Source organism: Azoarcus sp. Soil_N_20, from assembly GCF_057656155.1.
In genome coordinates this window covers 228174-284109 of the sequence record NZ_JBDGKX010000002.1, presented here as the reverse complement: position 1 = coordinate 284109, position 55936 = coordinate 228174, and the positions used below count along the sequence as shown (strand labels likewise).

The window sequence follows — 55936 nt, the reverse complement described above, 5'->3', positions numbered from 1 at the left end:
CTCCACCTCCGGCAGCACTCCCTTGCGCTGCGCAAGCGCGATCAGGAGCATGGGCATCACCGCCAGCCAGCCCCAGTAGGCCCAGTGGGGCATGACGAAGCCGAAACCCTGCAGGTCATCCATCGCGTACTCCGGAAAAAAACGCTCGATCGACATTGCCACAGGGCAGGCCGGATGTGGCCGCTGATCGACTCGATACAAGCAGCGGAACATCGGGTGGCGAGCGCCCGCAGCACGGGGAGGCAACGGCGCCCCGGACGCACTCCGGCGGGCGTCCGGACCGCAGCCGCGGCTGCGGTCTCATCGGCCGAGGATCAGAGGGTCTGCCCCTTGAGGTCATCCGCGGTGACGTATCCGAGGATCTCGTTCTTCATGTAGTCGAGATGCAGCTTGAACACGCGTGTCGCGTCCGGGTCCTTCTTCGCCCATTTGTACCAGATCGGTATCGCCGCCTTACGGAAGCGTTCGATATCGGTCGGCCCCATGCGTGACACCTCGGAGCCGGCGGCGATGAACTTGTCCATCGCCACCATGTTCGCCTTCTGAATCTGCACGTAGTGATGCAGCGAGTAGCTCTTCACCTGATCCTCGACCAGATCCTGCATCTTCTTGCTCAGGCGTTTCCAGGCCCCCATGTTCACGGTGAGATCCATCGTGTCCACCGGCTGGTATACGCTCATCGTGCCCGGTGGCCCAAACAGGATGTACTTGGTGACCTGATGGAATCCGAGGTCATAGTTGACCGCGGGGCCGACGTAGTCGGCCGCGTCGATCGTGCCCTTTTCCAGCGCCGGGAAGATATCCGAACCGGGCAGCGCCACGGTCGAGCAGCCGAACGCCTGAAACACCTCCGCCACCATGCCGCCGGGCAGGCGGATTTTCTTGCCCTTGAGGTCGTCCACCGAGCGGATGGGCACCTTGGAGTGGATGATGTTGGCGTCGTGGTGGATCGGCCCGACAAAGAAGAGCCCCTGCTTGGCGTAGATCTCGCGCGCCATCTCGAGCATGCCGAGACCGTAATACAGGGTGTCCCACTGGGCCGGCTGATCGGGCCCCATCGGGTACGAGGACAGGAACACCGAAGCCGGAATCTTGCCGGCCCAGTAGAGCGTGAACGGATTCATGCCTTGCAGCACACCGCTGCGCACCGCATCGAACAGGGAATTGTTGTCGGCCGCGACCGCCTTTGCCGGAAACGGCTGGATGCTCAGCTCCCCACCGGTCCTTTCCTTGAAGCCGTTGCACCAGGTCTCGAACAGCCGGTATCCGGTGGTTCCCGCATCCCAGGTGGACTGGACCTTCCACGTGGTCCCGGCCTGGGCGTGCGCATTGCCAATGAACGGTGCGCTCACCAGCGCAGTCGAAGCAACCGCCTTCAAAGCCTCGCGGCGAGTGAATGTCGTGCTCATCTTGTCTCCTTTGTCGTTATCGGGCCGGGCGGGCACCGTCGACTTATTCGTTCCCCCAATACGGCGACCTCGCCGCACCGGCATTCTCCACAGCTCCTCACCTCGTACATCGAACGCATTTCACGGCATCCCAGCGCGCCGCCCCGAATCCGCCCCAAACCGTGTATCCAAGGGAAAACCCGTACCCCCTGCGGCATTGCCATGGATTGGCGTCGTTGAATATTGCGCTGATTCCAAAGGTGAAAAAACACGGTATAAGGAATATCGCTTATTCTTCCAGGGCATCAATGACGCGGTCTTTCATGGAGATGCGCCGATGGACAGGTTCACCAGCATGCAGTTGTTCATCCGTCTCGTTGATAGCGGAAGCTTCTCGCGTACCGCGCGGGACATGAACCTGTCACAGCCCACGGTGACAAAGCACATCGCCGCAATCGAAGCCCGACTGGGCGTCCGCCTGCTCAATCGCAATACGCGCGGCATGCGCCTGACCGAAGCCGGCACGCTGTTCTACGAACGCTGCAAGATCATTCAGCGCGAGGTCGAAACCGCAGACGACATGGTCACCCGCCTGGGGGAGCGGATAAACGGTCGGCTGCGGGTGGCGAGTTCCTCGGGTTTCGGGCGGCGGGTGGTGATGCCGCTCGCGCAGGAGTTCATGGCCAGCAATCCGGGCGTGCAGTTCGACCTGCAGTTCGACGATCACATGATCGACCTGGTCGAGCACGGCATCGATGTCTCCGTTCGCATGGGCAAGCTTGCCGACTCCACGCTCGGCAGCCGCTGTCTCGGCGTCAACCCCTGGGTCACGGTGGCGAGCCCGGCGTATCTCGCCCGCTGGGGCGAACCTGCTCATCCGTCGTTGCTCGCCGGTCACGCCTGCATCGTCTACAGCAGCGTACAAGGCGATCACCTCTGGCACTATGCCGACGGAAAAGGAAGCCCGATCGCGGTAGCGGTCAATGGCCCGCTGCGGGCAAACAATATTTCCTGCGTCGCCTCGGCCGCACTCGACGGCATCGGCGTCGCCCTGCTGCCGCAATACATCGCGCGCCGGTGGATCATCGGCGGCACGCTGATCGCCATCCTGCGGGACTTTCCGCTGCCCTCGCAGGAGATTCATGCCGTCTATCCGTCACCCCGAATGATCCCGGCCAAGGTCAGCGCGTGGATTGGATTCCTGCAAGCGCAGTTTGCCGAAGATGCGTGGATCGAGCGCGACTGGAACAGCGACGACTCCCTGCCGTAAATTTCGCCCGCTCGTTCGGCTCCACGCGAACGCCACTTCCGGGCTTCAGGGGCGCATCCGCTATAATCGCGCCTTTGCCTTCAAGCGCGCTCAAACAATATGGAACTGGCCAAAAGCTTCGAACCGGCGGCTATCGAAGCCCGTCGCTACCCCGAATGGGAATCCCGCGGCTACTTCGACGCCGGTCTCGACAAGTCGAACCCGAACGCCTTCTGCATCCTGCTGCCGCCGCCCAATGTCACCGGCACGCTGCACATGGGCCACGGCTTCAACCAGACCATCATGGACGCGCTCACCCGCTACCACCGCATGCGTGGCCACAACACCCTGTGGCAGCCGGGCACCGACCATGCCGGGATCGCCACTCAGATCGTGGTCGAACGCCAGCTCGACGCGCAGGGCGTCAGCCGCCACGATCTCGGGCGCGAGAAATTCCTCGAGAAGGTATGGGAGTGGAAGGAATACTCCGGCGGCACCATCACCCGCCAGATGCGCCGCATGGGCACCAGTCCGGACTGGAAGCGCGAACGCTTCACCATGGACGAGGGCCTGTCGAAGACCGTCACCGAAACCTTCGTCCGGCTCTACAACGAAGGCCTGATCTACCGCGGCAAGCGCCTGGTGAACTGGGACCCGAAACTCGGCACCGCGGTGTCCGACCTCGAAGTGGTGTCAGAGGAGGAAGATGGCAAGCTCTACCACATTCTCTACCCCTTCACCGACGGCCCGATCGGTGAACTGGCCGGCCTGACGGTAGCCACCACCCGCCCCGAGACCCTGCTCGGCGACGTCGCGGTGATGGTGCACCCGGAAGACGAGCGCTACGCTCACCTGATCGGCAGGACCGTGCGCCTGCCGCTGACCGGGCGCGACCTTCCGATCATCGCTGACGACTACGTTGACCGCGAGTTCGGCACCGGCTGCGTCAAGGTCACCCCGGCGCACGACTTCAACGACTACGCGGTCGGCCAGCGCCACCGGCTCGACATGATCGTGGTGCTCACCCTCGGCGGCAGCATCCCGGCGGTCGCCGAGCGCTACACCACCGACGGTGAGGCCCTGGAAGGCGTCGCCATGCCCGCCAGCATCGTCGGCATGGACCGGGTGCCGGCGCGTGCACAGGTGGTCACCGAGCTCGAAGCGCTCGGTCTGATGATCGAGATCAAGGCGCACAAGTTGCAGGTCCCGCGCGGCGACCGCACCAATGTCGTGATCGAGCCGATGCTCACCGACCAGTGGTTCGTCGCCATGAGCAAACCGGGCACGGACGGCAAGTCGATCACCGAGAAGGCGCTGGAATGCGTATCCTCGGGCGAGATCAGGTTCTACCCCGAGAACTGGATCAACACCTACAACCAGTGGCTCAACAACATCCAGGACTGGTGCATCTCGCGCCAGCTGTGGTGGGGTCACCGCATCCCGGCGTGGTACGACGACGAAGGCAAGATTTATGTCGCGGCCAACGAAGAGGAAGCCATCCACAACTGGAAGGCCGACCTCGAGGCCGAGATCGCCAAGCTGCAGGCCGAAGTGCAGGCACACCAGTCCAACGGCGACACCGCCGAGCGCTACCCGGAGCTGGCCCAGCGTCTGGCCACCCTGCATGCGCGCTACGAGGAAGGCCGGCTGCGCCAGGAAGACGACGTGCTCGACACCTGGTACTCGTCCGCGCTGTGGCCGTTCTCCACGCTGGACTGGACCGCGGAGTGGCCGGCAAAAAGCAACGACGCGCTCGACCTCTACCTGCCCTCCACCGTGCTGGTGACCGGCTTCGACATCATCTTCTTCTGGGTTGCGCGGATGGTGATGATGACCAGACACATCACCGGCAAGATCCCGTTCAGGCACGTCTATGTACATGGCCTGATCCGCGACGCGGAAGGCCAGAAGATGAGCAAGTCGAAGGGCAACGTGCTCGACCCAATCGACCTGATCGACGGCATCGCCATCGACGAACTGGTCCAGAAGCGGACCTTCGGGCTGATGAACCCCAAGCAGGCGCAGAGCATCGAGAAGAAGACGCGCAAGGAATTCCCCGCGGGCATTCCGGCGTTCGGCACCGACGCATTGCGCTTCACCTTCGCCTCGCTCGCCAGCCCCGGTCGCGACATCAAGTTCGACCTCGCGCGCTGCGAGGGCTACCGCAACTTCTGCAACAAGCTGTGGAACGCCACCCGCTTCGTGCTGATGAATTGCGAAGGCGAGGACTGCGGCCTGAACGAGCACACCCCCGACCAATGCAGCCCCAGCGGCTACCTCGACTTCTCGTTTGCCGACCGCTGGATCGTGTCCCGCCTGCAGCGCACCGAAGCCGAAGTCGCCGCCCAGTTCGAGGCCTACCGGTTCGACCTCGTATCGCGCGCGGCCTACGAGTTCGTATGGGACGAATACTGCGACTGGTATCTCGAACTGGCCAAGGTCCAGATCCAGACCGGCACCCCGGCGCAGCAGCGCGCCACCCGCCGTACCCTGCTGCGCGTGCTCGAGACCGTGCTGCGCCTGGCCCACCCGCTGATCCCCTTCATCACCGAGGAGCTGTGGGAGACCGTGGCCCCACTCGCCGGACGCAAGGAGGCCGAGAGCCTGATGCTCGCGCGCTACCCGCAGGCCGATCTCGGCCGCATCGACGAAGCCGCCGAAGCGAAGGTCACCGAGCTCAAGGCGATGATCTACGCCTGCCGCAACCTGCGCGGCGAGATGGGCATCTCCCCGGCACAGCGCATGCCGCTGGTCGCGGCCGGCGACATCGAGGTGCTGAAGACCTATGCGCCCTACCTCGCCGGCCTCGCCAAGCTGTCGGCGGTGGAGATCGTCGCCGAGATCGGTGCCGATGAACTCGCCCCGATCGCGGTGGCGGGCGAAACCCGATTGATGCTGAAGGTGGAGATCGACATCGCCGCCGAACGCGAACGCGTCGGCAAGGAAATCGCCCGCCTCGAAGGCGAGATCGGCAAGGCCGAAGCCAAGCTCGGCAACGCCAGCTTCGTCGACCGTGCACCGGCCGCCGTGGTGCAACAGGAACGCGATCGGCTGGCCGGCTTCAAGGCCACGCTGGAGCAACTGCGCCCGCAGCTGGCGAAACTCGCCGGGCATTGATGCGACCGGCGCCCGCTGGCGCTGTCGCAATGACAAGGGCCGCTTCGTGCGGCCCTTTGTCTTGCCAAAACCGGTGCAGCCTACTTCCGCTTCATGAAGAACTCGAACGCCTTGTCGGCAGTTTCGCCCTGATGCATCAGTTCGTTACCGGTCTGCTTGGCAAAAGCCTGAAAATCCTTCACTGACCCCGGATCGGTCGCCACCACGCGCACCACTTGCCCGGGTTGCAGTTCGGCCAGCGCCTTCTTCGCACGCAGGATCGGCAACGGGCAATTCAGACCACGGGCGTCCACTTCCTTGTCGAAATCCATTGTTTCGTCCTTTGTCGTCTTTATCAGCAAACCCGCGGATTTTAATGTAAAGCGGGGCCTCCCGGTAGGCGAAAACCCGCGCCAGGCAGATCAGCGCTCGCGATCGAGGCGCTCCTCACGTACCCGAACCTTCATTTCACGCAGCCGGGCGTCGACCGCCGAGAGCTCGTAGAAGTCGCCGTCGCCCGCCTTGCGGGCGATCTCGAGCTGCTCGAGGGCGGCCGGATAGCTCCCCTGCAAGGCATAGACTTCGGCCTGGGCGCGATGCTGGGCGGTACGCTTGCCGAGCGCGGCATTCGCCCGCGACAGCAATCTCCACATCCGGATGTCGTCGCCGCGCGCCTGCAGCGCCTGCCGCACGCCCGCCACCGCGTCCGCCGGCCGTCCGGCGATGATCTGCGCATCGGCGAGCGCATAGCGCACGCTCTGGTTGCCCGGAAAGCGCTTTGCCGCGGCCTCCAGCGTCCTGACCGCCGCCGTGGGGTCGCGCCGCGCCATCTCGAGTTCGGCGCCGAGCGACTCGATGAACGGCGACGGTTCGGCCGTACGCCGCAGCGCTGCCAACCGGGTCTCCGCCTCGTCGAGACGACCCGCGCGCATCAGCGCCCGAACCAGCCCATAGTGCGTCGCCTCGTCCTTGGGGGTCCGTGCGCTCCGATCCTCGTACTCCCTGACCGCATCGGCCGGCTGCGCGGCCTGCACCCGCAGCTTGGCGCGCACGAATCGAAAATCGGCCGAATCCGGCACCTGCCGATAGCGCATCGAGGCGGCGCGGTTCTCCATGTCCGCAATCCGCTCGGTGGTGAGCGGATGGGTGCGCAGGTAGGCCGGCGCGTTGTTCTCGTACAGGCGGCTCGCGCGCTGCAGACGCTCGAAGAAACCGGGCATGCCGCGCACATCGAAACCGGCAGCCTCGAGTGTCTGCAAGCCGACCCGGTCGGCCTCGCGTTCGAAGTCGCGGGTATAGCCCAGCTGCGACTGGATCGCCCCGGCCTGCCCGGCGGCCACCGCCGCCTCGCTCACCTGCGAATTGCTGCGCGCGGCCAGGATCGCCACCAGCAGCGAAGCCAGCATCAGCATCCCGGCCTGGCCCTGCTTGCCGACGATCTGCGCGATGTGGCGCTGGGTGACGTGAGCGATTTCGTGGCCGAGCACCGAAGCCAGCTCCGATTCGCTCTCCGCGGCGAGAATCAACCCGGTATGCACGCCGATGTATCCGCCCGGCAGCGCAAACGCATTGAGCGTGCCGTCCTTGACCCCGAAGAAGTCGAAATTCTGCTGCGGATTGTTGCTGACCGCGACCAGGCGCTTGCCGAGACGGTTGATGTACTCCTCGACCTCCGGATCGTCGAGATAGGCGGCATCCTTCCAGCGGATCTCGCGGATGATCTCCTCGCCGATCCGGCGCTCCTCGGCCGGCGAAAACTCGGACGCACCCACATCTCCCAGATCGGGCAGATCGAGGGCGTGAGCAGGAAAGGCCAGCGCAAGGCTGAGCAGCAGGGCAAGGGATCGGCGCATCATCGAATGCTATGATAACCGTCCTCGCGGACTCGTTCATGAGAGCGTGTATCGGCATGTAGCATGCGGCGGGACGACCGGTCGCAAACCCACTCAAACCCTGAATCCACCTCTGTACAACACCATGAGCGAATCCAGCCACTCCGCCCTGACCCACTTCGATGCCGAGGGCCAGGCCCACATGGTCGACGTCGGCGCCAAGTCCGAAACGCGCCGGGTGGCGGTTGCCACCGGCCGCATCCTGATGGAAGCGGCCACCTTCGCCATGATCCAGTCGGGCAGTGCGAAAAAAGGGGATGTGCTCGGCATTGCGCGGATCGCGGCGATCCAGGGCGCCAAGCGTACCAGCGAGCTGATCCCGTTGTGCCACCCGATTCCACTCACCCGCGTCGCGGTGGAGTTCGATAGCGACGCCGCGGCGTGGGCGATCCGCTGCACGGTCACCGCCGAAACGGTCGGCCGCACCGGGGTCGAAATGGAGGCCCTGACCGCGGTCGGCGTCGGTCTCCTCACCATCTACGACATGTGCAAGGCCGTCGACCGCGGCATGCGCATCGAGGGCGTGCAGTTGATGGAGAAGCGCGGCGGAAAGTCGGGGCACTGGGTGGCGGGGGCGTAGGCGCCACGCCGAAGCTCCGGTGCAAAGCCTTCAAGAACGGCCGGAAGGGAGGAAACCCGACAAAACCAGCCGCGGTCATTGCTCGCAAATTGCCATCAAGTAACTGATTTAAAATGAATTGATTCCCGGATCCACGCACAGGCATCGGTCTTGCGTTCACCCTGTATTGCAGGAGTCCTGCACTGCGGGGAGGCATGGCGCAAGCGCCACACCTCGATCTCAATACGGAATCGAAGAGCAAGGAATCATGGCAATCAAGGACATCAAGGCGTTTTCGGACAAGGCCCGTGCGGATGCGGCCCTCGGCGAACAGCTGAAGGCCTGTCAGAAAATCAAGGAGCTGCGCGCGCTCGCCAGCGAGCACGGGTTCACGATCGACGAAGTCGAACTCTACCCGCCCAACGAACCGCAATTCACCGAGGACCAGTTCTCCGAGCGCCTGTGCAAGGCACTGCTGCGCGTCTGAGGAGGCACGCCGGCCGTCCCCCGACAGCAAACGGGGCCGGCCGCACCGGGCCCGGGCTCACATCTTGAAGCGACCCAGCATCTCGTCGATGCGGGTCGCGATCGAGTTCAGGCCGCGGGCAGCAACCGAGGTCTCTTCCACCACCCCCGAATTCTGTTCCGCCATGTCGGCAATGCGCTCGACATTGCGGGCAATATCGTTGGCGGCGGCCCCCTGCTCGCGCAAGGCACTGGAAATATCTCCGACCACGCCATCGACTGCACGCGCACTGGCAGTGATCAACCCGACCGCTTCACCGGCACGGTTTGCGACCTCGACCCCACCGGTCGCGCCGGCGGCGCTTTCCTCCATCACGGCGAACACGTCGCCGACACTGTGCTGTATGGCACCGATCAGCTGACTGATCTCGGTCGTCGACACGGCGGTGCGCTCCGCGAGCTTCCGCACTTCGTCGGCGACCACGGCAAAACCACGCCCCTGCTCGCCCGCCCGCGCAGCTTCGATGGCCGCATTCAGGGCCAGCAGGTTGGTCTGGTCGGCCACATCCCGGATCACGCCGACCACCCTGGAGATCTCTCCGGTCCGGTCGCGCAGATCGCCCATCCGCTCGGTCGCCTTCTGAATGCTGCTGGCAATGTGCCGCATCCGGTCCACGGCCTCGTTGATCACCACTCCGCCGCTCTCGCTCTGGGTGCCAGCCTCCCGGGCCAGCCGCGCGGCCTCACGCGCCGAATCGGCGACGTGATTGATGCTGACGGTGACCTCTTCGACCGAGGCCGCCATCGACGACGCCGCCTCGCTCTGCTTGCCGGAGGCGCTGGCCACGCTGTCGGCCGACGTGGTGAGCTTCAGCGCCGACGTCGACAACTGACCGGATGCCCCCTGCAGTTCGCCGATCACCTGACGCAGGTTCTTGCGCATCACGTCGAGAGCCACTTCGAGGCGCCCCAGCTCATTGTCGCCGCCGGTCAGCGCGATCTGCCGGTCGAGGCTCCCCGCCGCAACACTCTCGGCCGCGCTCACCGCCTCGTCCAGCGGTCTCCTGATCGAACGCGAGACCCCGATCCCCAGCAACAGTCCCGTCACCGCGGCAAACACCACCACCCCGCCGAGCAGCCACTGCTCCGTGCGATAGTCGGCCTCGGCCTCGGCAAAGAGGCGCTCACCGCTCTTGAGTTGGGCGACGGCCAGCTGGTCGAGCAGCGGCATCTTCGCCATCATCGATGCCTGGCCATCGATCACAAAGCGGCGTTGGACCTCCATCGAGAAGTCGCCGCCGCGCAGGGCCGCACTGGTTTCCCTGATCAGGGGCAACATCTCGTTCACGGACGCATCGAACTGCGCCACCAGGGCCTGCTCTTCGCCCTCGGCCGCCCGTCCGCTCTTGAATGCCTGCCAGCCCTGGTTCAGGTGCGCGATCTGTTCCTCGACGTGGTCGAGGTGCACGGTCGTGGGGTGGCTATGCAGCGCGGCCAGCTCGTGATCGGGCTGATGCTGAAGCGCACGCAGGATCTCGAGGTTGATGCCCTGAACGGCTGAACGGACCTCGCCCAGGCGCTCCACCGGATCGAGCAGACCGGTCTGCATGCGCTCTATGCTGGATACCGTGCTGGCCATGCCGACCAGGCCGAGTACGCCGGTTGCAATGATGAAGCCCAGCATCAGCAACTGCAGCACGGCGAGCCGGGTGCCCACCCTCATGCGGGAGAAAAGGTGGATCATCGCGTACTCCGAATCTTGTTCCGTGGACGAGCACCCGGAGGACTCCGGGAACTAACAGCGATAACGGCTGCGAGCGGTATTACTTTAGAAATACCGAAGCACGGATCCAGAGCGCTCCCTGCGAATCTCGCTGCAAGTGGGCGAGTCCGTCCAGCCCGATCAGAACGTCATCCGCCAGGGCAGCTCGCCCTGGATGAAAAGCTTTGCCTCGGCGGACGCCGGACGGGAGAAAAAGCGCTGGGTCGGCGTGTGCTCGCACACCTTGCCATTTGCCAGGAACACGATATCGTCGCCCAGCCGGGTCGCCTGGCCGAGGTTGTGGGTGACCATCAGGATGCGCGTGCCGTCGGTGCGGATCTCGCGGATGATGCGCTCGACCTCGGCGGTAGCCGAGGGATCGAGGCTCGCCGTCGGCTCGTCCAGAAGCAGAAGCCGGGGTCGGATCAACCAGGCGCGCGCCAGCGCCAAGCGCTGGCGTTCGCCGCCCGACAGACGGGACGCACTTTCGGTCGCACGATGGGCAAGACCGATCCGCTCCAGCACGGCCCGTGCGCGACGCAGGCGTTCGCCTGCCGCAACCCCCAGCGGCTTCAGGCCGAGCGCGACATTCTCCTGTACCGACGCGCGCAGCAGCATCGGATGCTGAAACACCATCATCACGCCATGTTCGGGCCGCCCCTCCGTTCCCCACGCGATCGTCCCGCCGGTGGGCGCCACCAGTCCGCACAGCACACGCAGCAGCATGCTCTTGCCTGCCCCGTTCGGCCCCAGCACGAGGGTGATGCCCTCGCTGCCGAGTTCGAGATCGATCCCGTCAAGCACCGCACGCCCGTTGGGGGAATAGCGAAGCGCGTCGATCCGGATCGGAAACATCGTCCTCGCCCTAGCCATAGTGCCGCATCGTCCACTGCCGCAGGACGAAGGCGAGCGCATTGAGCGCGAGAATGATCAGGATCAGCACCAGCCCGAGCGCGATCGCCAGCGGCAGATCGCCCTTGCTGGTTTCGAGCGCGATCGCGGTGGTCATCACCCGGGTCGAGCGGTCGATGTTGCCGCCGACGATCATCACCGCCCCGACCTCGCTCATCGCCCGCCCGAGCCCGGCCAGCACCGCCACCACCAGCGAATGGCGGCAGTCGTAGAGCAGCGTGGTCACGCTCTGCCACCAGGTAAAGCGCATCACCTGCAGCTCCTCGGCGTAGCGTTGCCACACGTCCTCCACCACCTGGCGCGCAATCGCCGCCATCAGCGGAATCACCAGCAGGGTCTGGGCGATGACCATCGCGGTCGGCGTGTACAGCAGACCGGCACTGCCGAACGGCCCGGAACGCGACAGAAAGAGATAGACGACGACCCCGACCACGACCGAGGGCAGGCCCATCAGGCCATTGACCAGCACCGACGCCATGTTCTTGCCCGGGAACCGCCCCACCGCGAGACAGGCCCCCAGCGGCAAGCCGATCAGGGTGCCCAGCGCCACCGCTCCGCCGCTGACCTCCAGTGACAGCCACACGATCTCGGCCACGCGCGCATCGAAGGTGGTGAGCAAGGCGAGCGCATCGGTGAAAGTGGAGGTGAACATCGACATCGACGGGAGAATAACCGAAACCGCCGGAATCGGCGCCGGACGCAAGAAACGGGTTCTCCGCGGCGCAGAGCCCGTTACCGCCGTGGCAACGACCGGGGGGTCTTTCCGAGTGTTGTTATCAACTGCGGGGGAAGACAACAGCAAGCATTACGCCAGCAAACCCTTATCCACCGCCCTTCTGCATGCCGCGGTCGAGGATTGCCAGCCACCGGCGATGGTCCTCCGCCGATCCGCCACCGAAGCGATACCGCACCATCAGGCGGGGGAGTTCGAGCAGGCCGATCCTGCGCATGCCGCCAGGCCGCAGCTCGAGTTGCAGGCTGAGCGGGCCATCGGTCAGCACCAGGCGTCCCGCGTCGGCCGAACCGGTCACCGCCGGCCAGGTCGCACGCAGATCGCGTTCGAACTGGGCCGGCGTCGCGGTCACTTCGCGGTCGACGATGCCTTCCGGATCGGACACGCTTCAGCCGCCGGCGATCGGCGGCCAGATCGCGAGTTCGTCGCGCTCGTTGAGCCGGTGGCGAATGCGCTCGGACGGTGGCACGAACACGCCGTTGACCAGCACCAGATGGGCGCTGCGCTCCGGCACCTGGTAGCGCCGGATGAGCTCGGCCACCGTGGTCCCTTCGTCCACCTCGAGTTCGAGGCGGTTGCTCTTGCTGTCCGGCGGCAGGTAGTCCGACAGCGAGGCGAACAGCTTGAACGCGATCTTCATCGTGGGTGCGGTCCTCAGCGCGCCAGCGCCATCGGCTGCGAGGTCGCCACGTAGGCATCGACGAACTGCAGCGGCGCGGCGAGCAGGCGATCCTTCCACGCGCCGAGCTTGACTTGGCCGTGGATCAGCCCGCGCAGGGCGCCGACATGCTCGGTGAGCCCGATCGAGGTGGCACCGATCAGCACGTCATTCTTGAACTGCAGGCTCAGGTAGCGGCTGCGGGCCTCGTCCACATGCTCGATGCCCTGCCCGCCCTTGTCCGCCTCTTCCCCCCACCACTGCCCGAACGAGGTCGAGATCAGCCCCAGGGTGTCGAGCACGTTGATCGCCAGGACGCCGTTCAGCCGCGTGTCGCGCCCGGCCATGTTGAGCGCCGCCACCCGCGCCTGGTCGGCCGCGTTGGGCTGGATCGCCGCGACCAGGTGCGCGCCCGTGAACACGTCCGGCGCTTCGGCCACGTCGCCCGCGGCGTAGATGCCCTTCACGCTGGTTTCGAGCCGGTCATCGACCAGCACGCCCTTGGCCACGTGCACCCCGGTGCCTTCGAGGAAGGCGACGTTCGGTGCAACGCCGGCGGCGACGATGACCAGGTCGCAGTCGAGCTTGTCGCCGGTGGTCAGGGTGACCGTGAGCGGGGCGTCGGCCCCGTGGTCGCTGCCGCGATCGATGCGGCTCACCCCGGCCGAGGTCACCACCCGGACGCCCTTGTCCTCGACCCAGCGCTTGATCATGCCGCCGGCCTTGGGGGTCATCATGCGCGGCACCATGCGGTCGCCCATCTCGACCACGGTGAGCTCGACCCCGCGGCTGGCCAGCGCCTCCATGATGATGCAGCCGATGAAGCCGGCACCGAGCTGCAGCACCCGCGCACCGGGCTTCGCATGGTGCGCGATCGCGCGCGCGTCCTCGAGGGTCCAGCAGGTCTGCACTTCGGGATAGTCGACGCCCGGGATCGGCGGACGCACCGGGTGCGAGCCGGTCGCGATCAGCACGCGGTCGTAATCCTCGAAATGGCCGTCGAAGAACAGCACGCGCCGCCGGTCGGTGTCGAGCGCGACCGCGCGGCCACGCAGTTCGCGAATGCGCAGGCTGTCGAAATAGCCCGGCGTCTTGCGCAGATAGGTGCCGCGCTCGTCGATGTTCTCTTCGAGCAGGTAGGGAATGGCCATGCGCGAATAGGGCGGTTCGTCCTCGTTGCCGATCAGCACGATTTCGTCCTGCGGCGCGGCGCGGCGCAGGGTTTCGGCCGCCACCACGCCGGCGGGGCCGTTACCGAGTATCAGGTGTTTCATGGAGTGTCCTTGCTCAAGGGCCGGCCCCGCCCACCATGGGGCGGCGCCGGCGATGGTCACGCCACGCGCTCAGAGGCTGAGGCGTGCCAGGGTCTCAGCGGTGGGCACCCCGTCGGGGGTCCAGCCACGAACCTGGTAGTACTCCGGCAACATCTTCGCCAGCCCGTTCACCAGCCCCTTGGCCGGCCCGGTCTTGGCCGGTTCGGTGGTCAGGCGCGGCGGCAGGTTGTCGTCCTTGGCAGTGAAGCCGGCCGCGTTGTTGAACTGGCGCTCCATGTTCCAGATGCGCTCGCCCACTTCGTTCAACTTCTCCATGCTCCAGTCGCCTTCGCAGGCGGCGGCCAGTTGCGGCTGCACGTCGGCCAGGGTCCACGCGAAGCTGGTGAACACGCAGATGCCGGCCGAGTCGAACACCGCGGTCGCGTCCTGGAAGGCCTTGACCAGCTCGGGCTTGCCCTCGGTGACCAGCGGATCGGTCTTGACCGGGATGCCGAGCACCTCGGAGGCCACGGTGTAGCCGCGCAGGTGGCAGGCGCCACGGTTCGAGGTCGCATAGGCCAGGCCCATGCCCTGGATGCCGCGCGAGTCGTAGGCAGGGAACTCCTGGCCCTTGACGCTCATCGACAGCTCGGGGTGGCCGTACTTCTCGCACAGGCGCTTCGAGCCCAGCCCGATCTCCTTGCCGAAGCCTTCGCCCTGGGCGGTCATCTCGACCATCTTCGCCAGCGCTTCGGCCGAACCGAAGGGCGACTCGATGCCCAGTTGCTCCTTGGTGAGCACGCCCATGTCGTACATCTCCATGACCGCACCGATGGTGGCGCCGAACGAGATCGGATCCATGCCCTGCTCGTTGCAGATCATGTTGGCGTACTGCAGGGCTTCGAGATCGCCCACGCCGTTGGCCGCACCCAGTGCCCACGCGGCTTCGTATTCCAGCCCGCCGGAGGCGCCCCAGTACTTCGGGCTGTTCTTGACCGTGAAGTGGCCCTTGTCGATCTCGGAGATCCGGCCGCAGGCGATGGTGCATCCGAAGCAGGCGGCGTTGGTCACCAGGTGGGACTTGCCGTCGCTCGGGCGCTTCTCGTGCATGGCTTCGGCGGAGATCTTGCCCGCGTCCTCGAACTGCACGTCGCGGTGGTTGCGGGTGGGCAGTGCCCCCATTTCGTTGATCACGTTCATCAGCACCTGGGTGCCGTAGGTGGGCAGGCCCTGGCCGGTGACCGCGTTGTCGGCAAGCACCTTCTTGGCCTCGGTGGTGGCCTTCATGAACGCGGGGAAATCCTTGATGCCCGAGGTTCCCTTGGTGCCGCGCAGCGCGACCGCCTTGAGATTCTTCGAGCCCATCACCGCGCCGACGCCGGAACGCCCGGCGGCACGGTGCAGGTCATTGACCACACAGGAGAACATCACCTGGTTCTCGCCCGCGAGGCCGATCGACGACACCCGCACCAGCGGGTCCTGCAGTTCGTGCTTGATCGTCTCTTCGGTTTCCCAGCAGCTCTTGCCCCACAGGTGGCCGGCGTCGCGCAGTTCGGCCTTGTCGTTCTCGAGGAAGAGATAGACCGGCTTGGGCGAGCGGCCTTCGAAGATGATCATGTCCCAGCCGGCGAACTTCATCTCCGCGCCGAAGAAGCCGCCCGAGTTCGAACAGGCGATCGCCCCGGTCAGCGGCCCCTTGGTGACGATCGTGTACCGTCCGCCGGTGGAGGCCATGGTGCCGGTCAGCGGTCCGGTGGACATGATCATCTTGTTGTCCGGCGACAGCGGATCGACCTTGGGGTCGATCTCGGACACCAGGTACTTGGTTGCCAGCCCGCGCGAGCCCAGGTAGTCCTGCGCCCACTGCATGTTCAACGGCTCTTCGCTACAGGTGCCCGCGGTGAGATTCACCCGCAGGACTTTTCGGTTCCAGCCCATGATTTCTCCTCCTCAGGCAGCGGTGGCGGGGGTGTTGGCTTTGGCAGCCCAGGCGCGCATCCGGTCCAGCCCGGTCCAGTCGGCGTCGATATAGGTGATCGCGCCGGTCGGGCAGGCCTTGGCACAGGCCGGGTCGCCCTCGCACAGGTCGCACTTCTGCACCTTGCCGGTGTCCTGGTTGTAATTGATCGTGCCGAACGGACAGGCGATCGTGCACACCTTGCAGCCCACGCAGGTGTCCTCGTAGACCATCTTCGCACCGGTGGAGAGGTCGATGCGGATCGCATCGACGGGACAGGAGTTCAGGCACCACGCCTCGGTGCACTGGGTACAGGTGTAAGGAACCTTGCGCCCTTCCGCTTCAAAATTGAATACCTTGATCCGCGATGTGCTGGGATTGAAAACCCCGGTGTTCTCGTAAGAACAGGCCATCTCGCACTGCAGACAGCCAGTGCACTTTGCGGGATCAATATGTAGTGATTTCCACATCGATCTTCTCCTCCGGTTCGTTGCTTATGACAGTGATGAAGCGCCTGCTATGAAGCATGCTTCATACCTGTTCTCGAGAATACGCCGGACCCAGTACGGGACAAGCGCGGGAAAACCCCTAGTAGACGTTGCGCGTCCGTCCGCCGCGCAAACCGTTAATTCATCCGCCCGATCTTGCGATAGAGCGTGTTGCGACTGATGCCGAGACGACGCGCCGCGGCCGACACGTTGCCGCCCACTTCGCGCATCACGACCGCGATCGCCTCGAGCTCGATCTCGTCCAGGCTGCGACCGCTGGCCGCCACGGCAGGCCCTTGCGAGGGCGACAGGCTACGCCCCGCCCCGTCCCTGTCGCTCTCGGCATCGTCCATGGGGTCGGAACCGAAAAGTTCCTCGGGAAGGTGAAGCGGCAGGATTTCGTTCTCGTCGTCGTCGAGCAAGGCCGCAGCGACCCGAATCACATTCTGCAGCTGGCGCACGTTGCCCGGCCACGGATAGCGCTCGAAGAACTCCAGCACCTGGTCACTGATCGTGACCGGAGCACTGCGCGAATCGCCGACTTCCATGTCGAGGATGTTGCTCACGATCGAGCGGATGTCGGTACGATCGCGCAGTGGCGGCAGCGTCACTGTGAGACCGTTCACGCGGTAATAAAGGTCCTCGCGAAAACTGCCCGCACGCACGGAATCGCGCAACACCCGATGGGTGGCGCAAACCAGCGAGATATCGACCGGCACCTGGCGCTGGGCGCCCACCGGGGTCACGCAGCGCTCCTGCAGCACTCGCAGCAGGCGGGCCTGCATGGAGAGCGGCATGTCGCCGATCTCGTCGAGGAACAGCGTACCGCCATGCGCCTGCTGGACCTTGCCGACCGAACCTTCGCGTCGGGCGCCGGTAAAGGCGCCGCCGACGTAGCCGAACAACTCGGATTCGATCAGATTCTCGGGAATCGCCGCACAGTTCAGTGCCACGAACGGGCCTTCCTGACGCGGACTGGAGAAATGGAAGGCGCGCGCGAACAACTCCTTGCCGACTCCCGACTCGCCCTGAATGAGCAGCGGAATGTCCTTGGCCATGATGCGCGCGGCACGGTCGAGGGCGAGTTGCAGTCGCTGGTCGCCGGTGGCCAGACACTCCAGGGTCATCCGGCCGTTGCGTGGATCACAGCGCGGCTTGCGGCCGGCAGCGGCCACCGCCGGCGGCTGTGCGGGACGGAGCCCCGGGGCGGGACCGACCCGTGGCAGCGAACAGCATCGCATCCTGATATAGACGCGCTCGCCCTGTCTCAACTCGACCGCCTGCAGCGAGGAGGTATCCCGGCTGCAGCGATCCACCAGGTTGCCGAAGGGAAGTTTGAACACGCCGTTGAAATCGACCCCCACCACCGCACCCGCGGCGAGCCCGAGCAGTACCCGGGCAACACCATTGGCGCCGACGATGCGGCCCTCGGAAGTGACTGCCAGCAGTCCCTCTTGCAGGCCGCCGATACATTCGGGACGGACGTGCAGCGCAATCAGGATGTCGCGCGCGAACTCGACCTCGAACAAGCGCTTCTCGAGCAGCTGCGCGGCCAGTCGGGCCAGCCCGAGGGTGTGACGCTGGTTGCTGCGATAGTCGCCGGAAATATCGAGCACCCCGGCCACCTCGCCCGCCGGATTGAACACCGGTGCCGCACTGCAGGTAAGGATGTTGTTGCGTTCGAGAAAGTGCTCGGCCCCGATGACCTCCATCGGGGCGGCTTCCATCAGCGTGGTACCGATGGCATTGGTCCCGCGCAGCATTTCGTTCCAGCACGAGCCGGGCTGCAAGGCCACCCGCTGCGCCCGGCTGACAAAATCGGGGTCGCCCAGGGTGTGCAGGATCATGCCCTGACTGTCGGCCAGGATCACCATGCTGCCCGAAGCACGAATCTGCTCGAACACGTGCTCCATGATCCCGCTGGCGTTGCTCAGCAGGAGCTCGCTCCGTTCGCGCGCATCCGCCAGGCCGCTGCGACCTTCGGGATCACCCCGACCGTCGGCGCGAAAATCCACGCCGCTGTCGCGACAGCGCAGCCACGATCGCAACACCGCGTGTGGCACATCGCCATCGGGAGCATCCCCGCGAACGAAAAACTGCTGCCGCGCCTCTAACAGGCGCGACTCGTGCGGACTTTGGGCCGTCGGATGACCGGTCATTCCTCCTCCTTCATGTCCCCCGCCGTGAATGATTGTTGTAGTGCGGGGATGTATCAAAACTTAGCACCTGCCACGAATCGCAGCAACCGCAACGTTCGGGTCAGGGTGACAGCAATCAGCAATTTCCTTGCCACACCCTGTTTATCGAAATCATGGCACACCGTTTGCAGTATGTACCTTAGCCGGGGACACCGCGAGACACTCGGCACCTGGATACACTCTGCTTCAACATCAGACATGAGGAACGAAAAAGTGGACCACAAGTACACCAAGGAGACGATCACCCGCACGCTGCGCCAGGCCACATTGGCGGCGCTGCTGGCAGGGGCCGCCACGTTCGCCGGAGCCCACGGTGATGTGACCCCGCAGGCCGTGGATGTTTCCACGCTCAAGGCCCTCGGTGCCGACTGGCTTGCGAGCAACCCCTACCGCAAGGACAAGGAGGCGATCCGCATCGGCGACTCGGCCTACAACCAGAACTGTGCGCGCTGTCACGGCCTCGGCGGCGTATCCGGCGGCATCGCGCCCGACCTGCGCTACCTGCCCGAAGGCGACGAGGGCGACGAGATCTTCCTGCAGCGCATCCGCACCGGCGCCAGCCGCGACGGCCGGGTCTACATGCCGCCGTTCGAGGGCATCCTGCCGCAAGAGGCCATGTGGGCGATTCGGGCGTGGCTGGAGACCGTAAGTGCCGACTGACCGCCGCCACTTCCTGCTCGGCACCGGCGCCCTGCTCGCCGGTGCGATGCTGCCGGCCCATGCCGCGGCCGAGCTCGAGTTGCAACAGGCGGGCGCCTTGCGGATCGCGGTGTACGCCGATTTTCCGCCGTGGTCGGCGAAAGGCAAGGGCATCGATATCGCACTGGGCAAGGCGCTCGCCGACAAACTCGGGCTGCGCGCCGAATTCGTCGAGTTCCCGGCCGACGAGGACATGAACGACGACCTGCGCAACATGGTCTGGCGCGGCCACTACCTGGGCACCAGGCCGGGCGACGTGATGCTGCACGTCCCCGTTGACGCCAGCCTCGCCGCCCAGAATGACAAGGTCAGCATTTTCGCGCCCTATCACCTCGAAACCATGGCCATTGCGCGCAATCCGGCGCGCGTACCGAAGATTGCCGGGTCCGCTGCAAACGCATTCGAGGTGTTCACCCGCGAAAAGATCGGTGCCGAACTCGACACCCATGGCAGCGACTTCCTGCTCCATGTACTCAACGGGCGGCTGCGCGAGAACGTCAGCCATTTCCGCAGCATTCCACTTGCCGCCGAGGCGCTGCGGGGCGGCGAAATCGCTGCCGTGATCGGCACCCGGACCGAACTCGAGGCGGCGCTCAACGGCGCCCCCGAGATGGTCATCGACACTCTGCAGATGCAGGAACTGCGCGTCACCGGCTGGCCGCTGGGAATGGCCGTGAAGGCCGACAACAAGGCGCTGGCCATGGCCCTGGGCAATGCCCTCGGCGAGCTTCAACGCGCTGGCCAGCTGACCCGCATCTTTGCCGACCATGGCGCCGTCCATCGCGTCCCGGGCGGAACCTGAGTCATGCCCGTTCGCAACCGCGGACCGGAGCGGGCGCGAACGACCTGGAAAGCGATGGATACACCATCGGCCGCCGCCCGCGACGGCGGTGGCGGCCATTGCCCTGCACTGGCTACACGCCGCGCTGGTGGTGGGCCTGATCGGCTGGGGAGTACATGGCGGAGCTGCCCAAGGGCGCGGAACGCAGCTTCGCCATCGGCGCGCACAAGTCGTTCGGCGTCGTCGCACTGGCGCTGGTACTGCTGCGGCTGGGGTGGCGCAAGCGGCATCCCGCACCCGCGGACCGGCGCCTGACCGCCGGTGAGCGCCGGCTTGCGGATGGCGGCCACCGCCCGAATCTTCCTGATTGATCCCGCGTCGCTGTTCAGCGACTGTTCCACATCGGCACACCTGCTCCGTTCGGGAACAGGTGTGCCAAAATAATCAGTTCGCCGCGCCAGCCAGAATCCAGTCGATCGCCGCCTTCAGGTTTTCGTCGCTGATCTTCGTCGCATCGTGCGGCATCATCGGGACGGTTCCCCATACCCCTGCGCCGCCGGTGCGCACCTTTTCGACCAGTTTCGCCGCCGCGTCCGGCTGTCCCTGGTACTTTGCCGCCACCTCGCGGTAAGCCGGCCCGACCATTTTCTTGTCCACCGCGTGACAGGCCACACAGCGCGCCTTCTTGACGATATCGAGCGAGGCTGCAACCGGACCCGAAACGGCCAGCGCCAGGCTGGCTACCACAAGCATCTTCATCATCATCCTGATTTCTCCGCGTAGAGGCGCGCCGCGCGCCGATTCAAACCAGACCGGCCCCCATGAGCTCGGTCCATTCTTCATCCGTAAACAGTCTCGACCGGGTGTGAAAACTCTTGCCTTCCGGGCCCTCGAGCGAAAAGGTGCCGCCACCGCGCGCATCGATCACGTCGATGATCAGCTGGGTGTGCTTCCAGCACTCATACTGCGCCAGGCCCATGTAGAACGGAAAACCTCCAATCTCGCCGAGCAGCACATCACCGGCGCCGATGGTGAGGTCGCCCGGCAGATAGCAGTTGGCCGCGCTGCCGTCACAGCACCCACCCGACTGGTGAAATATCAGTGCGCCGTACTTGCGCTGCAACAGCGCGATCAGGTCCAGCGCGGCCTGGGTGGCAATCACTCTTTCGACCATCTCGGTCTCCTTTTTCGAAAAAAAGCCGGGCGACCGAAGCCGCCCGGGAACTCACTTTCATGAGGAGGGAGAAACACATGGGCGCCCCGCACCCGGACGGTCGCGCGGGACTGGCCCCGGTCAGAAGAACCCGAGCTTCTTCGGGCTGTAGCTGACCAGCAGGTTCTTGGTCTGCTGGTAGTGGTCCAGCATCATCTTGTGGGTCTCGCGGCCGATCCCCGATTCCTTGTAGCCGCCGAAGGTGGCGTGCGCCGGGTAGGCGTGATAGCAGTTGGTCCACACGCGACCGGCCTTGATCGCGCGGCCCATGCGGTAGGCGGTGCTGCCGTCACGCGTCCACACGCCGGCGCCGAGGCCGTAGAGCGTGTCGTTGGCGAGCTCGAGTGCTTCGGCTTCGGTCTTGAAGGTGGTCACCGCAAGGACCGGCCCGAAGATCTCTTCCTGGAAGATGCGCATCTTGTTGTGGCCCTTGAACAAGGTCGGCTGAATGTAATAGCCGTCGCCCAGCTCGCCGTCCAGATGGGCACGATCGCCGCCGATCAGCAACTCGGCGCCTTCCTGCTTGCCCACATCCATGTAGGACATGATCTTGCTCATCTGCTCCTTCGAAGCCTGGGCACCCATCATCACGTCGGTGTCGAGCGGGTTGCCCTGCTTGATCGCCGCGACGCGCTCGAGCACGCGGGCCATGAACTTGTCGTAGATCGATTCGTGGATCAGCGCACGCGACGGGCAGGTGCACACTTCGCCCTGGTTGAAGGCGAACAGCACCAGGCCCTCGACCGCCTTGTCGAAGAAATCGTCGTCGGCGTCGGCAACATCGGCGAAGAAGATGTTGGGCGACTTGCCACCCAGCTCCAGCGTGGCCGGAATCAGGTTGTTGGCGGCAGCCTGGGCAATCACCCGGCCGGTGGAGGTGGAGCCGGTGAAGGCGATCTTGGCGATGCGCTTGCTGGTAGCCAGCGGCATGCCGGCTTCGCGGCCGAAACCGTTGACGATGTTGAGTACGCCCGGCGGCAGCAGGTCGGCAATCAGCTCGGCCAGGATCAGGATGCTGATCGGGGTCGATTCGGCGGGCTTGAGCACCACGCAGTTGCCGGCACCGATCGCGGGCGCCAGCTTCCAGGCCGCCATCAGGATCGGGAAGTTCCACGGGATGATCTGGCCGACGACGCCCAGCGGCTCGTGGAAGTGATAGGCCACCGTGTTCTCGTCGAGATCGCTCAGGCTGCCTTCCTGGGCGCGCAGGCAACCGGCGAAGTAGCGGAAGTGATCGATCGTCAGCGGGATGTCGGCATTCAGCGTCTCGCGGATCGGCTTGCCGTTATCCACGGTCTCGGCATAGGCCAGCAGTTCGAGGTTGGCTTCGAGGCGGTCGGCGATCTTCAGCAACAGGTTGGAACGCTCGGTCGGCGAGGTACGCCCCCACTTGTCGGCCGCGGCATGGGCAGCGTCGAGCGCCAGTTCGATGTCCTCGGCCGTGGAGCGCGCCACCTTGCAGAACACCCGGCCATTGATCGGGCTGATGTTGTCGAAATATTGTCCATTGACCGGCGGCACCCACTCGCCACCGATGAAATTGTTGTACTTGTCCTTGAACTGGACCGTGGCACCAGCTTGACCGGGCATCGCGTAGATCATTTTGTCTCCTCCAAAGCTCGAGATGTAAAACGCCGTGTTGCGTTGCCACCTACCCTGCAGGGTGCATGCCAACCCTTGAGCGGCCCTGGAAACGGAACCGCAATTCTTTATATTTCAATGACCTGAGATCGAACTCAAGAAAGAAACCCTGCTTGCAAGGTGTGAATCCGGTGTACCGATGCATGCTCCGTTTACGAACACCTGTCCCGATGCGGGGCATCGGCCTTTATGAATCCGGATGCATAACGACGCCCGGAATGCATAGCTCCACCGAGCAGCGACGGTACGGATTCAGGGCCCGTCACGGTTGACGTCGACGGAAGGCACAATTCGTGCATGGGTTTCGCCATGGATGACGCAACGTTCCCCGCTCTGCCGCCCGTGCACTTGCATGCATCATGGACGCGCAGCCGTGGGCATGGCCTGCACCCCGACCAGCCGCTGCCGGACGGGCTGCTCGCGCGGGCCGACCTGAACGACCGGCTGGAGGCCAATGCACGCCTGCTGACCTTCTCCCAGCCAGTCATCGAAAACCTCTACCGCCAGATCGGCAGCCCCGCCTCCACCGTCCTGCTCACCGACCGCCAGGGCCTGATCCTGAGCGCGATCGGCGACACCGGCTTCCTCGATCGCGCCGCAAGAGTCGCGCTCAGCCCCGGTGCCGACTGGAGCGAGGCGATCATGGGCACCAATGCCATCGGTACTGCACTGGTCAGCGGCGAAATCGTTGCGGTCCAGGGCCGCGAACACTTTCTCGAGCGCAACCGCTTCCTCACCTGCGTGGCCACGCCGATCTTTGCCCCCACCGGCGGTATCGCCGGCATTCTCGACATTTCGACCGACGCGCGTGACAACCTGTCCCACGCCAATGCGCTGCTGCGCACCACGGCCGAATGCATCGAGCACCAGCTGATCGAGAGTCTGGACGCCGGTTTCCTCTCCATCCACTTTCATCCCCGTCCCGACCTGCTCGGCAGTCCGCTCGAGGGACTCACGGTGTTCGACGAGAGTGGCCGGTTGCTCGCCTGCAATCGCGCGGCGCGCGTCCTGCTCAGGCTCCTCGGTGAATATCCCGATGCGTCCTGCGGCGAATGCTTCGAGACGGAATGGCACCGGCTGGTCGATTGGGCTGCGCTCGGCCAAGCCATCCCGTTTCCGCTTCGCACCAATCAGCGCCAGACCTGCTTCGCCCGCGCAAGTCTGCGCGCTGCGCCGGTACGCAGTCGCCGGCCGGCGCCACCGCCCGCGCCGACCCGGGACGCCGCTCATGGATCGCCGCTGGACGCAATCAATCTCGGCGACCCCCGTATCAGCGCCGCGCTGGAGACCCTGGCGCGCTGGCATCGTGAAGGCGGACCGCTGAGGATCGAAGGCGAGACCGGTACCGGCAAACGGCACCTGATACAGGCCTATCACCAGACCCATGCAGCCGGTACCGTCCTGCTCAGTGTGGACTGCACCGCGCTGGCTGCCAGCCCCGACCTTCAGGCGGAGACCGATCACGCCCTGCAGCAGGCGCGCGGCGGCATCCTCTACCTGATCGACTGCGACGCCTTGCCGGTGGCCGAACAAGCCCGTGTGTTCTCGGCTGCGCCACCCACCACCCGCATCGTTGCGGCCACCCGTAGCCGGATCGAGCGACCGGAGCGGGAACGGAACTTCGCCACCAGCACCTTCGAAGCCTGCGGCGGACGCACGATCCAGCTTCCCCCGCTACGCGAGCGCACCGATTTCGATGCGCTGGTGCGCGGGTTTGTCCGCCAGGCGAACCCCGAGCAAGCGGTCTATGTCTGCCCCGACGCCCTCGTCCTGCTGCACCGCTACGCGTGGCCGGGCAACCTGAGCGAGCTGAACAGCCGTCTGCGCCTGATCCTTGCACTGATGGGCGACGACGCCGGCCAGTTGTGCCCGGAAGACATACCCGAGGAACTGCTCGACCAGCTCGCCGACGAATGACCCGCACCGGCCCGCGATGCGCCGGCCATCAAGAGGGTTCCGCGGCCACTTCGACGCGGTTTCGCCCCCGCTCCTTGGCCCGGTAGAGCGCCTCGTCGGCCCGCTCAACGAGTGCCTGGCTGGTCGTCCGCCCGGTCTCGGCAACCGCCACCCCCGCGCTTACGGTCACCACCGGCGCGACCGATGAACCGGAATGCGGCATCGCGAGCATTTCGATCGCAGTCCGAACACGCTCGGCCACGACTCTTGCGCCGGCGGCGTTGGTGCCCGGCAGCACCAGCACGAACTCCTCACCCCCATAACGCGCGGCCAGATCGCCGGTGCGGACCGCGACGCCGGCCAGCACCGCCGCCACGCTGCGCAGGCAGGCGTCCCCCTGCGGGTGGCCGTAAGTGTCGTTGTAGATCTTGAAGTGATCGACATCGAGCAGGACGATCGCCAGCGACTGGCCACTGCGCAGCCCCCGTTGCCACTCTGCATCGAGGCGTTCGTCGAATGCGCGGCGATTGGCCAGTCCGGTCAATGCATCCTCCGCGGCCAGTTGTTCGAGCCGCATCTGGGCGTCCTTCTGCACCGTCATGTCGCGCAGGGTCTCGACCACGGCGAGCAGATTGCCATGGTCGTCGAAGATCGGCCCGGCATCGACCGCCAGATACAGGCGGGTCCCCGCGCGCGGCATCCGGCACCAGTTTTCGGCGTGATATCCGTGGACGATCGACGAACTGCGGTCGTAGTTGGAGTAGAAGGCGTCGATTTCCTTCGTCCGCCCCTCGACGATCAGGTCGGCCAGACAGGGGCGCGGATGGTCATAGAAGGCCGAACCGTGATCGCGGGTACCGATGACGTCCCCAGCCATGACCCCGGTCAGACGCTCGCAGGCCCGGTTCCAGATCAGCACCCGCCCCTCGGCATTGAGCACAAAAGTGGGCACCACCAGGTGCTGCATCAGCGCAATCGCAAAGCTGTTGTCCGAGCCTGGCGTTGCCTGCGGCTTGTCGTGAATGTCGCCGCGCGAGTGCTTGGGGTTCATCCAGCGTCCTCCTCGATTCCCGCCATTATGGCGCCGATTGCGATCCCGGGCCCCCACCGCGGTGACTGCGGTGAAATCGCGCGGCGTTGACTAGACTGAAGGCAGGTCACGCGCTCACCCTGTCCCCAGGAGCCTGCCATGCGGATATCGCCGGCCTTTGCCGCAGCAGCGGTGCTTATCCCGTCCATCGCCGCCGGGCAGTCCGGGTCGTTGTCGCTCGGCAGCAAGCACTGGGCCCCCACGGTGACATCGAAGTCGGGCATCGGCACGGCGAACGCGGTTGCCGAGGCGAAGGTGACACGCCAGGAAATCGAGGGCTGGTGCGCCAACTGGTCGCCCGACGACCGCAACTGCGTGCGCAGCGTACTCGACAGCCCGGAGGCGAAGCAGACCTATCGGGCCTCGGCAAACTGCGTCGCCGGACGCATCACGCCGGTCGATGGCAATACCTACACCCTGGCGGGTCGCTGGGACAACACCGACATCGGCGGCGGCCGCAGCCGCTGGCGTGACCCGTCCGGGCGCATCGTCGGCCGCGACAACGCCAGTGGCGGGCTGAGTATCTCGCAGCAATGGGAGCTGCTGTGCCCGGAGTCGGCGAAACCTCCCCGCAGCGCAGGCGGCACCTCGCTCCCGGCCGCGGAGCCACGCAAGGCCGCACCCCGGTCGGCACCCGGAGCGCCTTCACCCGTTCCGGCCATGACCGGGGCGCCCTTTGCCGTGGGCGAGATTGTTTACGCGCGCTACGGTCCGGCCTGGGTACGCGGACGGGTGACGAAGATCAGCCAGGCCTCCGGCGCGAAAGGCCCCGAACTGGCGTACAGCGTGACCCTCGACAACGGCGAACGCGGTATCCTGCCGGCCCGCATGATGCGCAAGACACCGACCCGCTGATCACATCCTGAAACGCCGTAGCGGCAGGGACGCGGGTATCATCCGCGCACTGCAGGCGTTGCACCGCCTCGAACGAACCCGTGGCGACGCCCAGCGCCGGCCCCGTGCACGGATCGACCGCGTCGTCGCCCTACCGGACATACGGCGCCCGGACACGCCCCCACCCTGATTCCCCAGCAAGCACAGACCTCATCCCTGCCACGTCGGCCACTCCGGGCGACCGTGGCGGGTATCCGTTTTTTCCCGGCAGCACCCGGCAGGATTACCCAATGCAATCAGAAAGTTTCATCGCGGGCAAGGATGCCTCGCTCGAATCCTCGATCTCCACCATGCAGGGCAAGCTCAAAGGCCTCGGCTTCCACGTCGAGGAGCGCTCCTGGCTCAACCCGGTGGACGGCATCTGGTCGGTGCACGTGCGCGACCGCGACTGCCCGCTGATGTTCACCAACGGCAAGGGTGCCACCAAACTGGCCGCACTCGCCAGCGCGCTCGGCGAGTACGTCGAGCGCCTGTCGTGCAACTACTTCTGGAACCACTACTACCTCGGCGAACAGTACGCCGAAGGCACGCTGGCCGAGGGCGGTCGCGGCTTCGTGCATTACCCGCAGGAACAATGGTTCCAGCCCGGCGAGAACGGCGAATGGCCCGCCGGGCTGCTCACCGCCGAGTTGCAGGCGTTCTACAACCCGCGCGGCAGCGTCCACGCCGCCAGCCTGGTCGACTTCAACTCCGGCAATGCCGAACGCGGCATCTGCGCCATTCCCTATGTGCGCGTACGGGACGACGAGGTGGTGCACTTCCCGGTCAACGTGATCGCCAACCTCTACGCCAGCAACGGCATGTCGGCCGGCAACACCCTGGCCGAAGCACGCGCCCAGGCGCTGTCGGAGATCTTCGAACGCCACGTCAAGTTCCGCATCATCAGCGAGGGACTGTGCCTGCCCGACGTGCCGGAAGCGGTCATCGCCCGCTACCCGGGCATCGCCGCCGGCATTGCCGGCCTGCGCGCGGCCGGCTTCGGCATCCTGGTGAAGGACGCCTCGCTCGGCGGCCGCTACCCGGTGATGAACGTGACCCTGCTCAATCCGCGCGACCAGGGCTGCTTCGCCAGCTTCGGCGCCCACCCGCGCTTCGAGATCGCGCTCGAACGTGCGCTCACCGAACTGCTCCAGGGCCGGGCACTCGATGCGCTCGACGGCTTTCCGGAACCCGGCTTCGACCTCGAGGAGATCGCCAGCGCGCCCAACCTCGAGACCCACTTCGTCGATTCGAGCGGCATCGTCAGCTGGAACTTCCTCGGCACCGCCCCCGATTTCGAGTTCGTCGACTGGAACTTCGGCACCACCACCGCCGAGGACCATGCCTGGCTGGTCGACGCCGTCCATGCCGCCGGCCACGACATCTATGTCGCCGATTTCAAGCATCTCGGTGTGTACGCGTGCCGTATCCTGGTGCCGGGCATGTCCGAGATCTATCCGATCGACGAACTCGAATGGGAGAACAACAGCGTCGCCAACGACATCCGTGAGGACATCCTGCACCTGCCGGAACTCGACGACGACGAATGTGGCGACCTGCTCGACACCCTCAACGACAGTGGCATTGCCGACGAGCGTCTGGTGGCGGCGCTGATCGGCCTCGCGCCGGGCGACGATCCGTTCTGGCTGGACCTGCGGGTGGGCGAACTGAAGACCCTGCTCGGGCTGGCCGTCGGCGACGACGACGCGATTGCCGAAGGCTGCGAGTGGATCCGCCACTTCGACCAGATCAACGCCGATCGCCGCCGCGTGTACCGCTGCATCGAAGGTCTGATGAAACTTTACGACGCTGAAGCCGACGACGGCAGCCGCTATGATTCCGCCCTCGAAACACTCTATGGCACAGAGACACTGCACCGCGCCGCCGCGCTGCTCGACGGCGAGGAGCGCTTCTTCGGCGTACCCGCACTGGGCCTCAACCTCGGGGGCAGCGTCATGCATCAACGCCTGCTGGCGGGCTACGGAAAACTACACAGGAACTGAGCAAAGGCATGAAAACCCCGAGCAGAATCGAGCCGTTGGTCACCGACGGCCTGGTCGACAAGGTGCTGCGTCAGCTCATGAGCGGCAAGGAAGCCATGGTCTACGTCGTGCAGTGCGGCGACGAAATTCGTTGCGCCAAGGTGTACAAGGAGGCCAACAAGCGCGGCTTCCACAAGGCCGTCGACTACACCGAAGGACGCAAGATCAAGAACAGCCGTCAGGCCCGCGCAATGGCCAAGGGCTCGCGCTACGGCCGCCAGGAGCAGGAATCGGCGTGGCAGCACGCCGAAGTCGACGCGCTCTACCGCCTCGCCGCGGCCGGCGTGCGGGTGCCGACACCGTACAACTTCCACGAAGGCGTGCTGCTGATGGAGCTTGTTGCCGACGAGGACGGCGAACCGGCGCCGCGGCTCAACGACGTGGTCCTGAGCGCGGACGATGCGCGCAGCTATCACGCGATACTGGTGCGCCAGGTGGTGCGCATGCTGTGCGCCGGCATCGTGCACGGCGACCTGTCCGAGTACAACGTGCTGGTCGACAGCAATGGCCCGGTGATCATCGATCTGCCGCAGGCGGTGGATGCAGCCGCCAACAACAACGCCAGCCGCATGCTCGACCGCGACGTGGACAACCTTGCCACCTACTTCGGCCAGTTCGCCCCGGAACTACTCGACACCGCCTACGGCAAGGAAATCTGGTCGCTGTACGAATCGGGCAAACTCCACCCCGAGATCGAACTGACCGGCGTGTTCCACGCCGACGAGACGGCCGCCGACCTCGACGAAGTGATGCAGGTGATCGACGCCGCACGCAAGGAAGAGGCGGCACGACGGGCGCGGATGGAAGGTATCGAGATCGAGGAAGAGTAAGTGGCTGGCGCATTCACCGGTGCGGGACGCACCCGCGCTGTCTTCGGAACAGGACTCGCAAGGCCGGCTTCAGTCGACCACAGGTGCCCGGACCTGGCGGCGATGCCCGAATCACCCCCTGCGGCGGGTTGAAACCCGCCCCTACGGCGGCTCTGCCAGCAATGGGGGCTTGATCCGGATACCAGTATCTACGCCAGCGGGCGTTTGAAGATCCAGTTGCGATTGGTGGTGAGGTCGGGCGCCTGCATCAACTCCCAGCCCTCGGCACCGAGCTTGTTCAGCTCGACGAGCACGACCTCGGTGTAGGCCTTGAGCCGTTCGCGCTCCTTGCTGCCGTGGCCACGGGCGATGTCTTCGGCCATCTGGTGGATGTCGCTGCGGATCAGGTATTCATAGCGTTGCATGGCGTGCTCGGGGCGAGGGATGCGCGACGCGGCGGGTGCCGGGCGCGGGATAAGGGGCTCGGATAAGGGGCTCAGGTGTCGTAACCGGGATTTTCGCGCTCGAGCCTGCGCAACAGCGCTGGCCACGCGAGTCCGCCGCCGGCCCCTCGGGTCACTTTATCCCATTGCTCCGCGGCGCCGTCGACTATCGACTTGCCGATCAGGCGCATCGGCATTCCGCCGCCCAGCGCGCGGACCTGGATCATGCAGGTGGTCTCGAAGAAATACATCGCCACGAAGGCCTCGGCCACCGAGCGCCCCACCGTGAGCAGACCGTGGTTGCGCAGCATCAGGAAGCGGCTGTTGTCCAGATCGCGCACCAGGCGCGGCTTCTCGTCGTCCTCCAGCGCCACCCCTTCGTAGTCGTGGTAGGCAAGTGAAGAAAGCACGAAGATCGAATGCTGCGACAGCGGCAGCACGCCAGCCTCCTGCGCCGACACGGCCACTCCGTTCACGCTGTGTACGTGCAGCACGCAGATCGCATCGTCCCGGTTGGCGTGGATCGCGCTGTGGATCACGAAACCGGCCGGATTGATGTCGTACGGACTGGCGGCCACCTTGTGTCCGTCGAGGTCGACCTTGACCAGGCTGGAGGCGGTGATCTCGCTGAACATCATCCCGTAGGGATTGATCAGGAAATGGTGGTCGGGACCTGGCACCCGCGCCGAGATGTGGGTGAAGATCAGATCGTCCCAGCCATACATCGCCACCAGCCGGTAGCAGGCCGCCAGGTCGACGCGTTGCTTCCATTCCGCCTCGCCGACCGTCGAGCGCAGAGCGGGTGCGAGATCGTTCATGACTGTCTCCTTCGGAGCGACGGCCGCCAGTGACGGCCCACAAGTCAGTCTAGATAGCGGATCGGCCCTTGCAAGAAGCGCACAGCAGCACGAGCGCGCCGGCCGCCGGCAGCAGCCAGGCCCCGGGCGCCGCCATGGTCCACAGCGTGGCGCCGCCCACCGCGCACCAGGCCAGCGGGACCGGCAGCAGCAGGTGGTGCCGGTCCCGCGCCATCAGCAGAATGCCGAGGGTGGCGAGCGCGGTCGGATCGGGGCTGGTGCCGAACACGCCGGCCTCCATCCAGGAGCGGCCAAGCAGGACCTCGAACGGTGGATGGAGCAGCAACGCGAACAGGAACACCGCGAGTCCCGCGCGCGTGCGCCAGTCCCTGAACGGGCTCAGGGAGATGGCGCCGCGGACCACGCCGAGCCAGGCCAGCAGCCCGGCCTCGACGGCGAAGGCGGCGCCGAACCAGGGCGCGGCCCAGTTGATCGTGGCGTAGTGACGATAATGGAAGGCCCACGCCACCCAGCCCCAGCCCAGCGCGAGCACCGCCATCGCAATCCGCGGCCGGACACGCCCGTCCTGCAGGCCGAGCACGAGGACCAGCGCGCCGAGCGCGAGCGCAGGCAGCTGCGCCGGCCAGATCTCGAGGTTGTACAGCTCGTGCAGGCGGAAATAGGTGTCGGGCGAGAAAAGCAGGAAATCGGAAAGCCGGTAGGTCCACCACTCCGACATCAGAGCGCCTCGACCTGCGCGATCATGCGCTTGCGCAGTGTCGCGTCGGGCAAGGGCCCGCTCGCCGCCGCCATGTTCTCGAGCACATGCGCCACCTGTCTGGTCGCGGGAATGGCGCAGTTCACCGCCGGATGCGAAACGATGAACTTGAGCAGGACCTGGGCCCAGCTGACGCAGTCGATCTCAGCTGCCCACCCGGGGAGCGGATGGCGCGCCAGGGCATCGGTCAGCGCACCCTGACGAAACGGACGGTTCGCCAGCACTGCGATCCCGCGCTCGCGCGCCAGCGGCAACAGGCGTTGCTCGGCCTCGCGGTCGAGGATGTTGTAGGTAAACTGGACGAAGTCGAGCGGCCGGCTGCGCATGATCTGCTCGAACTCGCCATGGCGCCGACCCTCCGAGGTGGTGATCCCGACGTAACGCAGGGCACCGGCCGCCTTCATCGCGAACAGGGTGTCGAGATGCGCCTCCCAGGCGAGCAGGTTATGCACCTGCAGCAGGTCGAAGCGCGGCACGCCCCAGGCCGCGCGCGATTCCTCGATCTGCGCCGGACCGCGCGCGGCCGAGCCGATCCACACCTTGTCCGCCGAAAACACCCGCGTGCCGGTGCCAAGCCGGGTGAGGCCATGGCCGATCACCTGCTGCGCCGAACCATACATCGGCGATGAATCGATCAGCCGTCCGCCGGCAGCGAAGAAGTTGCGAATGACCGCCGTGCACGCGTCGCGCGCAACCGAGTCCTTGCCCACGTTGAAGGTGATCCAGCTGCCCAGGCCGATAAGAGGCAAGGCCTCGCCGCTCGACGGTACGGCACGCGTCAGCAGCGGCTTTGGCGTGGCTCGCGCCAACGCGGATGACAGCAGCGGGCTTGCCCCGACGGCCATCAATGCCCGCAACAGTGTTCGACGATCGATCATCGTGCCCTCCGGTGATGTCCGCCGCAACCCGGGGTGTGCGCGCTATCCGCACCCTACCCGTCACAACCTGGTGGATGGATCGGGTCGATGCGCGAAGGTTCCGGGCCGGCCCTTACAATGGCACACCGTTTCCGCCGATATGCCTCGCCATGCCTCAGCTCCCGACCTTCACCATCCCGCCCGAAGAAGTCGAGATCACCGCGATCCGCGCCCAGGGTGCAGGCGGACAGAACGTCAACAAGGTCTCCAACGCGGTGCATCTGCGTTTCGACATCGCCGCCTCGTCCCTGCCCGAAGAGATCCGCGAGCGCCTGCTGAAACTCGGCGACCAACGCATCACCAAGGACGGCGTGATCGTGATCAAGGCCCAGGCCTCCCGCAGCCTGGAGATGAACCGCGCCGAGGCGATGCGCCGCCTGCAGGAGCTGATCGCAAGCGTGGCGGTGTTGCCCAAGGCACGCCGGGCAACCCGCCCGACCCGCAACTCGGTCAAGCGGCGCCTGGAGGGCAAGGCCAGACGCTCGACGGTGAAAGCGGGGCGGGGCCGGATCGGCGAGTCGTGACGCGCCATTTGAACGTCCTGCGAACGCGTCGCCCCCCGCGCGGGTTGATCGCAGAACAGCATCGTTTTGTGCCTCTGCAGAACGACGAGCCGCAGGGATTATTCAATGCCCGGGCGAAAGCAGGGCATCATGGCGCCCCCGCGCGCGATTTCCGCATGCCCGGTCGATCCCGCGCGCTCCCTGCACAGGTGACCGGCCGCCATTCGGCGCGTAGCATAGTGGGTTCCGAATGGGTGGGCGCTTGTAGCCGTCCCCACGATCTCAATCACGACCCGTTCCGCTCCCGGGACAATCAAAGGAGGCCACTTGGCCAAACCAAACTACCAGTTCGAAAAGCGTCAGAGGGATCTGGCAAAGAAGCGCAAGCAGGAAGAAAAACGCCTGCAGAAGCTCGCGGAAAAGGCGACCGCCGAAGGCGGGAGCGCAGCCGCCACGGAAGCGCCGTCCGATGATTCAAACCCTGCCGAAGCCCGTCCGGATGACGAAAGCACGCCCGGTGCGTGACATCGGCGCGACATGATCCGGCCTTGCCCGGATCATGTCGGCAGCGAGCCGGAGCGCCGGCTCAGTGGCGTGAAAAAACCCTGGTGGCACCGTCCCGATCGAAACTGACGACATCGTAACGATCGGCGGGATACGGCCCCTCCATGCCCGGCGATCCCTGCGGCATGCCCGGCGCCGAGATGCCGACGATCTCGGGCTTGTCGGCGAGCATCCGCTTCACGTCGGCGGCCGGCACGTGGCCTTCGACGATATAGCCGCCCACCCGCGCGGTGTGGCATGACCCCAGCGCCTGGGGCACGCCGGCTTCGCGCTTGACCGCGCTCATCTTCGGCGTGGCGACCTCCTTCACCGCAAAGCCGTTGGCGCGCATGTGCTCGGCCCATTTGCCGCAGCAGCCGCAATTCGGATCCTTGTACATGGTGACCTCGTCGCCGCCGGCAAACGCCGGCCCGAGGCCGGCAGCACCGATCAGTGCCGCGACCAGCAGCAGACGGCGTGGAAGGAGTGAACGGGCAGAGTGGGTATTCATGATGTTTCCTCGTGACATGGTCATGATGGTTCGGACGCCGGCAATCGCGCCGGCGCCAACGCCAGTTCGATCCGGAAAGTGGTGAGCCCGGCAGTAGATTCGACCGTCACCCGGCCGCCGTGTGCCTCGACGATCGAACGCGTGATCGCCAGTCCAAGTCCGGCGCCTTCGCCATGGCGGTGGCGCTCCGGGCTGGCACGGTGGAAGCGCTCGAAAATGCGCATCAACTGCTCGGGCGCGATACCGTCGCCGGGGTTGCGCACCGCCAGCGTGGCCTGTCCGTCGGCACGCCCGATGTCGATTGCCACCGTGCCCCCGGGTGCCGTGTGGCGCAGCGCATTCGACAACAGGTTGGACACCGCACGGCGCAGCATCAGGCGGTCGCCGGTCACGCTCGCATCGCCGCGGACGACGATGCTCACCCCCTGCTCCTCCGCGAGCGCCTCATAGAACTCCACCAGGGCCTGCACTTCGTCGGCCAGCACCACGGTTTCGTCCGGGCGCGGCAGGCGACCATTTTCGGCCTGGGCGAGGAAGAGCATGTCGCTCACCATGCGCGCGATCCGTTCGTACTCCTCCAGGTTGGAGGCGAGCACCTCGCGGTACTCGTCGGTGCTGCGCGCGCGCGACAAGGCGACCGCGGTCTGCGTCATCAGATTGGAAATCGGCGTGCGCAGCTCGTGGGCGATGTCGGCAGAGAAATCCGCCAGACGCCGGAACGAACTCTCCAGGCGGTCGAGCATGCCGTTGAGTGCCTCCACCAGATCGTGCACCTCGGCCGGCGCATCGCCCTCGGCCAGACGCTCGCCGAGCCGTTCGGCCGACAGCCGGTGCGCGGTCGCGGTCACCCGGCGCAGCGGCGCCAGCCCCTTGTGCGCGGCCAACCAGCCGAGCACCGCCGCCACCAGCGCCGACACCGAAATGCCCAGCCACAGCCCGTTGCGCAGGTCGTCGAGGAAATGAACGTGATGCGAGATGTCCAGCCCGAGCAGCACCCGCACCGAGGTCGCGCCGCCCGCCATCGACGGGGCCGCGGGCAGCGCTATCGACGCTTCGCGGCCGATGAAGTAGCGGCCGTCCTTCTCCCACAGCATGCCGGCGCTGGGCACCCGCTCGCCCGCCAGCTGCGCGGCGCTGAAATGGGCGGCCTGCAGCGCATAGACCACGCTGCCGTCGTCGTCGCGCAGCAGCACCGCCACCGCGTCGTGACCGACAAAGGCGTCGTCCAGCCGCTGCGGCAGGGTATCGAGGGCCTGCGCCATGGCCGCCCGCTTTACCAGGTTGTCGATCAGACTGAGCTTGCCTGCCAGCTCGTGGTGATCCAGCTCGCGAAAATGGCCCTCGACCGCGCGCCCGAGGACCAGCCCCACCACGATCAGCAGGCTCGCCGTCAACAGCGCGAACAGCAGCGCCAGCCGCGCGGTCAGCGACAGCGGGGTGCGCAGTCCGGTCACCACGTCATCGCCGGCGTTTGCCCGGGCCTGGCGCTCACGTCGCCCCCGGTGCTTCGAGTACATAGCCCATGCCACGTACGGTACGGATCAGCTTGGGCTCGAACGGCTCATCCACCTTGGCGCGCAGCCGCCGCACCGCGACCTCGATCACGTTGGTGTCGCTGTCGAAATTCATGTCCCACACCTGCGAGGCGATCAGCGAGCGCGGCAACACCTCGCCCTGGCGCCGCAGCAGCAGTTCGAGCAGGGCGAATTCCTTGGCGGTGAGATCGATGCGTGCGCCCGCACGGCTTGCCCGCCGGCGCAGCAGATCCAGTTCCAGATCGGCCGCGCGCAGCACCTCCGGCTCCTTCGACTTGCCGCGACGCAGCAGCGTGCGTACGCGCGCAAGCAGTTCGGAAAAGGCGAAGGGTTTCACCAGATAGTCGTCGGCACCCAGTTCCAGCCCGCGCACCCGGTCCTCGACCTGGTCACGTGCAGTGAGGAACAGCACCGGCATCTCGTGCCCCGCACGACGCACGGTCTGCAGCACGCCCCAGCCATCGAGCGAAGGCAGCATCACGTCGAGCACGACCAGATCGTGCTCACCACTGAGCGCCAGATGCAGGCCATCGAGCCCGTCACGGGCGAGGTCGACGACAAACCCGGCCTCGATCAGGCCCTGGCGAAGGTAGTCGCCGGTCTTGGGTTCGTCTTCGACGATGAGGATCTTCATGGGCATCCGGTGGAATCATTGAATGCCCGCATTTTGCCATCTGCCCGACACGCCGGCCGATGCTTACAGAGATGTAACCGGAGCGTCAGTTTTCTGTTTATCCACGTCGCGGGTGGCACGAACGTGAACGACGCACGACAGACGGTCTGGCTGCGCCGGCCTGTGGCCTCAGCTCGCCATCGAAGTCGTTCATCGATGGAAAACGGAGAGCTGCGCGTTCATCCAGTGTCCGTAACCGCTGCGGCGATGTCCGCGCCATGGTGGCGCTGGTGTCGGCCTTGCGCTGCTCCAGCGCATAGACCACCTTCATCCGTTCAACCTCGAAAAACGAGCGTCCACATTAAAGACACCCCGTTCGCAACGTCAGGGCACGTGCGTCGATTTCGTCCTGGCGCAGCACACTCGCCGGCTCGCCGCCAATGGCCCAATCCTGGGGCTCGACCCTGCGGCAACTGCCGCGGACAAGATCACGGCGCACACCGAGGGTGTCCACCAGCAGGTCGGTAAAGCCGGCAAGCAAGCGCTGGCGCTCGTCGAGCGGACGGCCTTCCAGCACGATGAAATCGAAATACGGCGCGTGCAGCCCATTGTTTTCGACCACGTCCCCCGCCACCGCAAACTGGCCCGCCCGGTGCGGCGTGATGAAGGCCCGCACCCGCGGCATCGGCGCACCGAGCACTTCGGCGTACAGTCGGCACGCCCCGATCAACAGGCGCTCGTCCTGTTCGGCTGAAGTCATTCCTTCGACAAGATGGAAATTCACGACCGGCATGATCTGCTTCCTCGGGTGTTCATGGCAGGCCGCGACGGCGGCCGGCGTCAAGCATCAGGCTGGAGCCCGTCATCGCATCCGCTTCCGGGGCAAGCAGCATGGAAACCGCCCAGGCCACTTGCTCCGCCGTGGTGAAGCGGCCGATGGACGAATCGGCGAGCATCTCGGCCAGCACTTCGTCGACGGTGATGCTGCGCAGGGCCGCCCGGTCCGCGGCCACGCGACGCAGGCGCTCGGTGTCGGCGGGGCCCGGGGCAATCAGGTGCGCGGTGATGCCGCGCGGGCCGTAGGCCAGGCTGAGCTGGCGCACCACGTTCATCAGCGCCGCATTGGCGACACCGGCCGAGGCGGCGTAGGCGGTCGGCTCGAAGCCGTAGTGGCCGCCGATGGCGACGATGCGCGAACCGCCCGCAAGGTGGCCATCCACCGCCCGGGTCAGGCGCAGCAGGCCGCCGACCTTGATGTTCACCGCATCCACCACCGTCGCCGTGGGCGCGCTGAGGATGCCGCCGGCCACGCCCACGCCGGGGCCGTGCACCACCATCCGCACCGGCCGGTTCACCGCCGCAGAGATGGCGGCGATGGCGGAGTCGGAGGCGATGTCGGCGACGCAGGCGCTCAGGCCGGGCACCCTGTCCTGCATCGCGGCCAGTGCATCGGCACTGCGGGCCACGGCAACGACGCCCAGCCCGGCGGCAGCCAGCCGTTCCACGATTGCATTGCCGAAGGCGCCGGTGGCGCCCACCACGACCGCGATCTCGTCGCGTTGCTGTGCTTTGACGTTCATTCGATCAACCCGTCAGCACGGTCAGGAAGCTCTCGCGGACGACGTTGTCCTGCGCGAACGTGGCATGGCCCAGCTCGGTGGTGTCCCACGTAAGCGTCGGGGTGTCCGGGTAATGCACGTAGCCGCCGGAGAAGACCTCGTTGCGATTGCCCGACGGATCGAAGAAATAGATCGTCATGCCGCGGGTCACGCCGTGGCGATTGGGGCCCACGTCCACCGGAATGCGGTACTTGCCGATCAGGTCGGCGGCGTGGATCACGTCGGTTTCCGACTCGAGCAGGAAGGACACATGATGGAAGCGCCCCGGCGTCGGCTGCAGCACGAAGGCGATATCGTGGGGCTTGGTCGAGCAGCTCAGGAACAGGGCCAGCGACTGCCCGCCTTCCGCGTCGATCAGGCGCTCGCTGAGGTCGAAGCCGAACACTTCGCGGAACAGACGCGCCGACTCGTCGATATTCACCCCACCCAGCAGCGCGTGGTCCAGCCGGTTGATGCGGAAGCCGCGGATCACGCCTTCGTCGGGCAGTACGCCCGGATTGAGCACGCCGAGGCTGTTGCCGATCTGCGCCTTATCGGCATAGAGCTGCATGAGATGGCCGCTGGGCAGCATGAATTGCAGGCGGCGCCCACTCTTCGGATAGACCCCGGCCGCGATGCGCTCGACCTGCAGACCGAAGGCGCGGATCTTCGGCTCCAGCTCATCGAGCGTGGCATCATCGAAGACCTTGAAGGCGAAGTAGTCCATGCCCGACGAATCCGCCTCGCGCAGCACCAGGCAGTGGTGGTCGTGCTCGTCCCAGGCCTTGAAATAGACTCGCCCGGCGGCGTCGGTCATGACCTCGTGCAGGCCCATGCGCTTGCCGTAATGCTCGCGGGCTTCGCCCATGTCGAGCACGCGTACTGCGACTTCGCCGAGGCGAAGCAATCCCCTGAGTGCCATCTTTTGTCTCCGTTATGTGGTGTATTGCCTGCGCGGGGGGTCTGCATGGGCGCCCCGTCGTTTCCGTCAGCGCGCGGCCTCGTTGAACAGGCCGCGCTCCTTGGCCATGGTCATCGCGGTGTCCATGATCATGTCCTCCTGCCCGCCGATCATTTTCTTGCGGCCGAGCTCGACAAGGATGTCGCGGGCCGACACGCCAAAGCGGTCTCCGGCGCGCTTCGCATGAAGCAGAAAGGTGGAATAGACGCCGGCGAAGCCGAGGGTCAGGGACTCCCGGTCGACCCGAACCAGGTGATCCATCATCGGCACGATGATGTCTTCGGCCACATCCATGATCTTGAACAGATCCACGCCGGTCTCGATCCCCATGCGCTCGCACACTGCGGCGAAGACTTCCAGCGGCGTGTTGCCGGCGCCGGCCCCCAGCCCCGCCACCGAACCGTCGATGCGGCTGGCGCCGGCTTCGATGGCGGCAATCGAGTTGGCGATGCCCATGCCCAGGTTGTGATGTCCATGGAAACCGATCTCCGTTTCCGGCTTCAGCACCGCGCGCAATGCACCGATACGGGCCTTCACGTCGTCGGGCAGCATGTAGCCGGCCGAGTCGGTGACGTACACCGTCTGCGCCCCATAGCTTTCCATCAGCTTGCCCTGCTGGGCGATGCCGGCGGCGTCGTTGAGGTGGGCCATCATCAGGAAGCCGGTGGTGTCCATGCCCAGCTTGCGGGCAAAGGCGATGTGCTGAGGCGATGTGTCCGCTTCGGTACAGTGGGTGGCCACATGCACGCTGCGGGCACCGCAGTCGAACGCCGACCGGAGCTCCTTCATCGTGCCGAGGCCGGGAATCAGCAGCACCGAAACCTTGGCCTGCTTCATCTTCGGGGCCACTGCCGAGAGATACTCCTCGTTGCTGGCGAGGGCGAAGCCGTGCTGCAGCGAGTTGCCGCCCAGACCGCCACCATGGGTGACCTGGATATAGGGCACGCCGGCGTCGTCCAGCGCGGTGGCGACCTTGACCATCTGCTCGATACTGATCTGTTCGCGCTTGGCATGCATGCCGTCGCGCAGGCACATGTCGTGCAGGATGACCTTGCGCCCTTTCAGACTGGATTCACTCATCACACGGCCTCCGTCGCCTTGAGCTGGATTTTTCCGGCGAGAATTTCCTCGGCAAACATCTCGGCGGTACGGGCCGCCGCCGCGGTCATGATGTCGAGATTGCCGGCGTATTTCGGCAGGTAGTCGCCAAGACCGGCCACTTCCATGAACACCTGCACCTTGTTGCCGTCGTAAATCGGACCATTCACCAGGCGGTAGCCCGGCACGTACTTCTGCACCTCGCCGATCATCTGCAGGATCGATTCGGTAATCTTCACGTGATCGGGTTCGTCGTCGGTCAGGCAGGAGATGGTGTTGCGCATGATCATCGGCGGCTCGGCCGGATTGATGATCGCCAGCGCCTTGCCGCGGCGGGCGCCACCGACCACCTTGATCGCGTTGGAAGTGGTGTAGGTAAACTCGTCCAGGTTGGCGCGGGTGCCCGGGCCAACCGACTTTGAGGCCAGGCTGGCGACAATCTCGGCGTAGTCGACGCTCTGAATGCGCGACACCGCGCGAACGATGGGAATCGTTGCCTGACCGGCGCAGGAGATCATGTTGACGTTCATCTCCACCTTGTCGGCATGCTGGCGCAGGTTCACCGGCGGCACGCACAGCGGACCGATGGCCGCGGGCGTAAGGTCGATCATCATCACCCCCAGCTCATTGAGCTTGCGGCTGTTCTCCGCATGCACATAGGCGCTGGTGGCATCGAAGGCGATCTGGATGTTGTCTTCCAGCACGTGCGGCAGCAGGCCGTCGACACCTTCCGCGGTCGTCTTCAGCCCCATCTCGCGGGCGCGGGCGAGGCCCTCGGACCCGGGGTCGATGCCGACCATCCACACCGGTTCGAGCACCGGGCTGCGCTTGATCTTGTAGATCAGGTCGGTGCCGATGTTGCCCGAGCCGATCAGCGCACAGCGGATCTTCTTCATAGGGTGATCTCCTGGGCCCTGGCGGCGGCGCGCTGGGCCATGGTCTGGCCAGCGACGAAGAAGCCGTCGGTGGCATGTTCGGTAATCAGGATGCGCACCGTGTCGGCGCTGCACTCCAGGCTTCTGGCAACCGCCTCGGTGACCGCCGCCGCCACCTTGTGCTTCTGCTCGGTCGTGCGGCCCACCATCATGTGCATCTCAATAATTGGCATGGAATCTCCTTGGGTTCCTTCAGTCGACAAAGCGCATCGATACGCTGCCCAGTTCCTGGAAGCGGGCGATGATGTTGTCGCCCGGCTTCACGGCAATGGCTTCGGTGATTCCGCCACTCATCACGAAACTGCCCGCGGGCAGTTCTTCACCAAGCTCGGCGAGGATGTTGACCAGCATCGCGATCGCCTCGGCCGGGTGGCCGAGCACAGCGGCCGAAGCCCCCATGGCGACGATCTCGCCGTTCTTCTCCATCACCACGCCGAGCGTGCGCAGATCCAGTTCCTCTACGTAGCGGGTGCGACCGCCGCCGACGAAGCGCGCCGACGAACCGTTGTCGGCGACCACGCTTTCGAGGTCGAACTTGAAGCCGGAAAAACGCGAATCGATGATTTCCACGGCAGGCAGCACATAGTCGGTCGCGGCAAGCACGTCCTCGCGGGTGCAGCCCGGCCCGGAGAGCGCCTTCTTCATGACGAAAGCCACTTCGCACTCGACCCGCGGATGCACCAGATCGGCGGTGGAGATGGCCGAGTTCTCGGGGCGAGCCATGCGGTCGGTCAGGAAACCGATGGAGGGCACGCTGACCCCCATCTGCTGCATCTTGGCCTTCGAGGTGAGGCCCGCCTTCCAGCCCACCTGGCGGTGGCCTTGTTCGAGAAAGCGACGACGCAGCTCGGACTGCACGGCGTAGCCGTCGCCCATGGTCATGCCCGGGTATTCGTCGGTCAGTTTGGGAATTGCACAGGCACGCTTCTGCGCCCCTTCCACACGTTCGCACAGGCGAACGACGTCCTCACGCGACAGGGTGACGTTCATGCTCATGCTGCACTCCTTCCGGAAAACTTCACCCGGCAACTGCCCAGCCCGCCGACGGTGCACACCAGTTCGTCCCCATCGACCACCGGCACCAGCGCCGATTGCGAACCGGACAGGATCACCTCGCCGGCCCTGAACGGAATGCCCAGCTCACCCAGCGTGTTGGCCAGCCAGGCCACTGCGTTGGCGGGCGAGCCCTGCACCGCGGCGCCGACGCCGGTCGAATGCAGTTCGCCGTTCTTCTCCAGCACCATGCCGGCCAGCGTGATATCGAGCTTGCGTGGGTCGCCCCTGGTCTTGCCCAGCACATACACGCCGCAGGAGGCGTTGTCCGCCACCGTGTCCTGGATCTTGATTTTCCAGTCGGTAATGCGCGAATCCACGATCTCGAAGCACGGCACCACGTAGTCGGTGGCGCGGATCACGTCCATCGCGGTCACGCCCGGCCCCCGCAGATCGGCCTTGAGCACGAAAGCGAGCTCCGCTTCTGCCTTGGGCTGGATCAGCGTCCCGAGATCGATGGTGTCGCCTTCCTCATGGACCATGCCCGAGGTGAGCTGGCCGAAATCGGGCTGGAACACGCCGAGAAAGTCCTGCACCGGTTTGCTGGTGACGCCGATCTTCTTGCCGACGATGGTTTCGCCTGCGCCCACCCGGCGCTCGATGTAGCGCAACTGAATGCGATAGGCATCGGCAAGCGTGATGTCCGGTTCGCGCTCGAGCAGCGGCGCCACGGTACGGCGCTCCAGCCAGGCGACATAGAGCTCGTCGCCGTATTTCTGAATGGTTTCGTCGTTCATGTCGGCCTCAGAGCTTCACGCACACATTGCGCGTCTCGGTATAGAACTCGAGCGAATGCACCCCGCCTTCACGGCCGATACCCGACTGCTTCGAGCCGCCGAAGGGCGTGCGCAGGTCGCGCAGGAACCAGCTGTTGATCCAGGTGATGCCCACGTCGACCCGCGCCGCCATCCGGTGCGCGCGCGTCAGGTTGGTGGTCCAGATCGTGGTCGACAGGCCGTAGTCGGTGTCGTTGGCGAGATTCACCACCTCGTCTTCGCTGTCGAAGGGGCGGATGTGGCAGCACGGCCCGAAGATCTCCTCGCGTACCACGGCTGCGCTCTCGGGTAGCCCGGTCCAGATTGTCGGCTGCACCCAGGCCCCTTCCGCGAGTTCGCCCGGCATGTCGGGCACGCCACCGCCGGTGACGACGGTCGCGCCTTCCTCCACCGCCCTGGCGTAATAGGAAAGCACCTTGTGCCGGTGTTCCTGGCTGATCAGCGGGCCATAGTTGGCGTCATGGCTTTCGGGGCGGCCAAACCTGACGCTCTCGGCCTTGAGCTTCAGCGCCGCGACGAATCTATCGAAGATCGGCCGCTCGACATACACCCGCTCGGTACCGAGGCAGACCTGCCCGGTATTGAGAAAGGCGGAGCGGAAGATGCCTTCAACGGCCGCATCGAAGTCCGCATCTGCGAACACGATGCCGGCGTTCTTGCCGCCAAGCTCGAACGACACGTCGCGCATGCCATCCGAGGCCGCCTTCATGATCGCCGCGCCCGTGCGCGTCTCGCCGGTAAAGGTGATCGCATCCACGCCCGCATGGCGGGTCAGGAACTCGCCCGCGGAATCCGGCCCGAAGCCATGCACCACGTTGTAGACACCCTTCGGGATGCCCACCTCGTTCATCACCTCACCCAGCAGCGTAGCGGTGTGCGGCGACTCCTCGGAGGGTTTCACCACCACCGTATTGCCGCAGGCCAGCGCCGGCCCGACCTTCCACGTCATCAACAGGAAGGGGGCGTTCCACGGGCTGATCACGCCGATCACGCCCTTGGGCATACGCAAGGCATAGTTGAGCGCGCCGCGCCCATCGGGCGTATCCATCTGAAAGGCCTCAGTCGGCACATTCTTGATGACGTCGGCAAATACCTTGAAGTTGGCTGCGCCGCGCGGAATGAACACATGGCGCATCACATGCGAAGGCTGACCGGTATCGGCCATCTCGGCTTCGACGAAATCCTCGAAGCGGCGGGTAATTCCATCGGCCACACCGTAGAGCAGATCAACGCGCTGCTCGGTCGTAAGCCCGCCCCACTCGCCACGCAGCGCGGCACGCGCAGCCGCGACGGCGGCATCGACCTCGGGCATTCCGGCCTCGCTGATCGAAGCAATGACCCGGTTATCCAGCGGCGAACGCTTGTCAAAGCGCCGCCCGCTGGCCGCACCGACAAACTCGCCGGCAATGAAATTCTCGATCTGACGCATCCTCATCTCCTCTGTCCATCCCCTCCTCCGCGCCTCAAGCGGCGGATTGCGGGGCTGCAGTTCATTCGACCTGGAAGAGAGTCTAAGAAGCGATCGGAATACCGTCTAATACCTTATTTCAGGACGTTAGATACCTGATAGGTATGATGAGACATGCTTACACAGCATCTTCAACCAGCGTGCGCGGAAGGTGGCTTGAGGAGGATATTGACTGTGTTGATTCAATGACGGCTGGGCGGCGGAAGGTGCCGGTATCCCATCGTGGGCGGCGACGTCTTGCGAAGGGTGGGTTTCAACCCGCCCCGGACAGGTGATCGGCCGAAGGCATTGGTCGATTTCCAGTTCCCGAATCGCTGCTGCCGAACGCAAGCCCACATCCGCTAAGAGCGTGCATCCTCCGACCGACGCGTAGTTACAAAAAATCCTTGCAGTCGGAATTAACGTAACTACACTCGGTCTCATGCTTACAGAGTTCGACCCTGACAAGCGCAACAAGCCCCTCTCCGAGCGGGGACTGGATTTCGCCCGTGCCAACGAAGTATTTACGGGCCGACACTTCACCGCAGAAGATATCCGCGAGGATTACCGCGAGCCGCGCTACATCACCGTTGGCAAGCTCGATGATCGGATGGTGATCATGGTCTGGACCCCTCGCGGTGAGACACGCCGCATCATCAGCATGAGGTAAGCGAATGAACGCGAAAAAGCACGCTACGCCGACCGACTGGATTGACTCCGACGATGCGCCAGAACTGACTGACGAATTCTTTGAACGGGCGGATGAATACCTTGGCGACAAGTTGGTGCGCCGAGGGCGCCCGCAGGTTGCCAGTCCGAAAATCGCCCTGACGGTCCGGTACGACGCCGATGTCGTGGAAGCCTTCAAGGCCACCGGCAAGGGCTGGCAGACACGCATGAATGCTGCCCTGAAGGATTGGCTTAAAACGCACTCCTCCGCATAGGAGAGGCGTGACGCTGAGCATACTTGAAGTGAAGACGTCGCGCGTTAACGTGCCGCCTGACGAAATCGGCCATTCCCTTGGCGTCCAGCATCTGTTCGACACCGGTCGTTTACCTGAATGGACACCACCGGCAGCAAAGGCCGACGACCTGTACTCGGCCAAAGCTGCCTTTGACCATCCCAATTAAAATGGCCGGTTCTGATTGCAGACCGGCCAACGCACCATCACTCTACCGCGAGTAACTCCACTCGTATCGGCAGCAGAAAATCCAAAATTCCTTCGGTTCCATGTCGTGCCCACGGAAGGCCTTTTCCTCAAGATGACGGTGTGCCGATTTGGCACTACTCTACTCGAAAGGAATGACAATGACGACCAAGACTCCTACTCCCAAGGCTCCGGCCGCCCCGATGACCCAGATTGCTGCAGCGCGTATCCAGAGCTCGGCAGCCAAGGCGGGCGGGGTGTCCAAGGGTAGCTTTGCCGCTCGCGCTCAACGTGCGGCGGCAAAGGGTGGCAAGCGCTAATCAGGGAGAGGGCGGGAAATTCCCGCCCTGATAAACATGAGCAAAGAAACCATCATCCCCCGCCTGGGCAATCTTTTCCGGTCCCTGATCAAAGCTACGGGCTATCGGCCCCACCTCGTGCAGATTGGGCAAGACAAGGATCTCGATGATCTGGCCAATGAGGTCGACGAGCGCCAAGGCAGCAGGTTCGACAGGCTGCAATCCATCGAAGATGCCTGTACGAACGCACTCGCCCTTGATTGCGGCAAGGAGTGGGCAGAAACCTTCCGCTACGCTTGGTTTCGGACCGCCGAGGCACTGCAAGGATTGGCTCAGAACCTGGATGTCACCCCACTGAGCACCGCCGAAGGGCAAAAGCTGATCTCACAGCACTTCACGGTGCCGATGCTTGCCGGCTTCCTCAGCCTTGCTGCCAGCAGGAGAGCAGCTCCAGACTTCGAACAATGGGGGTCCTCGCCGTTCAAAGCTTGGTTGGAGTTCGCCTCGCATCACGCCAAAGTACCCGAAGAGAGGCTGCTCACGAATCTGGGTAACCAACTCGATGTCGACCCGAGAACGATAGAGCGCTGGCTTTCTGGGGATGCCATGGGCAAACTCGCTTGGCCCTATGCCCCCAAGGTCGCTGCGGCGATCGGCAAGGATGCATCGACACCGGAAATCCCTCTTCTATCGGGATGGCTCCTGCTGGCCTGTGCCTACCAATCGCTACCGACCGAGTTGCGAAATGCCATAAAGCGCAACTTAAATCTGCGGACCCAACAACCTTGGGCGCTCGAAGACGCCTTGCGCGCCATCAGTCAGGCGAGCAACCACGCGGGCGACATTCCCCTGCGTCGCCAGGTAATTCCGCTGCTCGATACGATTCAGATGATGTTCTCGACCAAGGGGCATGAAAAGGCTGCGCTTCAGGAAGTACTGGATCAGCTTCTGGATCTGATCGAGCGGGCCGATCCCGGCTTACAGTCCTCCTATCGCTACATCCACGCTTGGTTTGCCGCACGGCATGCGGCGCTGCTGGGCCAGAAGGAGGCCGCCCTCGACCTCTACGCCAAATCGGTTTCCGGCGCATGGTGGCGGGCGGGGCAAAATCAACACCCGATCCTCAATGAAGCGCTGCTGTACGCGGTTGGCGTTGGGGATAAGGATGCTGCCAATGGCTACTGGGACAAAACGTTCATGCTTGGTCTGAACCAGCGCCCGAAACGCCCATTGGATACCCAGGAACTGCGTCGTATCGCCTGTGGCTTCGAACGCATGTTTGCTCCGCAGAAAGCGAAGGATCGAATTCCTCCCCGCGTGGAAATCCGGAACACTGACGATGCCTTCAATCTCGGAAACAAACACCGCGCCAACCCCAATCAGAAGACCAAGTACGCCGAAGGCAGAACACGTCGGACGCCGCTGATAGTCGCGATTCAGGAAGGCACCCTGGATGACGTAAAGCAGTTGATCGCTGCCGGTGGCGACCCGAATAACTTCATTCCGGAATCGGGCGAAGGGCCACTGTCCTACGCCATGCGTCGAGCTTGTGATCGAAAAGACACGCTCATCATGGAATATCTGCTGAGCCTCAAGCTGTCGCAGGAGACAGTCAATCGGCCGGCCTCAACGAAGCGTGAAACGCCGCTGAAGATTGCCATCGAAATGGCCAATGCACCTGCCGTGACGAGATTGATTGAGCTTGGCGCCGATGTAGAACAGAACTGTGACTATCTTCCCTCTGCACTTTGTTATGCGATGGTACTTCTCCATGGCAGCCTTCACCGGGATGACCGAACTCAGGAACAAGCCTATTTCTCCGGCAAGACGCGCGCAGATTCTTATGACTCCAGGGAAGGAGCCACGCTCGATATAGACCTTGCGAAAAGACGGCAGCGCTTCTACGACCTCAAGAACGCCTCTGAACGGCATCGCCAAATCTTCGACGCCCTCCTCGAACGCATGATCCGTCCAGCAGTCAATCACCGTGCCGTGATCCAAGCCCTGCTGGACGGCGGCGCAGATGCCAACCGGCGCTACCGCGTGGAAGCCCATCACCTCGCCGAATGGACTCCTACCCTGTTCGCAGCGCAGACCGGAGACCTTGAGACTTTCCGGATGCTTGTCGAACATCCGGAAAACAATTGTGGAAACCCCGACCTGACCCTGATGGCGCCTACCACCCTGGAGCGATTCGACGCCCTCTGGGTCGCGATCGATCACGGGCGACACGCAATTGCCTCCTACCTCATGGAACTTGAGAAAAGAAATGGCATGACCCAATCCAGCCTCGGGAACTTGTGAGAAATACATTCGGCGACGTGTCGGGTGTGCATCGCCGACAAATCCGATCCTCACGGTTGCACAACAACCAAGGGGATTATTCATGCACTACTGCAACGACAAGGACATCAACTGCTTCATCAAACAAATGCTACGGAGCGGTTGGCGTTTCGAGCCAGGCCGTCACGGCAAGCTTCGTCATCCGGAAGGGATCGGATTTATCACCTTTCCTAAAACACCTAGTGACCATCGATGCCTAAAAAATATGCTTCGTGATGTTCGACGACTCGAATCGGCGAATAGTCAAACTTTGGTCAGCAAACGGGCTCTGAAATAAGCGCATTTTGGCTCACGCCTCGGCCGCAGCAGTTAGAAATCCGTCGGCAATCTGCCTGACTATCGGCCTCACGGGCCAGTCTCCATTCGTCGGCGGCGACGTTTTCCGTAGGGCGGACTTTAGTCCGCCGCGGACCGCTGATCGGCCGGAGGCGACACCCGATTCGCCCTGCGTCACCGGCTGTAACAGACTCAATGCTGCCACTCGGGTTTGAAGCCGGTCGATAACCCGTTTTCCAGCTGACCAGCCGCATTTCAGGCGGCTACTTGCCTTGTAGATCGTCCAGAAACTCAGATGGCCCTTTGGTGTCGAGCCCGCGTCATCCCGGTACAGCGGAATCCACTTGGCGAGGCATCGCTTCGCGCTCGGTTCAGGGGAGTCACGTCGTACTGCAAACGGATATGCGGGACACATTGCTCGAACTCCCGAGGGTTCCCGTCGCCCGTGCGGGTGCGAGGCCCTCCGTACCCCGTATGGCCCCAATAGGTTGCCCCACTACCACTCGCGCCGTCGCATGCCCGGGAGCGGCCGCTGCTGCGTGTTCGGATCCAGGACATAGGGCAAGCCACCTGCGTGCCGGACTCGAAGGTAATCGATGTCGTCCAGAACGTCATTTGCTTCGACCTCGATCCAGTCATACGCGGAAAAGTCCTGCCTCTTGTTTCGGTCGACCGCGTGTGAATGGTAGATCTCGATCAACAGGACCGGGTCGCCGTACTTGTCGAGCAGGGCGATATCCGCTCGGCGACGGGTTGCCGGGCAAATCCATTCGGTCTCGACCATTGCCGGGCGCGCGAAGATCGCGACCTCCTTGCGGCCTCCAGCGACGAGGACGCTCAACAGCGGCATCGGCTCCCGGTGCGCGACCACTTCACGAAAGACTTCCGCGAGCACATGCTTCGCTGCCTCATGCCGTCGCGGCGACCTGTTGTGGCTGCTATGTAACCCGCAGTTGATCGAGGCCGCGTCTGCGCGATGGCGAAAGTAGTGATTGCCCGACCCGCGCGGACGCTCGTACACGGTGAGATCGCCCCCGCAGCGTGGATCGAGACAACGATAGGTGCCGGGAGGTGGCAGGTGCTGCGCATACTCGGCCCGGATCAGATGCTCGCTAGCCGTGTCGCGCGCGAGGGGAATCCTTGGGTGGGCGCGTCTGGAGTTGAACTTAGCCATGGCGATCCCCGGATCGCGCACGTAGCTCGAAGCAGACCTGCACCTTGAACTGCGCGAAAACCACCCAGTTTCTGTAATGGGCGTCCCAATAACCGCGTCCGCGACAGATCGGCTCTACGATAACCCGGACCGCTTCGTTGACTGGGTGCCAGATCGCGATGTCCCCTGAAGGAAGCGGTGTGAGCTGGACCGGGGCATCCAGAATGCGTAGTAGTTCCTTCTCCATGGTCGTACCTGCCGTGCATGATGAACACAACCGGAAGTTAGGCTTCGGCGGGCGGCGGTGGGAGTCACCACGGGGTGAATTGAGGATCAGATGAGGGGCATGGATGATTGGGCTTGCGGATGAAGTCGAGGCAGAGAGGGTTGATGAGGAGATCGTCGGGATGGCGCAAGCGCTGCTCGCGTCGATTCCCCGTGACAAGGCGCGTCAGCGCGCTTTCCGCGTTCTGCAGCTGCTTGCGCAGTCGGCAATCGGTGCCGCGGGATGCGGCGGATTCCGGCGCTTCACGACGAAGGAGATCTACTTCGAACTTGGCGGTAACAAGAACCAGGAACCGTCCAACTGGATGAGCCCCATCTGGATTGCCCTCGACGAACGCATCTCGCCGGAGATCGAGTCAGCAGTGGTCCGGAGATGCCGGGAGCAGGGCCTTTCGTCCTATCCCCGGATCAGAAAGGACGAAAGCAGCCCCGCTTGCTACTACCTCCAGGCGACGCCGATTCCGCAGCAGAGTAACGACCACACCGAACCGCACCCCTCCTCGGTGACGCGACGTCGGGACCTCGTGATCTACGAGCCGGACTTGGATCTGCAACTCTCCCGCCTGGGACGTCTCTGGTTTTCTCGCGGACTTCAATGGACGCATCGGAAGAAGTTGATGGCTGCCGCATGGACCCTCCTGGGGCTCGCGGCGGTGCTGCTCGTCTTCATCGGCCTGTGGTTCGGACTCGCGCACAAGACCGCGCCGGTCAGCGCCAGCGATCTGATGCTTGTGCTCGTCATGATCGGCGCCCCGGCGGGCTTCATATACGAAGTGGAGCGTAGGACGCGGATCTTCGACGACCGAATCGTGTTGGCGCCCGACTGGACGCTCGCGTGGAAGGAATTCGGTGCGACGCTGGAACTTGCCGGCAAGGACGGCCTTGAAGCGCCCAAGGAATTCAGGGTCCGCCGTTACACCACCGTCTGCCCGGTGTGTGAGGCAATCGTCAAACTCGACAAGGGCGAGCCTGATTTTCCCCGGAGGCTGGTCGGACGCTGCACGCAAAGTCCCCGTGAGCACGTATTCAGCTTTGATCGGATAACGAGGAGGGGAAGGTCGCTACGCGTGCCGCCGCGCGTCGATCAAGAGGACGAGGAGAGCGCCTGAGGTAGCGAGCGGGGTGGTCAGGACAGGCGAAGGGGGCGTCTGCTCGGCCACAGCTGCCGGCCAGCTTCCGCCGACTGAGCGGCGGCAGTGTTGCGGAAAGCCGCCGCACAGCACGCAATACCGTCGAACGGCAGGTCCTCAGCTTATGGACTGGCAGTATCGGCCCATGGCAGACGGTTGCAGCAGTTCGCTACGAGACCACTTCGCTGCGGCCGCTGTCGTTGACCGCTTCGCCCAACACGATCGCTATTGAAGGGGCTGTATCCCAGGCGGCTTGCCACAATTATGCAAGGATCAGCCTCCCGCCTTGGGTGGTTCTAGGCCCTGCAGGGCACGGCTGGCTCCCTCCCTGATATCCATGGCCACATCGGTCAGCAGCCGGGCGCCCTCAGCGTGCACGAGGTCCGATGGAAGGAATCTCAGGTCGAGAATGGGCAGGGCTGCGTAGCGCACACGAGCGGCACTGCTGTGGAGCAAGCGTGCCACTAGCATCGCCTCCTCCCCCAGGTACAAGCACAGGGACACCGCTGCGCGCAGGATCGCGGGTTCCAGGCTGCCACTCTGGACATCCTCAAGCAGCCTCGTGCGCAGCGGTTGGGATTTAGCAGCGGCCGTCAGTACAGGCTCTCGTGCTACGGTTCGCACATCCGGCCGATCGTCAGCCAACAGTTCCAGAAGGAAGGCATGGTCCTGCGCGAACACCTGAACCAGGATCTTTGCCAGTTCGGCGCGAGGACTGTCCGGGACGGCGCCGCCCTTCTTCGGGTACGGCTCCTCCTTGACTTTCCATTGGTCAAAGTAGATGCGCCATTCCGTGGGCCGCTCGTCGTCCATAGGAAGCTTCGCCGCCAGTTCGGCGGCCGCCGTAGCGGCTTGCGCTGATGAGCCCTCCAGTCCCTTGCGGACAGCGTCGAAGTGGCGAGTACCAAAGGGAGGGGTCAGGTGCCGGTAAAGGTAACGGCAGCCGGAGGTGCTCTCGCCACGGCAGAGGCGATCAAGGAGCAGTTGCTGGCCGGCCCCGTCGGGCAGCTTATCGGCAAGCGCAGTGGAAAGCCGCAAAGACTCCCCCCGTCCACCGGTAAGGAGACGCTCGATCGCACTAGGGTATTCCGGGTACTCTCGCAAGCCATAAAGCAGTTGTGCAGCATTGAGCGCAAAGAATTCGCTCCGGCTCAGGATCAGCTCCTCTAGCTTTGGTATGCACTCCACACCGACCAATGGCTGGTCGAAGTCCGCCTCTGCATCGACCTGCGGCAGAGCGTACGGGGCGAAACCGTCGCGCTCTTCGCCGCCGAGGATTTGCTTCTTCATCGCCCGTGCCTGCCGCACGAGCCGGACGTGCCCCAGGCCGGCCGCCCGAGCGACCGCGTGAATCACCATGCGCCTGAACACGCTTGCCGGCGCAGGCGCAGACATGTGTAGGACTTCCGACATCGGCATCTCCCAGAAGGAGGTCGCGGTCAGCAAGGCTCCCAGTTCCAAGCTGTGCCCCACATCGCCGCACTCTTCATCATCGCTCGCGACAGAGGGGTCGTCGACTAGCTCCAGGAAGTAGACCTGTTCCTTGTTCCAGTCGTCGTGCGTCGGCATCATCAAGGCCATGCTCCGTGACCAGGTCTCCTCAAAGGGTAACGCCAACTCTAGCCCGGCCCGCTCGAACAAGGCCCCTAGCTCGCCGACGGTGCTCAAGCTCAGGCCTTCACCACCGCCAATAAGGCCATTGAGTACCCGCAACGCCTCGGGCTCGGGGCTGCTAGTAGTAAGGATGCGGCGCGCCGCGCCAAGCACCAGGTGCCGTCGCACCGCACTTCCGTTCGGCCGCAGATGCAGCCGCCCGTCAAGGTATGAGTCCGTCGGTTGCGCATGGTCCAAGCTGCGCAGGGCATCGGTGAGCAGGGGCACCGAAAGTTCCTGGTCGGGGCTGACGCATAGGCAGGTCCAGGCCACCAATCGGCTCCACGGATCGGCACACTCCAGTTTCGCCAGCGCCGCTTCCCGGACCACGCTCCAGTGATCCCGGGCCATCAGGCAAAGCGCTTCCCCAGCGGCGTAGCACATACGCGACGCGGTGTTTTCCACAGCCTGCCAGCAGCATTGCGCAAAGCCGACCAATGCACTAGCTGCCACCGGAACTCCCGCCTGAATCACCAGTTCGACCGCATCATCGAGCCCGTAACCGGCCTTGGTGTCACCGCGCTCCGCAAGCTCCGCCCACACTTGCAGGATAAGGGACGCTAGGCCAAGGTGACTTGCGAAGGACAAGGCTTCCTTCCACTCTGACGTCCGTATCGCACGTGAGACCATGTCGTGTTGCGCAGCGCGGTTGCACTTGGACATGTACCGTCCGGCCGCAAATTCCCCAAAGGTCTTGTGGACAAAGGTAATCGCCTCCTGGGTGAGAGTGCGCACCCGTTCCACCACGCCCAAACACTCCCAGTATTCCAGGCATGCGCGGACCTTCGCCTCACTGGCCAAAAAGGGCTGCCCGGTCTCCTCGCTCCACCATCGCGCGCATCGCGACAAGGTTTCATCGGCGGCCTCGTTGCCATGAGACAAAAGGCACCATCCGAGCATCTCCAGAAACCTACCTCGTTCCGGCTCGCTGGGCGGCCTCTCGGCAAGCCGGGGGGGCGGGTGGTCCTCCAGCAGTTGGAACAGTTGACGGTACAGGGACGCCTTGCCGCGACCGGGGTCAACGCCCTTGGCCGATAAGGCCGCCAGCAGCGTGATCATGAGAGGGTTGCGTGACGCGGCGCCCTTGATGCTCTGCGCGCGCAGTTGGTCTTTGGCGAATGCGACCGCTCGGGACCGCACTGTTTCGTCAGCAAACGGGATGGCCTTGAGCACCCGCAGGACTGCGTCCTCGGCCTCGGTGTCGCTCAGGGTTTGCAACTCGTAGTGCCGCCATCCCGCCAGCTCACCAGGGCGATAGCCATTCGGCCGGCTGGTAACCACGATGCGTGTGCGCGGATGCGCTACGGAGAAGGCATGCAAAGCAGCTGTCACCAGCGGCTGCTGGCTCCCGCATTCGTCCAGCGCATCGCACAACACCACCGCACCGTCCAACGATGCGAGCGGCGCCCGGATGCCGGAGGCACTTAGTGCCGCTTCCAGCAAGCTGTCTTCGAAACGGCGGCCGTCCCGCGTGACGAGAGCGACCACCTGAGGCAGTCGCACCAGCAGTGTCAGGAAGCCGTCTGCAGAATAGTCCAGGGCCAGCTTTTTGAGCAGCGTCGACTTCCCAATGCCGGGGCCGCCCACTACGACGCATTTCTTGACGAAGCGTGCGATGGTCTGGGAATGGAAGGACTTCCCGCCGTACCGTCGGCCCTGAGCGAACTCATGGTAGCGGCGAAGTGCCTTGTCTAACGTCTCCTGCACGAGCGGCCCCTCGTCCATCACGTGAGCCTCAAGTCCCAGCCAGCAGGCCTCGAAGGAGACTGCGCCATGCACTCCGAGCACGGTTATGTTGCCATGAGTGCGGTGCAGCCACTCGCGGGTGGCCGCGAGCAGTTGCACGCGGGTGTCAATGTCGCTTGTTTTGAGCGCGATGCGGGCGAACGACAAATCCCGATAGATGTCCTCCGGTGTCGCCCGTCCCCGTACGCGAATTAGGCGCCGCCCACATTCAACGAGCACTGGCCAGGCAGACTGTGGATCGTGGACGACGCGGCTAAGGCGTTCAGCGGCCGTAACTTCGGCATCACGGTATCCGTCCACTGCGCTGACCACTACGATGCGCAGATGCCGGCAAACTAGGCTTGCGTCCAAGGACGCAGCCGATAACCGCTTCGCCCAGTCCTGGCCGATCTCACGCAGCCCGTCGGATCGCCCAGTGCCCAGCCGGACGATGTCCTCGGCCAATGCCTCCCGGATCGTGCCGCTACTGTTCGGGCATACCGCGAGAACGCCCGCGTTGATTCGGCCCGCGGAGACACCTTGGGCCAGGGCCAACAGGGCGTCCCAGAGGTCGCCGCCGCGTTGCAGTCCACGTTTGGCTTGCAGTTCCACCTGTTTGCCGCCCCTGCCCGTGAAGCGAATATCGTCCCCGGGGCCACCGGTTTCGGCATCTAGCTCCAGCGGCATGTCATCCAGCACGCCTTCCAGCCACCCGATCGGCCGCTCGGCGAGCAGATGGGCCATCACGATCGCACTTACGCGGGCCTGGAAGTCCAACCCGCGCTCTGCGGCGCTTCCGCCTGCCATGCGTTTGGAGGCCTTTCCATTGCTCATCGTTTAGTCTCCACAAGCGGCTGGGCCGCTGAACATCAAAGGTTCCGTCATGGCGGCTCTGGCCCGGTCTCCGGAATTGACCGGACGCAGCCAGCCTGAACTGGTCACCGAGAATACTACCGTTAGGGTCTGCTTCTGGCCGCACTGAGACCACAGCGGCCCCACACTAAGCACTCGGACGGCATCACTTCTGCGCGGAGGTCAGCGAGGTTTCCGCTCCCGACGTCTGTCTCCAGACAGACGCAATCCTCCGGACCACGCGCACAATGCAGTCACTCGCGACCTCTTCCAGTCATCTCCGCGAGATGGTTCGCGATCGAGAGTTTCAGTCGCCCGAATCGATAGCGAGACCAAAGACCTGCAGGATCGTTGCCAAGGCCTTGTCGCACTCAGCGGCGAGGGCCGTAAAATGCGCCCGCAAGGTTCCGTGCTCGGACCTCGCCCGCTTCTGCGCGGCCTTGCGTTCATTGGTCGAGCCGTGGCCTTTCAGAGGGTTGCGCAAGCCATGCAGCTTGGCCAGCGGTTCCATTACCGCCCGCGCCTCGTCAGCGCTCTGACCCCGAGCTTCGAGGTAGTCCTGAAGCAGGCGCAGCGATTTCCACTGTTTTTCAACGGTTCTGCCCGCATCCTCTGCCAGCTTTTGCAGTGGCTTGGGAAGGAAACCCTCGTTCAGTAACTGATCGAAAGCAAGAATCTCATCAGCCCACTCGGAGACGGAATCGGTGGCCGGATATCGTGCGGCATCGGAGAGCTCCGCCCCGCGCGGCTTCCACCAAGCTGGCGGGTTTTCATCGAGTTGGCGGATCTTGTATTTCAATGCGCGCAGAGGGTCGTATTCACTGCTGAAGGCGCCGAGGAAGTCATTTTCGTACGCCCGCGTCGAAATTTGACCCTTCGGCCACTCATTGAATGACTGCCAGTAGCACTG

General features: G+C 64.6%; 56 protein-coding genes (2 of these 56 only partly in view). 19 read left to right on the top strand and 37 right to left on the bottom strand.

The window, feature by feature from the left end:
• Nucleotides 1–123, bottom strand: partial view of a TRAP transporter small permease subunit gene (locus tag AC3A35_RS05835; RefSeq protein WP_487434992.1) — the beginning only. Its footprint begins 519 nt before the window's first position; only the first 123 of its 642 coding nucleotides appear in the window; its start codon is at nucleotides 121–123; the stop codon falls past the left edge of the window.
• 191 nt (nucleotides 124–314) lie between these two features.
• The gene (gene dctP, locus AC3A35_RS05830) at nucleotides 315–1409 is read right to left on the bottom strand and encodes a TRAP transporter substrate-binding protein DctP (protein WP_487434991.1); all 1095 of its coding nucleotides are present in this window, start codon (nucleotides 1407–1409) and stop codon (nucleotides 315–317) included.
• Here dctP and AC3A35_RS05825 point away from each other — a divergent pair.
• Nucleotides 1393–2658, top strand: coding sequence for a LysR family transcriptional regulator (locus AC3A35_RS05825; protein WP_487434990.1), 1266 nt, complete (start codon nucleotides 1393–1395; stop codon nucleotides 2656–2658). The two genes, dctP and AC3A35_RS05825, sit on opposite strands and share 17 nt — an antisense overlap.
• Nucleotides 2659–2757: 99 nt before the next feature.
• Nucleotides 2758–5754: a valine--tRNA ligase gene (locus tag AC3A35_RS05820; RefSeq protein WP_487434989.1), complete on the top strand. Its 2997-nt coding sequence runs from the start codon at nucleotides 2758–2760 to the stop codon at nucleotides 5752–5754.
• An 80-nt stretch (nucleotides 5755–5834) separates the two neighbouring features.
• On the opposite strand, the gene AC3A35_RS05815 is transcribed toward AC3A35_RS05820, so the two are convergent.
• Nucleotides 5835–6065 (bottom strand): sulfurtransferase TusA family protein, encoded by a 231-nt coding sequence (locus AC3A35_RS05815; RefSeq protein ID WP_487434988.1) that lies wholly within the window; start codon nucleotides 6063–6065, stop codon nucleotides 5835–5837.
• 90 nt (nucleotides 6066–6155) lie between these two features.
• Nucleotides 6156–7589: a M48 family metalloprotease gene (locus AC3A35_RS05810; RefSeq protein WP_487434987.1), complete on the bottom strand. Its 1434-nt coding sequence runs from the start codon at nucleotides 7587–7589 to the stop codon at nucleotides 6156–6158.
• A 121-nt stretch (nucleotides 7590–7710) separates the two neighbouring features.
• Here AC3A35_RS05810 and moaC point away from each other — a divergent pair, with 121 nt between their 5' ends.
• Together moaC and AC3A35_RS05800 are read left to right on the top strand one after the other, a co-directional pair.
• Entirely contained in the window at nucleotides 7711–8205 is a 495-nt protein-coding gene (moaC, locus tag AC3A35_RS05805; protein WP_487434985.1) for a cyclic pyranopterin monophosphate synthase MoaC, read from the top strand.
• Nucleotides 8206–8452: 247 nt separating this feature from the next.
• On the top strand, nucleotides 8453–8671 hold the full coding sequence (locus AC3A35_RS05800) for a Nif11-like leader peptide family natural product precursor (RefSeq protein WP_487434983.1): 219 nt from the start codon (nucleotides 8453–8455) through the stop codon (nucleotides 8669–8671).
• Nucleotides 8672–8728: 57 nt separating this feature from the next.
• Here AC3A35_RS05800 and AC3A35_RS05795 read toward each other — a convergent pair whose 3' ends face one another.
• The 9 genes from AC3A35_RS05795 to AC3A35_RS05755 all read right to left on the bottom strand — a co-directional run bounded on the left by AC3A35_RS05795 (nucleotide 8729) and on the right by AC3A35_RS05755 (nucleotide 18571).
• Entirely contained in the window at nucleotides 8729–10393 is a 1665-nt protein-coding gene (locus tag AC3A35_RS05795) for a methyl-accepting chemotaxis protein (protein WP_487434982.1), read from the bottom strand.
• A gap of 159 nt (nucleotides 10394–10552) precedes the next feature.
• A complete protein-coding gene (locus AC3A35_RS05790; RefSeq protein WP_487434981.1) occupies nucleotides 10553–11266 on the bottom strand; it encodes an ABC transporter ATP-binding protein in 714 nt (237 codons plus the stop codon).
• A gap of 10 nt (nucleotides 11267–11276) precedes the next feature.
• Nucleotides 11277–11981 (bottom strand): ABC transporter permease, encoded by a 705-nt coding sequence (locus tag AC3A35_RS05785; RefSeq protein ID WP_487434980.1) that lies wholly within the window; start codon nucleotides 11979–11981, stop codon nucleotides 11277–11279.
• Nucleotides 11982–12144: 163 nt separating this feature from the next.
• Nucleotides 12145–12441 carry a hypothetical protein gene (locus AC3A35_RS05780; protein WP_487434979.1) on the bottom strand — a complete coding sequence of 99 codons (297 nt, stop codon included), beginning with the start codon at nucleotides 12439–12441 and terminating at the stop codon, nucleotides 12145–12147.
• Between the two features lie 3 nt (nucleotides 12442–12444).
• Entirely contained in the window at nucleotides 12445–12696 is a 252-nt protein-coding gene (locus AC3A35_RS05775) for a MoaD/ThiS family protein (protein ID WP_487434978.1), read from the bottom strand.
• Between the two features lie 14 nt (nucleotides 12697–12710).
• Nucleotides 12711–13988 (bottom strand): NAD(P)/FAD-dependent oxidoreductase, encoded by a 1278-nt coding sequence (locus tag AC3A35_RS05770; RefSeq protein WP_487434977.1) that lies wholly within the window; start codon nucleotides 13986–13988, stop codon nucleotides 12711–12713.
• 69 nt (nucleotides 13989–14057) lie between these two features.
• Nucleotides 14058–15905 carry an aldehyde ferredoxin oxidoreductase family protein gene (locus AC3A35_RS05765; protein WP_487434976.1) on the bottom strand — a complete coding sequence of 616 codons (1848 nt, stop codon included), beginning with the start codon at nucleotides 15903–15905 and terminating at the stop codon, nucleotides 14058–14060.
• A 12-nt stretch (nucleotides 15906–15917) separates the two neighbouring features.
• Complete coding sequence (locus tag AC3A35_RS05760; protein WP_487434975.1) at nucleotides 15918–16394, bottom strand: 4Fe-4S dicluster domain-containing protein; 477 nt, start codon at nucleotides 16392–16394, stop codon at nucleotides 15918–15920.
• Nucleotides 16395–16549: 155 nt separating this feature from the next.
• A complete protein-coding gene (locus AC3A35_RS05755) occupies nucleotides 16550–18571 on the bottom strand; it encodes a sigma-54-dependent Fis family transcriptional regulator (RefSeq protein ID WP_487434974.1) in 2022 nt (673 codons plus the stop codon).
• Nucleotides 18572–18823: 252 nt separating this feature from the next.
• Here AC3A35_RS05755 and pedF point away from each other — a divergent pair, with 252 nt between their 5' ends.
• From pedF to AC3A35_RS05740, 3 genes are all read left to right on the top strand, one after another.
• On the top strand, nucleotides 18824–19270 hold the full coding sequence (gene pedF / locus AC3A35_RS05750; RefSeq protein ID WP_487434973.1) for a cytochrome c-550 PedF: 447 nt from the start codon (nucleotides 18824–18826) through the stop codon (nucleotides 19268–19270).
• Nucleotides 19260–20111 (top strand): substrate-binding periplasmic protein, encoded by an 852-nt coding sequence (locus tag AC3A35_RS05745; RefSeq protein WP_487434972.1) that lies wholly within the window; start codon nucleotides 19260–19262, stop codon nucleotides 20109–20111. Before pedF ends, AC3A35_RS05745 begins: the two co-directional genes overlap by 11 nt.
• A gap of 155 nt (nucleotides 20112–20266) precedes the next feature.
• Nucleotides 20267–20461, top strand: a complete 195-nt coding sequence (locus AC3A35_RS05740) for a hypothetical protein (protein ID WP_487434971.1) — start codon at nucleotides 20267–20269, stop codon at nucleotides 20459–20461.
• Between the two features lie 73 nt (nucleotides 20462–20534).
• Here AC3A35_RS05740 and AC3A35_RS05735 read toward each other — a convergent pair whose 3' ends face one another.
• The 3 genes from AC3A35_RS05735 to adh all read right to left on the bottom strand — a co-directional run bounded on the left by AC3A35_RS05735 (nucleotide 20535) and on the right by adh (nucleotide 22905).
• Nucleotides 20535–20855 carry a c-type cytochrome gene (locus AC3A35_RS05735; RefSeq protein WP_487434970.1) on the bottom strand — a complete coding sequence of 107 codons (321 nt, stop codon included), beginning with the start codon at nucleotides 20853–20855 and terminating at the stop codon, nucleotides 20535–20537.
• Nucleotides 20856–20892: 37 nt separating this feature from the next.
• Nucleotides 20893–21264, bottom strand: coding sequence for a DUF779 domain-containing protein (locus AC3A35_RS05730; protein WP_487434969.1), 372 nt, complete (start codon nucleotides 21262–21264; stop codon nucleotides 20893–20895).
• Between the two features lie 120 nt (nucleotides 21265–21384).
• A complete protein-coding gene (adh, locus tag AC3A35_RS05725; protein ID WP_487434968.1) occupies nucleotides 21385–22905 on the bottom strand; it encodes an aldehyde dehydrogenase in 1521 nt (506 codons plus the stop codon).
• A gap of 348 nt (nucleotides 22906–23253) precedes the next feature.
• On the opposite strand from adh, the gene AC3A35_RS05720 reads away from it, so the two are divergent.
• Nucleotides 23254–24861, top strand: a complete 1608-nt coding sequence (locus tag AC3A35_RS05720; RefSeq protein WP_487434967.1) for a sigma-54-dependent Fis family transcriptional regulator — start codon at nucleotides 23254–23256, stop codon at nucleotides 24859–24861.
• Between the two features lie 28 nt (nucleotides 24862–24889).
• On the opposite strand, the gene AC3A35_RS05715 is transcribed toward AC3A35_RS05720, so the two are convergent.
• Nucleotides 24890–25891 (bottom strand): sensor domain-containing diguanylate cyclase, encoded by a 1002-nt coding sequence (locus AC3A35_RS05715; protein WP_487434966.1) that lies wholly within the window; start codon nucleotides 25889–25891, stop codon nucleotides 24890–24892.
• A gap of 138 nt (nucleotides 25892–26029) precedes the next feature.
• Between AC3A35_RS05715 and AC3A35_RS05710 the strand changes: the two genes are divergently transcribed.
• From AC3A35_RS05710 to AC3A35_RS05700, 3 genes are all read left to right on the top strand, one after another.
• A complete protein-coding gene (locus AC3A35_RS05710) occupies nucleotides 26030–26785 on the top strand; it encodes a hypothetical protein (RefSeq protein ID WP_487434965.1) in 756 nt (251 codons plus the stop codon).
• Between the two features lie 269 nt (nucleotides 26786–27054).
• Nucleotides 27055–28806, top strand: a complete 1752-nt coding sequence (ycaO, locus tag AC3A35_RS05705; protein ID WP_487434964.1) for a 30S ribosomal protein S12 methylthiotransferase accessory factor YcaO — start codon at nucleotides 27055–27057, stop codon at nucleotides 28804–28806.
• 8 nt (nucleotides 28807–28814) lie between these two features.
• Nucleotides 28815–29675, top strand: coding sequence for a PA4780 family RIO1-like protein kinase (locus AC3A35_RS05700; RefSeq protein WP_487434962.1), 861 nt, complete (start codon nucleotides 28815–28817; stop codon nucleotides 29673–29675).
• A gap of 188 nt (nucleotides 29676–29863) precedes the next feature.
• Here AC3A35_RS05700 and AC3A35_RS05695 read toward each other — a convergent pair whose 3' ends face one another.
• From AC3A35_RS05695 to AC3A35_RS05680, 4 genes are all read right to left on the bottom strand, one after another.
• Nucleotides 29864–30079: a hypothetical protein gene (locus AC3A35_RS05695; RefSeq protein ID WP_487434961.1), complete on the bottom strand. Its 216-nt coding sequence runs from the start codon at nucleotides 30077–30079 to the stop codon at nucleotides 29864–29866.
• A 71-nt stretch (nucleotides 30080–30150) separates the two neighbouring features.
• Nucleotides 30151–30915 carry a class II aldolase/adducin family protein gene (locus AC3A35_RS05690; RefSeq protein ID WP_487434960.1) on the bottom strand — a complete coding sequence of 255 codons (765 nt, stop codon included), beginning with the start codon at nucleotides 30913–30915 and terminating at the stop codon, nucleotides 30151–30153.
• A 49-nt stretch (nucleotides 30916–30964) separates the two neighbouring features.
• Entirely contained in the window at nucleotides 30965–31633 is a 669-nt protein-coding gene (locus AC3A35_RS05685) for a DUF6064 family protein (RefSeq protein WP_487434958.1), read from the bottom strand.
• Nucleotides 31633–32550, bottom strand: a complete 918-nt coding sequence (locus tag AC3A35_RS05680; protein WP_487434957.1) for an aldo/keto reductase — start codon at nucleotides 32548–32550, stop codon at nucleotides 31633–31635. The genes AC3A35_RS05685 and AC3A35_RS05680 overlap by 1 nt, the downstream gene beginning before the upstream one ends.
• 149 nt (nucleotides 32551–32699) lie before the next feature.
• Here AC3A35_RS05680 and arfB point away from each other — a divergent pair, with 149 nt between their 5' ends.
• Entirely contained in the window at nucleotides 32700–33113 is a 414-nt protein-coding gene (gene arfB / locus AC3A35_RS05675) for an alternative ribosome rescue aminoacyl-tRNA hydrolase ArfB (protein ID WP_487434955.1), read from the top strand.
• Between the two features lie 306 nt (nucleotides 33114–33419).
• A complete protein-coding gene (locus AC3A35_RS05670; RefSeq protein WP_487434954.1) occupies nucleotides 33420–33617 on the top strand; it encodes a hypothetical protein in 198 nt (65 codons plus the stop codon).
• 61 nt (nucleotides 33618–33678) lie between these two features.
• Here AC3A35_RS05670 and AC3A35_RS05665 read toward each other — a convergent pair whose 3' ends face one another.
• The 12 genes from AC3A35_RS05665 to AC3A35_RS05610 form a co-directional block, all read right to left on the bottom strand.
• Nucleotides 33679–34146: a DUF411 domain-containing protein gene (locus tag AC3A35_RS05665; protein WP_487434952.1), complete on the bottom strand. Its 468-nt coding sequence runs from the start codon at nucleotides 34144–34146 to the stop codon at nucleotides 33679–33681.
• Between the two features lie 20 nt (nucleotides 34147–34166).
• Nucleotides 34167–35663 (bottom strand): heavy metal sensor histidine kinase, encoded by a 1497-nt coding sequence (locus tag AC3A35_RS05660; protein WP_487434950.1) that lies wholly within the window; start codon nucleotides 35661–35663, stop codon nucleotides 34167–34169.
• Nucleotides 35635–36315 carry a heavy metal response regulator transcription factor gene (locus tag AC3A35_RS05655; RefSeq protein ID WP_487435371.1) on the bottom strand — a complete coding sequence of 227 codons (681 nt, stop codon included), beginning with the start codon at nucleotides 36313–36315 and terminating at the stop codon, nucleotides 35635–35637. The genes AC3A35_RS05660 and AC3A35_RS05655 overlap by 29 nt, the downstream gene beginning before the upstream one ends.
• 340 nt (nucleotides 36316–36655) lie before the next feature.
• On the bottom strand, nucleotides 36656–37087 hold the full coding sequence (locus AC3A35_RS05650) for a tautomerase family protein (RefSeq protein ID WP_487434949.1): 432 nt from the start codon (nucleotides 37085–37087) through the stop codon (nucleotides 36656–36658).
• 19 nt (nucleotides 37088–37106) lie between these two features.
• Entirely contained in the window at nucleotides 37107–37874 is a 768-nt protein-coding gene (locus AC3A35_RS05645; protein WP_487434948.1) for an SDR family NAD(P)-dependent oxidoreductase, read from the bottom strand.
• 4 nt (nucleotides 37875–37878) lie between these two features.
• A complete protein-coding gene (locus AC3A35_RS05640) occupies nucleotides 37879–38814 on the bottom strand; it encodes a catechol 2,3-dioxygenase (protein WP_487434946.1) in 936 nt (311 codons plus the stop codon).
• A gap of 66 nt (nucleotides 38815–38880) precedes the next feature.
• Entirely contained in the window at nucleotides 38881–39933 is a 1053-nt protein-coding gene (gene dmpG, locus AC3A35_RS05635) for a 4-hydroxy-2-oxovalerate aldolase (RefSeq protein WP_487434945.1), read from the bottom strand.
• Entirely contained in the window at nucleotides 39933–40847 is a 915-nt protein-coding gene (locus tag AC3A35_RS05630) for an acetaldehyde dehydrogenase (acetylating) (RefSeq protein ID WP_487434943.1), read from the bottom strand. The genes dmpG and AC3A35_RS05630 overlap by 1 nt, the downstream gene beginning before the upstream one ends.
• On the bottom strand, nucleotides 40844–41059 hold the full coding sequence (locus AC3A35_RS05625; protein ID WP_487434942.1) for a tautomerase family protein: 216 nt from the start codon (nucleotides 41057–41059) through the stop codon (nucleotides 40844–40846). The genes AC3A35_RS05630 and AC3A35_RS05625 overlap by 4 nt, the downstream gene beginning before the upstream one ends.
• A 19-nt stretch (nucleotides 41060–41078) precedes the next feature.
• Nucleotides 41079–41882, bottom strand: a complete 804-nt coding sequence (dmpH, locus tag AC3A35_RS05620; protein ID WP_487434940.1) for a 2-oxo-3-hexenedioate decarboxylase — start codon at nucleotides 41880–41882, stop codon at nucleotides 41079–41081.
• Nucleotides 41879–42676, bottom strand: coding sequence for a 2-oxopent-4-enoate hydratase (gene dmpE / locus AC3A35_RS05615; protein WP_487434938.1), 798 nt, complete (start codon nucleotides 42674–42676; stop codon nucleotides 41879–41881). Before dmpE ends, dmpH begins: the two co-directional genes overlap by 4 nt.
• A gap of 7 nt (nucleotides 42677–42683) precedes the next feature.
• Nucleotides 42684–44144 carry a 2-hydroxymuconic semialdehyde dehydrogenase gene (locus tag AC3A35_RS05610; protein WP_487434937.1) on the bottom strand — a complete coding sequence of 487 codons (1461 nt, stop codon included), beginning with the start codon at nucleotides 44142–44144 and terminating at the stop codon, nucleotides 42684–42686.
• Nucleotides 44145–44604: 460 nt separating this feature from the next.
• On the opposite strand from AC3A35_RS05610, the gene AC3A35_RS05605 reads away from it, so the two are divergent.
• The 5 genes from AC3A35_RS05605 to AC3A35_RS05585 all read left to right on the top strand — a co-directional run bounded on the left by AC3A35_RS05605 (nucleotide 44605) and on the right by AC3A35_RS05585 (nucleotide 47913).
• Nucleotides 44605–44832 carry a BrnT family toxin gene (locus tag AC3A35_RS05605; protein WP_487434935.1) on the top strand — a complete coding sequence of 76 codons (228 nt, stop codon included), beginning with the start codon at nucleotides 44605–44607 and terminating at the stop codon, nucleotides 44830–44832.
• A gap of 4 nt (nucleotides 44833–44836) precedes the next feature.
• On the top strand, nucleotides 44837–45106 hold the full coding sequence (locus AC3A35_RS05600; RefSeq protein ID WP_487434934.1) for a BrnA antitoxin family protein: 270 nt from the start codon (nucleotides 44837–44839) through the stop codon (nucleotides 45104–45106).
• 7 nt (nucleotides 45107–45113) lie between these two features.
• On the top strand, nucleotides 45114–45293 hold the full coding sequence (locus tag AC3A35_RS05595; protein ID WP_487434933.1) for a hypothetical protein: 180 nt from the start codon (nucleotides 45114–45116) through the stop codon (nucleotides 45291–45293).
• A 178-nt stretch (nucleotides 45294–45471) separates the two neighbouring features.
• A complete protein-coding gene (locus AC3A35_RS05590; protein WP_487434931.1) occupies nucleotides 45472–45630 on the top strand; it encodes a hypothetical protein in 159 nt (52 codons plus the stop codon).
• Nucleotides 45631–45666: 36 nt separating this feature from the next.
• Nucleotides 45667–47913, top strand: a complete 2247-nt coding sequence (locus AC3A35_RS05585) for an ankyrin repeat domain-containing protein (RefSeq protein ID WP_487434930.1) — start codon at nucleotides 45667–45669, stop codon at nucleotides 47911–47913.
• 811 nt (nucleotides 47914–48724) lie between these two features.
• On the opposite strand, the gene AC3A35_RS05580 is transcribed toward AC3A35_RS05585, so the two are convergent.
• Both AC3A35_RS05580 and AC3A35_RS05575 read right to left on the bottom strand, forming a co-directional pair.
• Nucleotides 48725–49402 carry a hypothetical protein gene (locus tag AC3A35_RS05580; protein ID WP_487434928.1) on the bottom strand — a complete coding sequence of 226 codons (678 nt, stop codon included), beginning with the start codon at nucleotides 49400–49402 and terminating at the stop codon, nucleotides 48725–48727.
• Nucleotides 49395–49628, bottom strand: a complete 234-nt coding sequence (locus AC3A35_RS05575) for a hypothetical protein (protein ID WP_487434927.1) — start codon at nucleotides 49626–49628, stop codon at nucleotides 49395–49397. The genes AC3A35_RS05580 and AC3A35_RS05575 overlap by 8 nt, the downstream gene beginning before the upstream one ends.
• Before the next feature lie 103 nt (nucleotides 49629–49731).
• Between AC3A35_RS05575 and AC3A35_RS05570 the strand changes: the two genes are divergently transcribed.
• Complete coding sequence (locus AC3A35_RS05570) at nucleotides 49732–50775, top strand: hypothetical protein (protein WP_487434926.1); 1044 nt, start codon at nucleotides 49732–49734, stop codon at nucleotides 50773–50775.
• Between the two features lie 294 nt (nucleotides 50776–51069).
• Here AC3A35_RS05570 and AC3A35_RS05565 read toward each other — a convergent pair whose 3' ends face one another.
• Nucleotides 51070–55008, bottom strand: a complete 3939-nt coding sequence (locus AC3A35_RS05565) for an NACHT domain-containing protein (protein WP_487434925.1) — start codon at nucleotides 55006–55008, stop codon at nucleotides 51070–51072.
• Between the two features lie 325 nt (nucleotides 55009–55333).
• On the bottom strand, nucleotides 55334–55936 hold the 3' end of the coding sequence (locus AC3A35_RS05560) for a hypothetical protein (protein ID WP_487434924.1). Its footprint extends 1095 nt past the window's final position; 603 of the gene's 1698 nt are visible here — the last part of the coding sequence; the start codon falls outside the window, past its right edge — the gene reads right to left on this strand; its stop codon occupies nucleotides 55334–55336.

Coding starts and splice junctions, on each gene's coding strand:
- AC3A35_RS05700 (WP_487434962.1), top strand. CDS start 28,815: ATGAAAACCCCGAGCAGAATCGAGCCGTTGGTCACCGACGGCCTGGTC.
- AC3A35_RS05775 (WP_487434978.1), bottom strand. CDS start 12,696: ATGAAGATCGCGTTCAAGCTGTTCGCCTCGCTGTCGGACTACCTGCCG.
- AC3A35_RS05730 (WP_487434969.1), bottom strand. CDS start 21,264: ATGGTCGAAAGAGTGATTGCCACCCAGGCCGCGCTGGACCTGATCGCG.
- moaC (WP_487434985.1), top strand. CDS start 7,711: ATGAGCGAATCCAGCCACTCCGCCCTGACCCACTTCGATGCCGAGGGC.
- AC3A35_RS05735 (WP_487434970.1), bottom strand. CDS start 20,855: ATGATGATGAAGATGCTTGTGGTAGCCAGCCTGGCGCTGGCCGTTTCG.
- AC3A35_RS05790 (WP_487434981.1), bottom strand. CDS start 11,266: ATGTTTCCGATCCGGATCGACGCGCTTCGCTATTCCCCCAACGGGCGT.
- AC3A35_RS05690 (WP_487434960.1), bottom strand. CDS start 30,915: ATGAACGATCTCGCACCCGCTCTGCGCTCGACGGTCGGCGAGGCGGAA.
- dctP (WP_487434991.1), bottom strand. CDS start 1,409: ATGAGCACGACATTCACTCGCCGCGAGGCTTTGAAGGCGGTTGCTTCG.
- AC3A35_RS05570 (WP_487434926.1), top strand. CDS start 49,732: ATGATTGGGCTTGCGGATGAAGTCGAGGCAGAGAGGGTTGATGAGGAG.
- dmpE (WP_487434938.1), bottom strand. CDS start 42,676: ATGAACGACGAAACCATTCAGAAATACGGCGACGAGCTCTATGTCGCC.
- AC3A35_RS05610 (WP_487434937.1), bottom strand. CDS start 44,144: ATGCGTCAGATCGAGAATTTCATTGCCGGCGAGTTTGTCGGTGCGGCC.
- AC3A35_RS05760 (WP_487434975.1), bottom strand. CDS start 16,394: ATGTGGAAATCACTACATATTGATCCCGCAAAGTGCACTGGCTGTCTG.
- AC3A35_RS05715 (WP_487434966.1), bottom strand. CDS start 25,891: ATGAACCCCAAGCACTCGCGCGGCGACATTCACGACAAGCCGCAGGCA.
- AC3A35_RS05600 (WP_487434934.1), top strand. CDS start 44,837: ATGAACGCGAAAAAGCACGCTACGCCGACCGACTGGATTGACTCCGAC.
- AC3A35_RS05565 (WP_487434925.1), bottom strand. CDS start 55,008: ATGAGCAATGGAAAGGCCTCCAAACGCATGGCAGGCGGAAGCGCCGCA.
- AC3A35_RS05625 (WP_487434942.1), bottom strand. CDS start 41,059: ATGCCAATTATTGAGATGCACATGATGGTGGGCCGCACGACCGAGCAG.
- AC3A35_RS05720 (WP_487434967.1), top strand. CDS start 23,254: ATGGATGACGCAACGTTCCCCGCTCTGCCGCCCGTGCACTTGCATGCA.
- AC3A35_RS05685 (WP_487434958.1), bottom strand. CDS start 31,633: ATGTCGGAGTGGTGGACCTACCGGCTTTCCGATTTCCTGCTTTTCTCG.
- AC3A35_RS05650 (WP_487434949.1), bottom strand. CDS start 37,087: ATGCCGGTCGTGAATTTCCATCTTGTCGAAGGAATGACTTCAGCCGAA.
- AC3A35_RS05695 (WP_487434961.1), bottom strand. CDS start 30,079: ATGCAACGCTATGAATACCTGATCCGCAGCGACATCCACCAGATGGCC.
- AC3A35_RS05820 (WP_487434989.1), top strand. CDS start 2,758: ATGGAACTGGCCAAAAGCTTCGAACCGGCGGCTATCGAAGCCCGTCGC.
- AC3A35_RS05640 (WP_487434946.1), bottom strand. CDS start 38,814: ATGGCACTCAGGGGATTGCTTCGCCTCGGCGAAGTCGCAGTACGCGTG.
- AC3A35_RS05785 (WP_487434980.1), bottom strand. CDS start 11,981: ATGTCGATGTTCACCTCCACTTTCACCGATGCGCTCGCCTTGCTCACC.
- AC3A35_RS05740 (WP_487434971.1), top strand. CDS start 20,267: ATGGCGGAGCTGCCCAAGGGCGCGGAACGCAGCTTCGCCATCGGCGCG.
- AC3A35_RS05810 (WP_487434987.1), bottom strand. CDS start 7,589: ATGATGCGCCGATCCCTTGCCCTGCTGCTCAGCCTTGCGCTGGCCTTT.
- AC3A35_RS05770 (WP_487434977.1), bottom strand. CDS start 13,988: ATGAAACACCTGATACTCGGTAACGGCCCCGCCGGCGTGGTGGCGGCC.
- arfB (WP_487434955.1), top strand. CDS start 32,700: ATGCCTCAGCTCCCGACCTTCACCATCCCGCCCGAAGAAGTCGAGATC.
- AC3A35_RS05800 (WP_487434983.1), top strand. CDS start 8,453: ATGGCAATCAAGGACATCAAGGCGTTTTCGGACAAGGCCCGTGCGGAT.
- adh (WP_487434968.1), bottom strand. CDS start 22,905: ATGATCTACGCGATGCCCGGTCAAGCTGGTGCCACGGTCCAGTTCAAG.
- AC3A35_RS05765 (WP_487434976.1), bottom strand. CDS start 15,905: ATGGGCTGGAACCGAAAAGTCCTGCGGGTGAATCTCACCGCGGGCACC.
- ycaO (WP_487434964.1), top strand. CDS start 27,055: ATGCAATCAGAAAGTTTCATCGCGGGCAAGGATGCCTCGCTCGAATCC.
- AC3A35_RS05580 (WP_487434928.1), bottom strand. CDS start 49,402: ATGGCTAAGTTCAACTCCAGACGCGCCCACCCAAGGATTCCCCTCGCG.
- AC3A35_RS05645 (WP_487434948.1), bottom strand. CDS start 37,874: ATGAACGTCAAAGCACAGCAACGCGACGAGATCGCGGTCGTGGTGGGC.
- AC3A35_RS05575 (WP_487434927.1), bottom strand. CDS start 49,628: ATGGAGAAGGAACTACTACGCATTCTGGATGCCCCGGTCCAGCTCACA.
- AC3A35_RS05665 (WP_487434952.1), bottom strand. CDS start 34,146: ATGAATACCCACTCTGCCCGTTCACTCCTTCCACGCCGTCTGCTGCTG.
- dmpH (WP_487434940.1), bottom strand. CDS start 41,882: ATGAGCATGAACGTCACCCTGTCGCGTGAGGACGTCGTTCGCCTGTGC.
- AC3A35_RS05815 (WP_487434988.1), bottom strand. CDS start 6,065: ATGGATTTCGACAAGGAAGTGGACGCCCGTGGTCTGAATTGCCCGTTG.
- AC3A35_RS05605 (WP_487434935.1), top strand. CDS start 44,605: ATGCTTACAGAGTTCGACCCTGACAAGCGCAACAAGCCCCTCTCCGAG.
- AC3A35_RS05630 (WP_487434943.1), bottom strand. CDS start 40,847: ATGAAGAAGATCCGCTGTGCGCTGATCGGCTCGGGCAACATCGGCACC.
- AC3A35_RS05660 (WP_487434950.1), bottom strand. CDS start 35,663: ATGTACTCGAAGCACCGGGGGCGACGTGAGCGCCAGGCCCGGGCAAAC.
- AC3A35_RS05655 (WP_487435371.1), bottom strand. CDS start 36,315: ATGAAGATCCTCATCGTCGAAGACGAACCCAAGACCGGCGACTACCTT.
- AC3A35_RS05795 (WP_487434982.1), bottom strand. CDS start 10,393: ATGATCCACCTTTTCTCCCGCATGAGGGTGGGCACCCGGCTCGCCGTG.
- AC3A35_RS05710 (WP_487434965.1), top strand. CDS start 26,030: ATGCGGATATCGCCGGCCTTTGCCGCAGCAGCGGTGCTTATCCCGTCC.
- dmpG (WP_487434945.1), bottom strand. CDS start 39,933: ATGAGTGAATCCAGTCTGAAAGGGCGCAAGGTCATCCTGCACGACATG.
- AC3A35_RS05590 (WP_487434931.1), top strand. CDS start 45,472: ATGACGACCAAGACTCCTACTCCCAAGGCTCCGGCCGCCCCGATGACC.
- AC3A35_RS05585 (WP_487434930.1), top strand. CDS start 45,667: ATGAGCAAAGAAACCATCATCCCCCGCCTGGGCAATCTTTTCCGGTCC.
- AC3A35_RS05755 (WP_487434974.1), bottom strand. CDS start 18,571: ATGACCGGTCATCCGACGGCCCAAAGTCCGCACGAGTCGCGCCTGTTA.
- AC3A35_RS05680 (WP_487434957.1), bottom strand. CDS start 32,550: ATGATCGATCGTCGAACACTGTTGCGGGCATTGATGGCCGTCGGGGCA.